The organism is Brevibacillus nigriterrae, from assembly GCF_049846925.1.
Taxonomy (GTDB): Bacteria; Bacillota; Bacilli; order Brevibacillales; family Brevibacillaceae; genus Brevibacillus_H.
This window is the reverse complement of record NZ_JBNCMT010000031.1, coordinates 1-56021: the sequence shown is the minus strand read 5'-3', so window position 1 is coordinate 56021 and position 56021 is coordinate 1. Positions and strand designations below refer to the sequence as shown.

Annotated in this window: 71 protein-coding genes and 2 other annotated features (1 of these 73 running past the window's edge); of the genes, 68 read left to right on the top strand and 3 right to left on the bottom strand. The window is 44.2% G+C overall.

The window, feature by feature from the left end; all coding sequences use genetic code 11:
- The 24 genes from ispF to ACPW7N_RS20295 form a co-directional block, all read left to right on the top strand.
- Positions 1–303: the 3' portion of a 2-C-methyl-D-erythritol 2,4-cyclodiphosphate synthase gene (gene ispF / locus ACPW7N_RS20410; RefSeq protein ID WP_425653062.1), read on the top strand. It extends 174 nt beyond the left edge of the window; only the last 303 of its 477 coding nucleotides appear in the window; its start codon lies off the left edge, out of view; its stop codon occupies positions 301–303.
- Between the two features lie 57 nt (positions 304–360).
- Positions 361–1821: a glutamate--tRNA ligase gene (gene gltX / locus ACPW7N_RS20405; protein WP_425653060.1), complete on the top strand. Its 1461-nt coding sequence runs from the start codon at positions 361–363 to the stop codon at positions 1819–1821.
- A gap of 178 nt (positions 1822–1999) precedes the next feature.
- Positions 2000–2255, top strand: a binding site (T-box leader).
- Between the two features lie 87 nt (positions 2256–2342).
- Entirely contained in the window at positions 2343–3008 is a 666-nt protein-coding gene (gene cysE, locus ACPW7N_RS20400) for a serine O-acetyltransferase (protein WP_425653058.1), read from the top strand.
- A complete protein-coding gene (gene cysS, locus ACPW7N_RS20395; RefSeq protein ID WP_425653056.1) occupies positions 2989–4398 on the top strand; it encodes a cysteine--tRNA ligase in 1410 nt (469 codons plus the stop codon). Before cysE ends, cysS begins: the two co-directional genes overlap by 20 nt.
- 11 nt (positions 4399–4409) lie before the next feature.
- Positions 4410–4820, top strand: coding sequence for a Mini-ribonuclease 3 (locus ACPW7N_RS20390; protein ID WP_425653055.1), 411 nt, complete (start codon positions 4410–4412; stop codon positions 4818–4820).
- Positions 4817–5572 carry a 23S rRNA (guanosine(2251)-2'-O)-methyltransferase RlmB gene (gene rlmB, locus ACPW7N_RS20385; RefSeq protein ID WP_425653053.1) on the top strand — a complete coding sequence of 252 codons (756 nt, stop codon included), beginning with the start codon at positions 4817–4819 and terminating at the stop codon, positions 5570–5572. The genes ACPW7N_RS20390 and rlmB overlap by 4 nt, the downstream gene beginning before the upstream one ends.
- Before the next feature lies 1 nt (position 5573).
- Positions 5574–6098, top strand: coding sequence for an NYN domain-containing protein (locus ACPW7N_RS20380; protein WP_425653052.1), 525 nt, complete (start codon positions 5574–5576; stop codon positions 6096–6098).
- A 131-nt stretch (positions 6099–6229) separates the two neighbouring features.
- Entirely contained in the window at positions 6230–6889 is a 660-nt protein-coding gene (sigH, locus tag ACPW7N_RS20375; RefSeq protein WP_425653050.1) for an RNA polymerase sporulation sigma factor SigH, read from the top strand.
- A 279-nt stretch (positions 6890–7168) separates the two neighbouring features.
- A complete protein-coding gene (gene rpmG, locus ACPW7N_RS20370) occupies positions 7169–7321 on the top strand; it encodes a 50S ribosomal protein L33 (RefSeq protein WP_425653049.1) in 153 nt (50 codons plus the stop codon).
- 32 nt (positions 7322–7353) lie between these two features.
- Positions 7354–7569 carry a preprotein translocase subunit SecE gene (secE, locus tag ACPW7N_RS20365; RefSeq protein ID WP_425653047.1) on the top strand — a complete coding sequence of 72 codons (216 nt, stop codon included), beginning with the start codon at positions 7354–7356 and terminating at the stop codon, positions 7567–7569.
- Between the two features lie 45 nt (positions 7570–7614).
- Entirely contained in the window at positions 7615–8151 is a 537-nt protein-coding gene (gene nusG / locus ACPW7N_RS20360) for a transcription termination/antitermination protein NusG (RefSeq protein WP_425653082.1), read from the top strand.
- Positions 8152–8329: 178 nt separating this feature from the next.
- Positions 8330–8755: a 50S ribosomal protein L11 gene (rplK, locus tag ACPW7N_RS20355; RefSeq protein ID WP_007716214.1), complete on the top strand. Its 426-nt coding sequence runs from the start codon at positions 8330–8332 to the stop codon at positions 8753–8755.
- A 92-nt stretch (positions 8756–8847) separates the two neighbouring features.
- Positions 8848–9531 (top strand): 50S ribosomal protein L1, encoded by a 684-nt coding sequence (gene rplA, locus ACPW7N_RS20350; protein ID WP_425653046.1) that lies wholly within the window; start codon positions 8848–8850, stop codon positions 9529–9531.
- A 49-nt stretch (positions 9532–9580) separates the two neighbouring features.
- Positions 9581–9742 (top strand) — a sequence feature (ribosomal protein L10 leader region).
- Positions 9743–9766: 24 nt separating this feature from the next.
- Positions 9767–10282: a 50S ribosomal protein L10 gene (gene rplJ / locus ACPW7N_RS20345; RefSeq protein ID WP_425653044.1), complete on the top strand. Its 516-nt coding sequence runs from the start codon at positions 9767–9769 to the stop codon at positions 10280–10282.
- 29 nt (positions 10283–10311) lie between these two features.
- Positions 10312–10674: a 50S ribosomal protein L7/L12 gene (gene rplL, locus ACPW7N_RS20340; RefSeq protein WP_425653043.1), complete on the top strand. Its 363-nt coding sequence runs from the start codon at positions 10312–10314 to the stop codon at positions 10672–10674.
- 92 nt (positions 10675–10766) lie between these two features.
- On the top strand, positions 10767–11363 hold the full coding sequence (locus ACPW7N_RS20335) for a class I SAM-dependent methyltransferase (RefSeq protein WP_425653041.1): 597 nt from the start codon (positions 10767–10769) through the stop codon (positions 11361–11363).
- A 297-nt stretch (positions 11364–11660) separates the two neighbouring features.
- Positions 11661–15200, top strand: coding sequence for a DNA-directed RNA polymerase subunit beta (gene rpoB / locus ACPW7N_RS20330; protein WP_425653040.1), 3540 nt, complete (start codon positions 11661–11663; stop codon positions 15198–15200).
- A gap of 29 nt (positions 15201–15229) precedes the next feature.
- On the top strand, positions 15230–18862 hold the full coding sequence (gene rpoC / locus ACPW7N_RS20325) for a DNA-directed RNA polymerase subunit beta' (RefSeq protein ID WP_425653038.1): 3633 nt from the start codon (positions 15230–15232) through the stop codon (positions 18860–18862).
- Positions 18863–19011: 149 nt separating this feature from the next.
- Positions 19012–19266, top strand: a complete 255-nt coding sequence (locus ACPW7N_RS20320) for a 50S ribosomal protein L7ae-like protein (RefSeq protein ID WP_425653036.1) — start codon at positions 19012–19014, stop codon at positions 19264–19266.
- 113 nt (positions 19267–19379) lie between these two features.
- Entirely contained in the window at positions 19380–19835 is a 456-nt protein-coding gene (gene rpsL, locus ACPW7N_RS20315) for a 30S ribosomal protein S12 (RefSeq protein ID WP_425653035.1), read from the top strand.
- A gap of 53 nt (positions 19836–19888) precedes the next feature.
- A complete protein-coding gene (gene rpsG / locus ACPW7N_RS20310; RefSeq protein ID WP_425653034.1) occupies positions 19889–20359 on the top strand; it encodes a 30S ribosomal protein S7 in 471 nt (156 codons plus the stop codon).
- A 72-nt stretch (positions 20360–20431) separates the two neighbouring features.
- The gene (gene fusA, locus ACPW7N_RS20305) at positions 20432–22510 is read left to right on the top strand and encodes an elongation factor G (protein ID WP_425653033.1); all 2079 of its coding nucleotides are present in this window, start codon (positions 20432–20434) and stop codon (positions 22508–22510) included.
- A 160-nt stretch (positions 22511–22670) separates the two neighbouring features.
- Complete coding sequence (tuf, locus tag ACPW7N_RS20300) at positions 22671–23861, top strand: elongation factor Tu (protein ID WP_425653032.1); 1191 nt, start codon at positions 22671–22673, stop codon at positions 23859–23861.
- Between the two features lie 172 nt (positions 23862–24033).
- Positions 24034–24954: a DMT family transporter gene (locus ACPW7N_RS20295; RefSeq protein WP_425653030.1), complete on the top strand. Its 921-nt coding sequence runs from the start codon at positions 24034–24036 to the stop codon at positions 24952–24954.
- Positions 24955–25040: 86 nt separating this feature from the next.
- Here the strand turns inward: ACPW7N_RS20295 and ACPW7N_RS20290 are convergent, their stop codons facing one another.
- Positions 25041–25448: a globin domain-containing protein gene (locus ACPW7N_RS20290; protein ID WP_425653029.1), complete on the bottom strand. Its 408-nt coding sequence runs from the start codon at positions 25446–25448 to the stop codon at positions 25041–25043.
- Between the two features lie 377 nt (positions 25449–25825).
- On the opposite strand from ACPW7N_RS20290, the gene rpsJ reads away from it, so the two are divergent.
- From rpsJ to ACPW7N_RS20085, 41 genes are all read left to right on the top strand, one after another.
- Entirely contained in the window at positions 25826–26134 is a 309-nt protein-coding gene (gene rpsJ, locus ACPW7N_RS20285) for a 30S ribosomal protein S10 (protein WP_003333796.1), read from the top strand.
- 174 nt (positions 26135–26308) lie between these two features.
- Positions 26309–26935, top strand: a complete 627-nt coding sequence (gene rplC, locus ACPW7N_RS20280; RefSeq protein ID WP_425653028.1) for a 50S ribosomal protein L3 — start codon at positions 26309–26311, stop codon at positions 26933–26935.
- Positions 26936–26952: 17 nt separating this feature from the next.
- Entirely contained in the window at positions 26953–27576 is a 624-nt protein-coding gene (gene rplD / locus ACPW7N_RS20275; RefSeq protein ID WP_425653027.1) for a 50S ribosomal protein L4, read from the top strand.
- Complete coding sequence (rplW, locus tag ACPW7N_RS20270; protein WP_425653026.1) at positions 27576–27866, top strand: 50S ribosomal protein L23; 291 nt, start codon at positions 27576–27578, stop codon at positions 27864–27866. Before rplD ends, rplW begins: the two co-directional genes overlap by 1 nt.
- A gap of 33 nt (positions 27867–27899) precedes the next feature.
- On the top strand, positions 27900–28730 hold the full coding sequence (gene rplB, locus ACPW7N_RS20265; RefSeq protein WP_425653025.1) for a 50S ribosomal protein L2: 831 nt from the start codon (positions 27900–27902) through the stop codon (positions 28728–28730).
- A gap of 49 nt (positions 28731–28779) precedes the next feature.
- Positions 28780–29061, top strand: coding sequence for a 30S ribosomal protein S19 (rpsS, locus tag ACPW7N_RS20260; RefSeq protein WP_425653024.1), 282 nt, complete (start codon positions 28780–28782; stop codon positions 29059–29061).
- A 28-nt stretch (positions 29062–29089) separates the two neighbouring features.
- Entirely contained in the window at positions 29090–29422 is a 333-nt protein-coding gene (gene rplV / locus ACPW7N_RS20255) for a 50S ribosomal protein L22 (protein ID WP_425653023.1), read from the top strand.
- A gap of 13 nt (positions 29423–29435) precedes the next feature.
- The gene (rpsC, locus tag ACPW7N_RS20250) at positions 29436–30098 is read left to right on the top strand and encodes a 30S ribosomal protein S3 (protein ID WP_425653022.1); all 663 of its coding nucleotides are present in this window, start codon (positions 29436–29438) and stop codon (positions 30096–30098) included.
- Between the two features lie 2 nt (positions 30099–30100).
- Positions 30101–30535, top strand: coding sequence for a 50S ribosomal protein L16 (gene rplP / locus ACPW7N_RS20245; RefSeq protein ID WP_425653021.1), 435 nt, complete (start codon positions 30101–30103; stop codon positions 30533–30535).
- Positions 30525–30722 (top strand): 50S ribosomal protein L29, encoded by a 198-nt coding sequence (gene rpmC, locus ACPW7N_RS20240; RefSeq protein WP_425653020.1) that lies wholly within the window; start codon positions 30525–30527, stop codon positions 30720–30722. The genes rplP and rpmC overlap by 11 nt, the downstream gene beginning before the upstream one ends.
- 21 nt (positions 30723–30743) lie before the next feature.
- Positions 30744–31010: a 30S ribosomal protein S17 gene (gene rpsQ / locus ACPW7N_RS20235; RefSeq protein WP_425653019.1), complete on the top strand. Its 267-nt coding sequence runs from the start codon at positions 30744–30746 to the stop codon at positions 31008–31010.
- Positions 31011–31051: 41 nt separating this feature from the next.
- Positions 31052–31420: a 50S ribosomal protein L14 gene (gene rplN, locus ACPW7N_RS20230; protein ID WP_425653018.1), complete on the top strand. Its 369-nt coding sequence runs from the start codon at positions 31052–31054 to the stop codon at positions 31418–31420.
- A 49-nt stretch (positions 31421–31469) separates the two neighbouring features.
- The gene (gene rplX / locus ACPW7N_RS20225; protein ID WP_425653017.1) at positions 31470–31784 is read left to right on the top strand and encodes a 50S ribosomal protein L24; all 315 of its coding nucleotides are present in this window, start codon (positions 31470–31472) and stop codon (positions 31782–31784) included.
- Positions 31785–31810: 26 nt separating this feature from the next.
- Complete coding sequence (gene rplE, locus ACPW7N_RS20220; RefSeq protein WP_425653016.1) at positions 31811–32353, top strand: 50S ribosomal protein L5; 543 nt, start codon at positions 31811–31813, stop codon at positions 32351–32353.
- 24 nt (positions 32354–32377) lie between these two features.
- Entirely contained in the window at positions 32378–32563 is a 186-nt protein-coding gene (locus ACPW7N_RS20215; RefSeq protein WP_425653015.1) for a type Z 30S ribosomal protein S14, read from the top strand.
- Positions 32564–32590: 27 nt separating this feature from the next.
- On the top strand, positions 32591–32989 hold the full coding sequence (gene rpsH / locus ACPW7N_RS20210; RefSeq protein WP_425653014.1) for a 30S ribosomal protein S8: 399 nt from the start codon (positions 32591–32593) through the stop codon (positions 32987–32989).
- A 28-nt stretch (positions 32990–33017) separates the two neighbouring features.
- A complete protein-coding gene (gene rplF, locus ACPW7N_RS20205; protein WP_425653013.1) occupies positions 33018–33554 on the top strand; it encodes a 50S ribosomal protein L6 in 537 nt (178 codons plus the stop codon).
- Between the two features lie 33 nt (positions 33555–33587).
- A complete protein-coding gene (gene rplR / locus ACPW7N_RS20200) occupies positions 33588–33950 on the top strand; it encodes a 50S ribosomal protein L18 (RefSeq protein WP_425653012.1) in 363 nt (120 codons plus the stop codon).
- Between the two features lie 35 nt (positions 33951–33985).
- Entirely contained in the window at positions 33986–34483 is a 498-nt protein-coding gene (rpsE, locus tag ACPW7N_RS20195) for a 30S ribosomal protein S5 (RefSeq protein WP_425653011.1), read from the top strand.
- A 16-nt stretch (positions 34484–34499) separates the two neighbouring features.
- Entirely contained in the window at positions 34500–34688 is a 189-nt protein-coding gene (rpmD, locus tag ACPW7N_RS20190) for a 50S ribosomal protein L30 (RefSeq protein ID WP_425653010.1), read from the top strand.
- A 31-nt stretch (positions 34689–34719) separates the two neighbouring features.
- Positions 34720–35160 (top strand): 50S ribosomal protein L15, encoded by a 441-nt coding sequence (gene rplO / locus ACPW7N_RS20185; RefSeq protein WP_425653009.1) that lies wholly within the window; start codon positions 34720–34722, stop codon positions 35158–35160.
- On the top strand, positions 35160–36455 hold the full coding sequence (secY, locus tag ACPW7N_RS20180; RefSeq protein WP_425653008.1) for a preprotein translocase subunit SecY: 1296 nt from the start codon (positions 35160–35162) through the stop codon (positions 36453–36455). The genes rplO and secY overlap by 1 nt, the downstream gene beginning before the upstream one ends.
- Positions 36456–36520: 65 nt before the next feature.
- Positions 36521–37165, top strand: coding sequence for an adenylate kinase (locus ACPW7N_RS20175; RefSeq protein WP_425653007.1), 645 nt, complete (start codon positions 36521–36523; stop codon positions 37163–37165).
- Between the two features lie 6 nt (positions 37166–37171).
- Complete coding sequence (gene map / locus ACPW7N_RS20170; protein WP_425653006.1) at positions 37172–37918, top strand: type I methionyl aminopeptidase; 747 nt, start codon at positions 37172–37174, stop codon at positions 37916–37918.
- A gap of 73 nt (positions 37919–37991) precedes the next feature.
- Positions 37992–38210: a translation initiation factor IF-1 gene (gene infA / locus ACPW7N_RS20165; protein ID WP_003333772.1), complete on the top strand. Its 219-nt coding sequence runs from the start codon at positions 37992–37994 to the stop codon at positions 38208–38210.
- A gap of 33 nt (positions 38211–38243) precedes the next feature.
- Entirely contained in the window at positions 38244–38357 is a 114-nt protein-coding gene (gene rpmJ / locus ACPW7N_RS20160) for a 50S ribosomal protein L36 (RefSeq protein WP_003333770.1), read from the top strand.
- A gap of 23 nt (positions 38358–38380) precedes the next feature.
- Complete coding sequence (gene rpsM, locus ACPW7N_RS20155) at positions 38381–38749, top strand: 30S ribosomal protein S13 (protein WP_425653005.1); 369 nt, start codon at positions 38381–38383, stop codon at positions 38747–38749.
- Positions 38750–38764: 15 nt separating this feature from the next.
- Positions 38765–39166 carry a 30S ribosomal protein S11 gene (gene rpsK / locus ACPW7N_RS20150; RefSeq protein ID WP_425653004.1) on the top strand — a complete coding sequence of 134 codons (402 nt, stop codon included), beginning with the start codon at positions 38765–38767 and terminating at the stop codon, positions 39164–39166.
- Positions 39167–39323: 157 nt separating this feature from the next.
- Positions 39324–40268, top strand: coding sequence for a DNA-directed RNA polymerase subunit alpha (locus ACPW7N_RS20145; RefSeq protein ID WP_425653003.1), 945 nt, complete (start codon positions 39324–39326; stop codon positions 40266–40268).
- Positions 40269–40354: 86 nt separating this feature from the next.
- The gene (rplQ, locus tag ACPW7N_RS20140; protein ID WP_425653002.1) at positions 40355–40714 is read left to right on the top strand and encodes a 50S ribosomal protein L17; all 360 of its coding nucleotides are present in this window, start codon (positions 40355–40357) and stop codon (positions 40712–40714) included.
- A 391-nt stretch (positions 40715–41105) separates the two neighbouring features.
- Positions 41106–41957, top strand: a complete 852-nt coding sequence (locus tag ACPW7N_RS20135; RefSeq protein WP_425653001.1) for an energy-coupling factor transporter ATPase — start codon at positions 41106–41108, stop codon at positions 41955–41957.
- A complete protein-coding gene (locus ACPW7N_RS20130) occupies positions 41933–42811 on the top strand; it encodes an energy-coupling factor transporter ATPase (protein ID WP_425652999.1) in 879 nt (292 codons plus the stop codon). The genes ACPW7N_RS20135 and ACPW7N_RS20130 overlap by 25 nt, the downstream gene beginning before the upstream one ends.
- A complete protein-coding gene (locus ACPW7N_RS20125) occupies positions 42808–43611 on the top strand; it encodes an energy-coupling factor transporter transmembrane component T family protein (protein WP_425652997.1) in 804 nt (267 codons plus the stop codon). Before ACPW7N_RS20130 ends, ACPW7N_RS20125 begins: the two co-directional genes overlap by 4 nt.
- The gene (gene truA, locus ACPW7N_RS20120; protein ID WP_425653081.1) at positions 43608–44342 is read left to right on the top strand and encodes a tRNA pseudouridine(38-40) synthase TruA; all 735 of its coding nucleotides are present in this window, start codon (positions 43608–43610) and stop codon (positions 44340–44342) included. Before ACPW7N_RS20125 ends, truA begins: the two co-directional genes overlap by 4 nt.
- Positions 44343–44590: 248 nt before the next feature.
- Positions 44591–45028: a 50S ribosomal protein L13 gene (gene rplM / locus ACPW7N_RS20115; RefSeq protein WP_425652996.1), complete on the top strand. Its 438-nt coding sequence runs from the start codon at positions 44591–44593 to the stop codon at positions 45026–45028.
- A 20-nt stretch (positions 45029–45048) separates the two neighbouring features.
- On the top strand, positions 45049–45441 hold the full coding sequence (rpsI, locus tag ACPW7N_RS20110; protein WP_425652994.1) for a 30S ribosomal protein S9: 393 nt from the start codon (positions 45049–45051) through the stop codon (positions 45439–45441).
- Between the two features lie 145 nt (positions 45442–45586).
- Positions 45587–47770 carry a hypothetical protein gene (locus tag ACPW7N_RS20105; protein WP_425652992.1) on the top strand — a complete coding sequence of 728 codons (2184 nt, stop codon included), beginning with the start codon at positions 45587–45589 and terminating at the stop codon, positions 47768–47770.
- A gap of 196 nt (positions 47771–47966) precedes the next feature.
- Positions 47967–49583: an O-antigen ligase family protein gene (locus ACPW7N_RS20100; protein ID WP_425652990.1), complete on the top strand. Its 1617-nt coding sequence runs from the start codon at positions 47967–47969 to the stop codon at positions 49581–49583.
- Between the two features lie 56 nt (positions 49584–49639).
- Positions 49640–50356, top strand: a complete 717-nt coding sequence (gene cwlD / locus ACPW7N_RS20095; protein WP_425652988.1) for an N-acetylmuramoyl-L-alanine amidase CwlD — start codon at positions 49640–49642, stop codon at positions 50354–50356.
- 155 nt (positions 50357–50511) lie between these two features.
- Positions 50512–51588 carry an Mrp/NBP35 family ATP-binding protein gene (locus ACPW7N_RS20090; RefSeq protein WP_425653080.1) on the top strand — a complete coding sequence of 359 codons (1077 nt, stop codon included), beginning with the start codon at positions 50512–50514 and terminating at the stop codon, positions 51586–51588.
- 124 nt (positions 51589–51712) lie between these two features.
- Positions 51713–52342 (top strand): DUF2087 domain-containing protein, encoded by a 630-nt coding sequence (locus ACPW7N_RS20085; RefSeq protein WP_425652987.1) that lies wholly within the window; start codon positions 51713–51715, stop codon positions 52340–52342.
- A gap of 26 nt (positions 52343–52368) precedes the next feature.
- Here ACPW7N_RS20085 and gerD read toward each other — a convergent pair whose 3' ends face one another.
- A complete protein-coding gene (gene gerD / locus ACPW7N_RS20080) occupies positions 52369–53025 on the bottom strand; it encodes a spore germination lipoprotein GerD (RefSeq protein WP_425652985.1) in 657 nt (218 codons plus the stop codon).
- A gap of 119 nt (positions 53026–53144) precedes the next feature.
- Here gerD and ACPW7N_RS20075 point away from each other — a divergent pair, with 119 nt between their 5' ends.
- Complete coding sequence (locus ACPW7N_RS20075; protein WP_425652983.1) at positions 53145–53732, top strand: KinB-signaling pathway activation protein; 588 nt, start codon at positions 53145–53147, stop codon at positions 53730–53732.
- A 75-nt stretch (positions 53733–53807) separates the two neighbouring features.
- Here the strand turns inward: ACPW7N_RS20075 and pdaB are convergent, their stop codons facing one another.
- Positions 53808–54578 (bottom strand): polysaccharide deacetylase family sporulation protein PdaB, encoded by a 771-nt coding sequence (gene pdaB / locus ACPW7N_RS20070; protein WP_425652981.1) that lies wholly within the window; start codon positions 54576–54578, stop codon positions 53808–53810.
- A 137-nt stretch (positions 54579–54715) separates the two neighbouring features.
- On the opposite strand from pdaB, the gene ACPW7N_RS20065 reads away from it, so the two are divergent.
- Together ACPW7N_RS20065 and ACPW7N_RS20060 are read left to right on the top strand one after the other, a co-directional pair.
- Positions 54716–55363 carry a stage II sporulation protein M gene (locus tag ACPW7N_RS20065; RefSeq protein ID WP_425652979.1) on the top strand — a complete coding sequence of 216 codons (648 nt, stop codon included), beginning with the start codon at positions 54716–54718 and terminating at the stop codon, positions 55361–55363.
- 131 nt (positions 55364–55494) lie between these two features.
- Positions 55495–55725: a hypothetical protein gene (locus tag ACPW7N_RS20060; protein WP_425652977.1), complete on the top strand. Its 231-nt coding sequence runs from the start codon at positions 55495–55497 to the stop codon at positions 55723–55725.
- Positions 55726–56021: the final 296 nt, after the last annotated feature.

Genomic DNA, 56021 nt, shown 5'->3' with positions numbered 1-56021 from the left:
CGTCACTTTCCTGACACAGATCCGGCATTTAAGGATGCGGACAGTCTGAAATTGCTTGTTCACGTATGGGGGCTTGTAAAGCAAAAAGGATACAAGCTGGGCAATGTGGATGCAACAATTATTGCACAAGCACCGAAGATGGCACCGCACATTCCACAGATGCGAGAGGTACTTGCCCAGGCATTGGAAGCAGATGATCTATCCCAAATCAATGTGAAGGCGACAACGACTGAAAAGCTTGGCTTCACTGGTCGTGGTGAAGGGATTGCTTCACAGGCTGTTTGTTTGCTTGTCAAGGGATGATACTGGGTGTATCATGGATGACATGAATTGTTAGAGATCGATAAGGAAGGTGTCAACATGGCAAATGAGTTTCGCTTGCGGTACGCTCCGAGTCCGACTGGGCACTTGCATATCGGAGGGGCACGTACGGCATTATTCAATTATTTGTATGCACGACGCAACGGTGGCAAGTTCATCGTGCGAATTGAAGATACAGACCAAACTCGCAACGTAGAGAATGCGGCTGAGAAACAAATGGAAAACCTCAAATGGCTCGGTGTTGAATGGGATGAGGGCGAGGATGTTGGTGGACCTTATGCGCCATACCGACAAATGGAACGCCTTGATATTTTCCGTAAATACATAGACCAGTTGTTAGAAGAAGGAAAAGCGTATTACTGTTACGCAACCAAAGAAGAACTGGATGCAGAGCGTGAAGAACAAATCGCTCGTGGAGAAACTCCTCGTATCTCCGAGAGACACCGTAATGTATCGGCTGAGCAAAAGGCTGAATACGAAGCGGAAGGTCGAGTCCCGGCTATCCATTTCCGTGTGCCGGATGATAAGAGCTACGTAGTTAACGACATTATTCGTGGACAAGTAACGTTTGATTCCAAAGAAATGGGAGACTTCGTGATCTGTCGACCAGATGGCATTCCGACGTATAACTTTGCGGTTGTTATCGATGATTACCTGATGAAGATCTCGCACGTAGTTCGCGGTGAAGAGCATCTTTCCAATACCCCGCGCCAGTTGATGATTTACGAAGCATTTGGCTGGGAGCCGCCGCAATTTGCTCACCTTGCCTTAATCTTGAACCAAGATGGCAAGAAAATGAGTAAGCGTGATGAAAGCATCATTCAATTCATTGAACAGTACCGTGATCTAGGCTTCTTGCCAGAAGCGATTGTGAACTTCCTTGTTTTATTAGGGTGGTCCCCAGGTGGAGAAGAAGAGATTTTCTCCAAAGAGAAGATTATTGATCTCTTCTCTCTTGAGCGAGTGAATAAATCACCTGCTGTATTTGATTCAACCAAGATGAACTGGATGAACAACCACTACATTAAACAAAAGCCGCTTGATGTGATTGTAGATATGTGTCTACCACATCTTCAAAAAGCAGGATTCGTTGAAGAAAACCCTTCTGCTGAAGAGTTGGAACGAGTTCGTGGAATCGTTGGTCTCTATCAGGAACAAATGTCCTACTGTGCACAAATTGTGCCGTTGTCAGCCCTTTTCTTCCTGGAAGAAGTGGTGTACGATGAAGAAGCGAAGGACGTTCTCAAGGAAGAGCAGGTTCCGGTTGTTCTCACTGCATTCAAGAATCACCTTGAAGCAGCACCAGAATATACTGTCGATACGATTAATGCAGCCTTGAAAGCTGTTCAAAAAGAAACAGGCCACAAGGGAAAAGCATTGTTCATGCCGGTTCGAGTTGCGATTACGGGTCAAATTCACGGCCGTGATTTGGGTCAATCGCTTTACTTGATTGGACGTGAACAAGTATTGAACCGTATTGATCGTGTAGTAAATAGCTAAGAAGATCAAATAGATCTAATTCAAAAAGGAGGACAAACAGAGCCTCGAAGTTCAAGGCGCCGTAGTACCGAGCAGCGGAGCGTAGGTAAGTCTACGTGAGCAGCGGAGGGGCAAGGTAACGCAGAAATTCGACAGCTATGTTTCCCGGACTTTTTGAATAACCTCTAACCATAGAATTCAGAAAGCTATGAACAGGAGAAGTACACAAGGGATTGTCCCTAGAGAGGATGACATGGGGTGGGAGTCATCTGTCACGAACTTGTGGAAATGCACCTGGGAGCTATCACCAGAAACAAGCGAATCAGTTGGTTGTCATTCGCGTGAAGTATGGTGTATCGGATACCCACCGTTACAGGGGTCAAAAGCGAAGTCGTACAACAAGTAATTGATGTAGACTTAAGCAGAGTGGAACCGCGGATAACACCGTCTCTGTTGCCTGTTCATAGGCAATGGAGGCGGTTTTTTACTTGGGGCGTCAAACTTTAAATCGGAAAGGCTTCAATGGACAGGGGGGCATTCTCATGTGGCGAGCTATCAAACAAGATATAGAAGCTGTAATGGAGCGAGATCCTGCAGCGCGCAGTGTTTTTGAAGTTGTAGTAACCTACTCGGGGCTTCATGCCATCTGGTGGCACCGAATTGCCCACAAGCTTTGGAAGAAAGAATGGTATACACTTGCCCGGATTGTTTCACAGACCTCCCGTTTCTTCACATTAATCGAGATCCATCCAGGGGCCACCATCGGAAACAAGTTATTCATCGACCACGGGGCAGGAGTAGTTATTGGGGAGACCTGTGAAATCGGAGACAATGTTACGATTTACCAAGGAGTCACTTTGGGTGGAACAGGTAAAGAAAAAGGAAAGCGGCACCCAACTGTCGGAGACAATGTAATTATCGCTTCAGGTGCCAAAGTGCTCGGGTCTTTTAAGATCGGTGATAACAGCAAAATTGGTGCAGGGTCGGTCGTTCTGCAAGAGGTACCACCTAATTCAACGGTAGTAGGTATTCCAGGGAAGATCGTGGTGCAGGATGGCAAACGGATAACCAATGATTTCGACCACTGTAATCTGCCGGATCCGATTGAAAATATGTTCCGTCAAATGCAACAGGAAATCGAAGGATTACGTCAGGAAGTAGCACAATTAAAGGAGGACCGAAAACAAAATGAGCATTCAGTTATATAACACTCTCACACGAAAGAAAGAACCATTCATTCCCCTCGAACCGGGTAAAGTAAAAATGTATGTTTGCGGTCCGACTGTCTATAATTACATTCACATTGGGAACGCACGTCCGGCGATTGTTTTTGATACGGTTAGACGCTATTTGCAATATCGCGGATTCGATGTTACTTTTGTGCAAAATATTACGGACGTTGATGATAAACTGATCAAAGTTGCCAATGCAGAAGGAACGACGGTACCAGAGGTAGCCAATCGCTACACGGATGCATACAACGCAGATTTGCGTTCCATCAATGTCATACCTCCCGATATTCAGCCACGCGTGATGCAGACGATTCCGGAAATCATCGAATTTGTCGAAGGGTTGATTGCAAAAGGGTACGCTTATGAAAGCGAAGGGGATGTGTATTTCCGCACGGGTGGCTTCAAAGAGTACGGCAAGCTTTCCCATCAGCCACTAGACGACCTGAAGGCTGGAGCTCGTATTGAAGTCAGCGAGAAAAAGGAAAGCCCACTCGACTTCGCCCTTTGGAAATCAGCAAAAGATGGTGAAATCGCATGGGATAGCCCATGGGGTGAGGGGCGTCCTGGCTGGCATATCGAGTGCTCGGCAATGGCACTGAAATTTCTTGGTGAGTCAATCGATATCCATGCAGGGGGTACCGATTTGGTGTTTCCCCATCATGAAAATGAGATTGCCCAGTCCGAGTGCTTTACAGGTAAACCGTTTGCGAGCTATTGGCTTCATAATGCCATGCTCAACATCAACAATGAAAAAATGTCCAAATCCAAAGGAAACTTCCTGTTATTAAAAGAACTGGCGGCACATTACGGTGGACAATTGATTCGCTTTTTCATGCTAACCGGTCATTATCGTGGGCCGATCAATTTCAGTGATGACTTGCTTGAACAGGCCGCAAACGGATTGGACCGCATAAAAACAGCTTTTGCTAATGTTAAGCATCGAATGGACACTGCTCGCGATGAGGAACCGAACGGGATCGCAGGTGAACAGGAGAAGACAATCATTAGCCTCAGAGAACGATTTATCGCAGAAATGGATGATGATTTCAACACAGCCAATGCCATTACGGTACTGTTCGATATCGCCAAAGAAGCAAATCTCTACCTGCGCAATGCAAATGTTGGGAAAGATCAATTGCAGGCATACCTCGCATTATTTTCGGAGATTGCCAATGTCCTCGGTATTTTCTTGGAAGAGGAAGGAAAAGATTTACTTGATGAAGAGATTGAGCAATTAATTGTGGAGCGTACAGAAGCTCGCAAGTCACGCAATTTTGCGAGAGCGGATGAAATCAGGGATTTGCTGTCAGATAAAGGCATTCTATTGGAGGATACGCCGCAAGGTATTCGCTGGCGTCGAAAATAAGGAGTTAGATTATGTTACGTGAAGATCAAGTGCGTGATCCCAAACAATCAAATCCACTGGTATGGGCGTTTCTTGGCGACGCTACCTATGCGCATTGTGTCCGCTATCATCTAATTGCTCGCGGGATGGTAAAGCCGAATCAGTTGCATAAAGAAGCCAATCGCTATGTGTCAGCAAAAGCGCAGGCGCAAGTTCTTCATGCAATCCTGCCTACACTGACAGAAGAAGAGCAATCAGTAGTGAAACGGGGGCGCAATGCCAAATCAGGATCTGTCGCCAAAAACGCAGATATCATTGATTATCGACATGCGACCGCTTTGGAAGCGTTAATCGGGTATTTATATCTGCAGGCGGAAGAGGAACGGATCGCCCAAATCATGCAGCAGGCATTTGAGATTGTGGAAGGAGCACGGCAAGTATGAGTGAAGAATGGATTGTTGGCAAGAACCCGGTAATCGAAGCTCTCCGTTCAGGGAGAACCATTAATAAAATATGGATCGCAGAAGGCGTAAACAAAAATCAGATGGGCCCAATTCTTGGGTTGGCCAAGGATCAGGGCGTGATCGTGACGACAGCCAATCGCAAAAAGCTGGACCAATTGACCGGAACAGACACGCATCAGGGTGTTATTGCTTCGGTTGCAGCCTATGACTATGTCGAGGTAGACGATATTTTAGCTCGTGCCAGTGAAAAGAATCAGGTGCCTTTCCTGCTGATTCTTGATGAGTTGGAGGACCCTCATAATTTGGGATCAATTTTGCGTACAGCCGATGCAGTTGGGGCGCATGGGGTGATTATTCCGAAGAGACGTTCCGTAAGCCTGACTGCTACAGTCGCCAAAGCATCTGCTGGAGCCATCGAATACGTGCCAGTTGCTCGTGTAACCAATATTGTAAGAACGATAGAAGATTTGAAAAAACAGGGAGTCTGGGTTGCGGGGACAGACGCCTCTGCCAAGCAGGATTTTCGTCAGGGAGATTTCACTATGCCGTTAGCACTTGTTATCGGTAGTGAAGGAAAGGGAATCAGTCGTCTGGTGCGGGACAACTGTGATTTCCTCTTCAGCCTGCCGATGGTAGGACAAGTTACCTCTTTGAATGCTTCTGTAGCAGCAGCTCTTCTCATGTATGAAGTGTATCGTGCGAGAAACCCCTTGGCGTCTACGGTGAAATGAAATGGCAAAAAAGAAGGCTAAACAGCTGTTGATTGTTGACGGTTACAATATCATCGGCGCTTGGCCTGATTTGCGTGTGCTGAAAGATCAGGATCGCATGGATGAAGCTCGTGATTTATTGATTTCCAAGCTTGCGGACTACCAAAGCTTCTCAGGAATCAAGGTTATGGTTGTTTTCGACGCCTATACAATCCCCGGTATAGGGCGAAAGCAGCACGACTATCAGATTGAGATTTTCTTTACCAAAGAAAAGGAAACCGCTGATGAGAGAATTGAGAAGCTTGTCCATGAATTTTACGAGAAAAATCGACAAATCTATGTGGCAACCTCCGATTATACGTCACAAAGGGTAATATTTGGACAGGGTGCATTGCGTAAATCAGCACGGGAGTTATTGTTAGACATAGAAAGTGCAGGGAAGGAAATTGTAGAAAAAGTAAAAGAAACAAATGAAAAACGCTATACCACGCGCATTGCTCTGAACGATGAAATAGCGAAAATATTCGAAAAATGGCGAAGGGAATAAGAGGCAGATCAGTTGACGCTTTTTTATGGGGTCATGTATAATTGTTGTATCTTGGCCGATTAGGGCTGAACGGGTTGAGGAACAGTTTTTTCCGTTCGAAAATGGAAAGTGAGTTGTCGGGGGGGATGAAGGTGAGTGTTGATCTCAAAGAGCAGCAGATAAAACAGCATACACAATATGACCTGATGTCCGATGAAGAAGTAGTCGACTTGGTAAGAGACAACGACGCCGAAGCCCTGGAGTACCTGATTAACAAATATAAGAATTTTGTACGGGCAAAAGCTCGTTCTTATTTTTTGATCGGTGCTGATCGGGAAGATATTGTACAAGAAGGCATGATCGGTCTGTACAAATCCATTCGTGATTTTCGAGGGGACAAGCTTACGTCGTTCAAAGCTTTTGCCGAATTATGTATTACTCGTCAGATAATTACAGCGATTAAGACAGCAACTCGTCAGAAACACATTCCGCTGAATTCTTATGTTTCGTTGGACAAGCCGATTTATGATGAAGATTCAGACCGAACCTTACTCGATGTGATTTGTGGAACCAAGGTGACTGATCCGGAAGAATTGTTCATCAATCGTGAAGAGTTCGACGATATTGAAGGGAAAATGAGCGAGATATTAAGTGATCTCGAGCGCCAAGTCCTCATGCTGTATCTGGATGGTCGTTCCTATCAGCAAATTGCAGTCGATCTGAAGCGTCACGTTAAGTCGATCGATAATGCCTTGCAACGTGTAAAGCGTAAGCTGGAAAAATATCTAGAAGGAAGAGAGATTAATCTGTAGACCAGAGCAATCTCTTTTTTTCTTTAGCTTATAGTTTCGTTATTTCTTCACAAAATCCTGTCTGAAATGAATTTTTTTTTGGAAGGAACAATAAATCTATAATTTGTCAAGGTGTTTTGTTGACACAAAAGTGTTGGTGTGTTAAATTATTTAGGTGGCCATAGAACCGTTTCTATGGTTACTTCTTATGAATCGACACGAAAAAAAGTAGCGGTTTTTTCTGTGTGGTTTGTTCTTTTCTTTTTTTAAATTAAGGTATGAGATGAGATGGAGGTGGCAATGATGCGAGTAAACATTACATTAGCGTGCACCGAATGCGGTGAGCGTAACTATATCTCCACCAAAAACAAACGTACGAATTCTGAGCGCATCGAGAAGAAGAAGTACTGCTCCCGTGACAAGAAGCATACTGTCCATCGTGAAACGAAGTAAAGATGGAAGCAACCAAGTCTGGGGGTGGCGTTATGGGTTTCCTTTCGAGAATTGGGTCCGGATTTCGCCGTACTGGTGAGTTCTTTGGTGATGTCTGGTCAGAGCTGAAGAAAGTTCGTTGGCCGAATCGAAAAGAGTTGACAAGCTATACACTTGTCGTGCTCGTTACGGTTTTCCTGCTTGCGATTTACTTCTATGCGATTGACTTAGGATTGTCTGCGTTGATCGATCTGATTTTAGGTAAGTAATATTCGAAACCTGGGAGGGACGGACGGATTATCGTCCTCGTGGATATGGAAAAAGCATGGTATGTAGTTCATACTTACTCTGGGTATGAAAACAAGGTGAAAACCAATTTGGAAAAACGTGTTGAATCGATGGGGATGGAAGATAAAATCTTCCGCGTCTTGGTTCCAACGGAAGAAGAAATTGAGACCAAAGACGGCAAGAAACGCACCGTCACGAAAAAAGTATTTCCAGGTTATGTCCTTGTTGAGATGGTGATGACCGACGATTCATGGTATGTCGTACGGAATACCCCTGGAGTGACTGGCTTTGTCGGATCCACAGGAGCCGGTTCTAAGCCGACAGCTTTGCTTCCTGGAGAAGCCGAAACGATTCTTCGCCAAATGGGCTTCGAAGCACCAAAAGTCAAAGTCGATTTTGCTCTGCGTGATATGGTCCGTGTAAAAGAAGGTCCGTTTGCTGGCCGTTCCGGACAAATTACCGAGATTCAACCAGACAAGCAAAAAGTACGCGTATTAGTCGATATCTTCGGGCGTGAAACGCCAGTTGAATTAGACTTTACGCAAATTGATAAATTGGATTAGGATTCAACTTGAAAAATATCAGTTGATATGATAAATTTCATTTTGTTTCTGGAATCCGCATTCAGTGTGCGGTTCCCTTAACTCTCACTAGATGATAGAAGTCTTACATAGACTTTCTGATAAAGGTGGGAGGGGGTATACCCCCGCATAACCACATTCGATGAAGGAGGTGTCTTACGTGGCTAAGAAGGTTATCCGCGTAATTAAATTACAAATTCCAGCAGGTAAAGCGAATCCTGCACCTCCAGTAGGTCCGGCTCTCGGTCAAGCTGGTGTTAACATCATGGGCTTCTGCAAGGAGTTCAACGCTCGTACTGAAAGCGAAGTTGGCATGATCATTCCAGTAGAAATTACTGTATTTGAAGATCGTTCCTTCACTTTCATTACGAAAACTCCTCCAGCTGCAATTCTTTTGAAGAAAGCTGCTGGTATTGAGTCTGGTTCTGGTGTACCGAACAAGACTAAAGTTGCAACTTTGAAGCGTGATAAAGTTCGCGAAATCGCTGAATTGAAGCGTCCTGACCTGAATGCAGCATCTGTTGAAGCAGCTATGCGCATGGTTGAAGGTACTGCTCGTTCTATGGGTATCGTGATCGAAGACTAATTGTCTGTTGTTGACAGGTGTACACGAGTTTGTACGCCTGTTCTGTGGGAGGATTAAACCGCTACGACCACATTGAAAGGGAGATGCACAACATGCCGAAACACGGTAAAAAGTATCAAGAGTCTCAAAAGCTTGTTGATAAAAACAAAGTTTACGAAGTGAGCGAAGGCGTTAACCTCGTTAAACAAACTGCAAAAGCTAAATTCGACGAAACTGTTGAAGTAGCATTCCGTTTGGGTGTAGACCCTAAACGTGCTGACCAACAAATCCGTGGTGCAGTTGTATTGCCGCACGGTACTGGTAAAGTACAACGCGTTCTCGTTTTCGCAAAAGGCGAGAAAGCAAAAGAAGCAGAAGCAGCTGGTGCTGACTTCGTAGGCGATGCAGACATGATCGCTAAAATCCAAGGTGGCTGGTTCGACTTTGACGTTGTAGTAGCTACACCTGACATGATGGGTGAAGTAGGTAAATTGGGTCGTGTACTCGGTCCTAAAGGCCTTATGCCAAACCCGAAAACTGGAACCGTTACTTTCGATGTAACCAAAGCTGTGAATGAAATCAAAGCTGGTAAAATCGAGTATCGTGTTGACAAAGCTGGTAACATCCACGCTCCTATCGGTAAAGTATCCTTTGATGCTGACAAATTGGTAGAAAACCTTGCTGCATTGACTGAAGCACTTAACCGTGCAAAACCAGCAGCAGCAAAAGGTGTTTACATGAAAAACGTTTCTATCAGCTCTACGATGGGACCTGGTGTACGCGTAGCTGTTAAATAATGGCGTTTGACTTCCTAAGAGGAAGTTGATATAATATAGCCTGTTGATGAAATTTGAATATGCTTTGCCGTAGACAGAAGGTGTTGAGTCTCGTAGGAGAATCAACTTAAAATCCCTCCGAGGCTCATTGATAGAAGGTAAGAGTTTTACTCTTAATCGGATTATTAATGCCCTCGAGGATATATGTCTCGAGGGCATTTTCAGTTCCAGGATTTAAAGCACGGGAGGTGTAACAATGGCAGAAATTCGTCCAACCGTAATTCGTGAAGAGAAAGTTCAAGTTATTAGCGCTATCGCAACTAAATTGCGTGAAAGTCAAACAACAGTTGTTGCTGACTATCGTGGTTTGACAGTAGCTCAAGTTACTGAACTTCGTAGCCAATTGCGCGCAGCAGGTGTTGAGTTCAAAGTTTACAAAAACTCTTTGGCTCGCCTCGCTACTGCACAAGAAGGATTGTCTGAATTAGACCAATATCTTCTTGGACCAAACGCAATTGCTACTTGCAAAGACGATTTAATCGCTCCTGCGAAAATCTTGTCCGACTTTGCTAAAAAGAACGACAAGCTTGAAATCAAAGGTGGCGTTATCGAAGGTAAAGTTGTAGGTGCGGCTGAAATCCAAACACTTGCTTCTCTACCATCTCGCGAAGGCTTGTTGTCCATGCTTCTTTCCGTACTTCAAGCACCAGTTCGCAACTTCGCCCTTGCTGTTAAAGCTGTGGCAGAACAAAAAGAAGGCCAAGGCGCCTAATCTCTATATTCGAATAGGAGGATTACAAAATGAGCAAAGAGCAAATCTTAGAAGCCATTAAAGGTATGTCCGTTCTTGAATTGAACGATCTTGTAAAAGCAATCGAAGAGGAATTCGGTGTTACTGCTGCTGCTCCTGTAGCTGTAATGGCTGGTGGCGCTGCTGAAGCTGCTGCTGAGCAAACTGAGTTCACTGTTAACCTCGTTAGCGGTGGAGCTTCCAAAATCAACGTTATCAAAGTTGTTCGCGAACTTACTGGCCTCGGCTTGAAAGAAGCGAAAGACCTTGTTGACAACGCTCCTAAAACACTCAAAGAAGGCGTTTCTAAAGATGAAGCAGAAGCACTTAAAGCTAAGCTTGAAGAAGCTGGCGCATCTGTTGAAGTTAAGTAATTCGCCTTTCTATAAGAAGAAATTCCCCTTGCCGTATGGCAGGGGGTTTCTTTCTATCCTCTAGCAACTTCCGAATGAAAGGTGTGTTCATCTTGACTGATCACTACTACACCAATCGTCCTGAAACTCCCCATGACTATCAGAAATTTACATTTACCCTGCGTGATCACACACTTCAATTTGTTACTGACTCGGGGGTATTTTCTCGCGATCGCATTGATTTCGGCAGTGTTTTATTAATTGAAACAATGGAATTAAAGCAAGATGCCAAAGTGCTTGATGTCGGTTGTGGTTATGGTCCAATTGGGCTTACAGCAGCAAAGGTAGCGAATCAAGGGCATGTTACGATGATTGATGTCAACGAACGTGCGATAGCCCTTGCGCGAGAAAATGCAGAAAAGAATCAGATCCGAAATGTAGAATTTCTCGTCAGTGATGTGTATGAAGCGGTGAAGGGTAGACAATTTGATGTTATTTTAACGAACCCTCCCATTCGAGCGGGTAAGGAAGTAGTCCATCGAATTTTTACGGAAGGCTTCGAGCTTTTGACAGATGGCGGAGAAATGTGGGTTGTTATTCAGAAAAAACAAGGTGCACCTTCTGCATTGAAAAAGTTACAAGAAGTATACCGTGAAGTAGAGGAAGTAGAACGCAGCAAAGGTTATTCTATTTTTAGGGCAATTAAGTAAAAAAATCTAATTCTTCTCTTGACGTTGAAATTCGCTTGTGATAGCATTATAAAATGTCAATATGGGTTCATTGTCTAATTTAAGAAATTCCTGTTTTGTCAACCGTTTTTTTCTTCTTGTGAATGTGCCTGATTACCAAGGCTTTTTCATAAAAGGAACGAATGCAGGTGTAAAAAAATGGGAATTCTTTTAGAATAGAGATTTATTTGCTTAAAAATGAGGTTACTGACATAACCCATTTTTATTTTTGTGTGAAAAACTTTGTGTGTAGTAACACAAACATGAGGGGTGAATGAGTTGGCAGGTAAACTGATTCAAAGCGGCAGACACCGCCAGCGTCGTACGTATTCTCGTATTAACGAAGTGTTGGGTCTACCAAATCTAATTGAGATTCAGCAAAAATCCTACCAATGGTTTTTAGACGAGGGTCTTCGCGAGATGTTCCAAGATATTTCGCCAATTCAAGACTTTACTGGAAACCTTGTTTTGGAGTTCATCGACTATAGTCTGGGTGAACCCAAGTACGATGTAGACGAATCTAAAGAGCGCGATGTTACATACGCTGCTCCTCTTCGTGTTAAAGTCCGTCTGTTTAACAAAGAGACTGGCGAAGTGAAGGAACAGGAAGTCTTCATGGGGGATTTCCCGCTGATGACAGAAACAGGAACCTTCATTATTAACGGGGCAGAGCGCGTTATTGTAAGTCAGCTTGTTCGTTCCCCTAGCGTTTACTATAACACGAAAGTAGATAAGAACGGGAAGCAGACGTTTTCTGCAACCGTGATTCCGAACCGTGGTGCATGGCTAGAGTTGGAAACAGATGCTAAAGATATTATCTACGTTCGTATTGACCGTACCCGTAAAATTCCGGTTACTGTCTTGCTTCGTGCTCTCGGATTTGGTTCAGATGTTGATATCCTGAATCTGTTGGGAGAAGATGAGTTCGTCAAGAATTCACTCGAAAAAGACAACACGGATTCTACCGAGAAGGCTTTAATTGAAATCTATGAGCGCCTTCGTCCAGGTGAACCGCCAACGGTTGAAAATGCGAAGAGCTTGCTCGTATCTCGCTTCTTCGATCCAAAGCGCTATGACCTTGCATCTGTAGGTCGCTACAAAATGAACAAAAAGCTCCATATTAAAAATAGATTGTATAACCAACGTTTGGCTGAAACATTGGTTGACCCGCGCACAGGTGAAATTATCGCTGAAGCTGGTCAAATGATTGATCGCCGCATGTTGGATCGTATTCTTCCTGCTCTGGAAGAGAGTGTTGGATACATTGATGTTCGCACTCATGGTGGAGTATTGGAAGAGGACACAATCCGCTTGCAATCCATCAGCATTTTCTCTCCAACCGAAGAAGGCAAGGTTATTAAAGTTATTGGTAACGGTCAAATCGACAAGAATGTCAAGCACATTACTCCTGCCGATATCGTTTCTTCTATTAACTATTTCATTGACCTTCTGCACGGTGTAGGAACAACGGACGATATTGACCATCTTGGTAATCGTCGTCTTCGTTCTGTTGGTGAGCTGTTGCAAAACCAATTCCGTATTGGTTTGTCCCGTATGGAGCGCGTAGTTCGTGAGCGTATGTCCATTCAGGATCAAAACCAAATTACACCACAGGCTTTGATTAACATTCGTCCAGTAATTGCAGCAATCAAGGAGTTCTTCGGTAGCTCCCAGTTGTCTCAGTTCATGGATCAGACGAATCCGCTGGCAGAGCTTACGCATAAGCGTCGTCTTTCTGCACTCGGTCCTGGTGGTTTGACTCGTGAGCGCGCTGGTTTCGAAGTGCGCGACGTTCACCACTCTCACTATGGTCGTATGTGTCCGATCGAGACGCCAGAGGGTCCAAACATCGGTTTGATTAACTCTCTGTCTTCCTTTGCACGTATTAACGATTATGGCTTCATCGAAACTCCTCGTCGTCGTGTCGATGCGGAGACCGGTCGAGTACTGCTTGATATCGATTATCTGACTGCGGATGAAGAAGATGTATATAACGTTGCACAGGCAAATCAACCATTGGATGATGAAGGCTTCTTCGTGAACGAAATGGTAATTTGCCGTCGTAAAGGTGACATCTTGAACATCCCACGCGACAAAGTTGACTTTATGGACGTTTCTCCAAAACAAGTTGTTTCCGTTGCGACAGCGCTCATCCCATTCTTGGAAAATGACGACGCCAACCGTGCCCTCATGGGATCAAACATGCAGCGTCAAGCGGTTCCGCTCTTGATTCCACAGGCGCCGTTTGTTGGTACAGGAATGGAGCATAAAGCAGCGCAAGATTCTGGTGTTGCTGTTGTTGCGAAATGGCCGGGTCAAGTTGAGCGTGTGACTGCACGTGAAATCTGGATTCGTCGTTACAAGGAAATCGATGGTCGCAAAGTAGCTGGTGATATGGACAAATATAAACTTCATAAGTTTATCCGTTCCAACCAGGGCACTTGCATCAACCAGCGCCCGATTGTAAGCAAAGGCGATTGGATTGAACCAGGCGATATTATCGGTGACGGACCATCTACTGAGAAGGGCGAATTGGCTCTTGGACGTAACGTAATTGTTGCCTTCATGACATGGGAAGGTTACAACTACGAGGATGCGATCCTGCTGAGTGAAAAATTGGTTAAAGATGATGTGTATACATCTATCCATATCGAAGAATATGAGTCTGAAGCACGTGATACGAAGCTCGGTCCTGAAGAAATCACTCGTGACATTCCAAACGTGGGTGAAGATGCTCTGAAGAACCTGGATGAGCGTGGAATTATTCGTGTCGGTGCGGAAATTCAAGACGGCGATATTCTTGTAGGAAAAGTTACTCCTAAAGGTGTAACGGAATTGACTGCCGAAGAGCGTCTCTTGCATGCCATCTTTGGTGAGAAAGCTCGTGAAGTACGTGATACTTCCCTTCGTGTTCCACACGGTGGTTCCGGTATTATCGTCGATGTAAAAGTGTTCACTCGCGAAAACGGGGATGAATTGCCTCCGGGTGTAAACCAACTCGTTCGCGTATATATTGCTCAAAAACGCAAGATCTCTGTGGGTGACAAAATGGCGGGACGCCACGGTAACAAAGGGGTTATTGCCCGTATCATGCCGGAAGAAGACATGCCATTCTTGCCAGACGGTTCTCCAGTTGAAATCGTACTGAACCCACTGGGCGTACCATCTCGTATGAACATCGGTCAGGTTCTCGAAACTCACTTGGGTATGGCTGCGAAAATGCTTGGAATCCATGTTGCGACACCAGTATTTGACGGTGCTCGTCAGGAAGACGTATTCAAGACGCTGGATGAAGCCGGCCTAGACCGTGATGGTAAAACCATCCTGTTCGACGGTCGCACAGGAGAGCCATTTGATCGTCGTGTAACGGTTGGTTGCGTTTATATGCTGAAACTGGCTCACTTGGTTGACGATAAGATTCATGCACGTTCCACTGGTCCATACTCTCTCGTTACACAACAGCCGTTGGGTGGTAAAGCTCAATTCGGTGGACAACGTTTCGGGGAGATGGAGGTTTGGGCGCTGGAAGCATACGGTGCTGCATATACACTCCAAGAGATTCTGACTGTCAAATCCGACGACGTGGTCGGTCGTGTGAAGACATACGAAGCAATTGTCAAAGGGGAGAACGTACCAGAACCAGGTGTTCCTGAATCATTCAAGGTATTGATTAAGGAATTGCAAAGCTTGGGTATGGATGTGAAGATCCTCTCTGGTGACGAGCAGGAAATCGAAATGCGAGAAATCGACGACGAGGATGAAGGAACAGGCGAAAAACTGAATCTCGTGCTCGAAGGCGGCGGCGTGGAAGAAGAGTAAGATTCCGGTACAAAGGGAGGTAACGCCCTGTGATAGACGTCAATAATTTTGAATACATGAAGATTGGTCTGGCATCTCCGGACAAAATTCGCTCTTGGTCTTTTGGTGAAGTCAAAAAGCCAGAGACAATCAACTATCGTACACTCAAACCAGAGAAAGACGGTTTGTTCTGCGAACGCATCTTCGGTCCAACGAAGGACTGGGAATGTCATTGCGGTAAGTACAAACGTGTTCGCTACAAAGGCGTAGTTTGTGATCGATGCGGAGTAGAAGTAACCCGTGCTAAAGTTCGTCGTGAACGTATGGGCCACATCGAATTGGCTGCACCTGTATCTCATATCTGGTACTTCAAGGGTATTCCTAGCCGTATGGGTCTTGTACTCGACATGTCTCCACGTTCTTTGGAAGAAGTAATCTACTTCGCTTCCTACGTGGTAACAGATGCTGGCGATACGCCACTTGATAAAAAACAACTTCTTTCCGAAAAAGAATACCGTAACTATCGTGAGAAGTACGGCTATTCTTTCCAAGCGATGATGGGGGCAGAGGCAATCAAGCGTCTGCTCGCTGAAATCGATTTGGATAAGGATGTAGACAGTTTAAAAGAAGAGCTAAAAACGGCACAAGGTCAACGCCGCAACCGTGCGATCAAGCGTCTCGAAGTACTGGAGGCGTTCCGCAACTCCGGCAACCGTCCTGACTGGATGATTCTCGATGTGCTCCCGGTTATTCCTCCAGAGCTTCGTCCAATGGTTCAGTTGGATGGTGGACGTTTCGCTACTTCTGACTTGAATGACTTGTATCGTCGTGTAATTAACCGCAATAATCGTTTGAAACGCCTCCTTGAATTAGGGGCTCCTGATATCATTGTTCAAAATGAAAAACGTATGCTTCAAGAAGCAGTAGACGCCTTAATTGACAACGGACGCCGTGGTCGCCCTGTAACTGGTCCTGGTAACCGTCCACTGAAATCCTTGAGCCACATGCTCAAAGGAAAACAAGGCCGTTTCCGTCAAAACCTTCTTGGTAAACGTGTTGACTACTCTGGTCGTTCCGTTATCGTAGTAGGTCCGAACCTCAAGATGTATCAATGTGGTCTGCCAAAAGAGATGGCTCTAGAGCTTTTCAAACCTTTCGTAATGAAAGAGCTTGTTGCCAAAGGTCTTGCTCACAACATCAAGAGCGCAAAACGCAAAGTAGAACGTGTACAACCGGAAGTATGGGATGTTTTGGAGGAAGTCATCCGTGAGCACCCAGTTCTGTTGAACCGTGCCCCTACCTTGCACCGTTTGGGTATTCAGGCATTCGAACCAGTACTCGTTGAGGGTCGCGCGATTCGTTTGCACCCACTCGTATGTACGGCTTATAATGCTGACTTCGACGGAGACCAAATGGCGGTTCACGTACCGCTCTCAGCAGAAGCTCAAGCAGAAGCTCGTATCCTGATGCTTGCTGCACAAAACATCTTGAATCCGAAAGATGGTAAGCCTGTAGTAACTCCTTCTCAGGACATGGTACTCGGTTCCTATTACCTGACTCTTGAGCGTGAAGGTTCGAGAGGGGAAGGAACAATCTACCGCGATCCTGCTGATGCGATTGCTGCTTATCAAAACGGCTATATTCACTTGCATACTCGCATTGCGATTCCTACGAAGCAATTGAATAAAACATCCTTTACACCAGAACAAGAAAACGCTTTGCTCGTTACAACAGCAGGTAAGATTATCTTCAACGAAATCTTCCCTCCAGAATTGCCATTCATCAACACACCATCCAAAGACAACTTGGCAAATAAAGTACCAGATAAGTACTTCATCTTTGACAAGGGTGCCGATGTAAGTGCGTTCGTGAAGAGCCTTCCTGAAAACGATGCAGTGAAAAAAGGATTTTTGGGTACAATTATCGCTGAGTGTTTCCGCCGTTTTGGAACTACCCAAACATCTGTCATTCTCGACAAGATCAAGGAACTCGGCTTTACCTACTCTACCAAAGCAGGGATCACGATTGCGGTTCACGACATCGTTGTACCTGAGAAGAAAAAAGAAATCCTGGCAGCAGCCGATGAGAAAGTTGCTACCGTTCAAACTCAATTCCGTCGTGGTTTGATCACAGATGACGAGCGTTACGACCGAGTTATCTCTATCTGGTCTAAAGCCAAAGATGAGGTAACTGAAGTGTTGATGAAGTCCATGGATAAGTTCAATGCAATCTTTATGATGGCGAACTCCGGAGCGCGTGGTAACGTTTCACAGATCACTCAGCTTGCTGGTATGCGTGGTCTGATGGCGAATCCGTCTGGTCGAATCATCGAGTTGCCGATCAAATCTAACTTCCGTGAAGGCCTTACGGTATTGGAATACTTTATTTCCACGCATGGTGCTCGTAAAGGTTTGGCAGATACGGCGCTTCGTACAGCGGACTCTGGTTACCTCACTCGTCGACTCGTAGACGTAGCACAAGATGTTATCGTCCGGGACGTGGATTGTGGAACTGATAAAGGTATCCGAGTTAGCGCAATCCGTGATGGTAAAGAAGAAATTGAGAAATTGTCTGACCGTTTGACTGGTCGTACATGCTTCGAAACACTTCGTCATCCTGAGACTAACGAGATCCTTGTTGGTCGTAATGAAGAAATTACAGAAGAGATGGCTGAATATATCGTGAGTATCGGAATCACGGACGTGTATATCCGTAACGTACTTGCTTGCCGTACAAGTCACGGGGTATGTAAACGTTGCTACGGTCGTAACCTGGCAACTGGTGCAGAAGTGGAAATCGGTGAAGCAGTTGGTATCATCGCCGCGCAATCAATCGGTGAACCAGGTACACAGCTTACGATGCGTACATTCCACACCGGTGGGGTTGCGGGAGACGATATTACACAAGGTTTGCCGCGTATCCAAGAGTTGTTTGAAGCGCGCAATCCAAAAGGTCAAGCGATCATTACCGAAATTGATGGTGAGGTTCTCGATATTCGTGAAGGTAAAGACCGTCGTGAGATCGAGGTTCGTGGGGAAGCAGAAAACAAAGTGTATGCTGTACCATACGGTTCCCGCATCAAGGTTGCGCTTAACGCAAAAGTGAATGCAGGGGATGAGCTCACTGAGGGTTCTGTAGACCCGAAAGAAATGCTCAAGGTTCGCGGTCAACGTGGCGTATCCAACTACATCTTGCAAGAGGTTCAGAAGGTTTACCGTATGCAAGGGGTAGAAATCAACGACAAGCACGTTGAGGTTATGATTCGTCAAATGCTCCGCAAACTGCGTGTAGCTGACAGTGGTGACACCGATCTACTTCCAGGTTCCTTTGTTGAGGTTCATGAATTTGAACAAGCCAACGGAAAGGTTCTTTTGGAAGGCGGAAATCCGGCTGTTGGGCGTCCGGTATTGCTTGGTATTACCAAAGCGTCTCTTGAAACTGATTCCTTCTTGTCCGCAGCTTCCTTCCAGGAAACAACTCGTGTCCTGACGGATGCAGCGATCAAAGGAAAAGTAGACCGCTTGTTAGGTCTTAAAGAGAACGTTATTATCGGTAAGCTGATACCGGCTGGTACTGGTATGTCTCGTTACCGCAATACCAAAGTTCTCACTGCAGAACAGCAACAAGCTCTGTTGGAAAGCCAGGAAACTGAGGCTCGTGAAACAGTAACAATGGCTGAATAATATAAAGAGGAAATGCCTGCTGTTGTTTGGTGGGCATTTCCTCTCATTTTTTCTACCAAACTTCTAACAAATATAGTTGACTTTTAAAATGCAACCTGATACTATATTCAAGTGTGCCTGATATACTTTGCTTTGGAGGATATGAAAACATGTCTTATGAAAAAGTAGAGCGGGCAAAGGAGCTGACGATAGGGATTAATCAGACGAAGAAAGCAGTGGAAAATAACTCCGCTGAAGAAGTCTACATCGCCAAAGATGCGGACAAACGTCTGACTCATAAAATCGCTCTCCTATGTAAAGAGAAGGGTGTGCCGGTCATCTACGTTGATTCCATGCGACGCCTAGGCAAAGCTTGTGGAATTGAAGTAGGCGCAGCAATCGCTGCGATCAAAAAAAGTAGTTAATGACGTTTTTGTTGTAAGTTGTGTTGACGACTTCAACAAGGACTTTCTATTTGGCCATTTGTGACTCACCTGGATCTGTGGTCTTGATAAGTAAGAGGAAGGAGGTAAATATAATGCCTACAATTAACCAATTAGTGCGCAAAGGTCGTGAGGACAAAGTAGTGAAGTCTAAGTCCCCAGCTCTCCAGAAGGGGTACAATAGCTTCAAGAAATCCCAAACGAACCAAAGCTCTCCACAAAAACGCGGTGTATGTACTCGTGTAGGTACAATGACACCTAAGAAACCGAACTCCGCACTTCGTAAATATGCTCGTGTTCGCTTGACTAACGGTATCGAGGTAACTGCTTACATCGGTGGTATTGGTCACAACTTGCAAGAGCATAGCGTGGTACTCGTTCGTGGTGGTCGTGTAAAAGACTTACCAGGGGTTCGTTATCACATCGTTCGTGGTGCGCTTGACACAGCTGGTGTTAACAACCGTATGCAAGCTCGTTCCAAGTATGGTACGAAACGTCCTAAGCTTGGTAAAGACGGTAAACCAGTTCAAGCAGCAGCTAAGAAAAAATAATGTCGCATAGCGGCTTACTAAGAACTCATTTTTAGAAGAAGGAGGGGAACAATATGCCACGTAAAGGCCCTGTTACTCGTCGAGACGTATTACCTGATCCTATTCATAATAGCAAACTTGTAACTCGTCTCATCAACCGTATGATGTTAGATGGTAAAAGAGGTGTTGCTCAAAACATCCTTTACTCTTCTTTCAACATTATCTCAGAACGTACAGGTCGTGATGCTATGGAAGTGTTTGAAGAAGCACTTAAAAACATCATGCCAGTTCTCGAAGTTAAAGCTCGTCGTGTAGGTGGTGCAAACTACCAAGTACCGATCGAAGTTAAACCAGAACGTCGTACGACTCTTGGACTCCGTTGGTTGGTAAACTACGCGCGCAATCGCGGAGAGAAAACCATGGAACAACGCCTAGCTAATGAAATCATGGATGCAGCGAATAATACTGGTGCAGCTGTTAAGAAACGTGAGGATACTCACAAAATGGCTGAAGCAAACAAAGCGTTTGCACATTATCGCTGGTAGGATCCAAAGCGGGTGTCCTGATTTGGACACCTGCATTTTCTCATATAATGAGTATGGAAGGAGCATTCCTAAATGGCTCGCGAGTTCTCACTAGCGAATACTCGTAATATCGGTATCATGGCACACATCGATGCTGGTAAAACGACAACTACTGAGCGTATTCTTTTCTATACTGGTCGCGTTCACAAAATTGGTGAGGTGCACGAAGGTGCAGCTACCATGGACTGGATGGAACAAGAGCAAGAGCGCGGTATCACGATTACTTCCGCTGCTACAACCGCTCAATGGGACGGTCACCGTATCAACATTATCGACACTCCAGGGCACGTAGACTTCACAGTAGAAGTTGAACGTTCCCTTCGTGTACTTGATGGAGCGGTAACTGTATTTGATGCAAAGGGTGGCGTAGAACCACAAACGGAAACAGTTTGGCGTCAAGCTGACCGTTATGGCGTTCCTCGTATCTGCTACATCAATAAAATGGATATCCTCGGTGCTAACTTCGACATGACTTTGGAGCAAATCCGTACACGTCTTGGTGCACGTCCAGTAGCTATCCAATATCCAATCGGCGCAGAAGACAAGTTCTTGGGTATGGTTGACCTCGTTGAAATGAAAGCGATCATCTATACTGACGACCTTGGAAAAACTTCTGAAGCTACAGATATCCCTGCTGACTTGAAAGATAAGTGTGAAGAACTTCATCTTGCACTTGTTGAAGCAGCAGCAGAACAAGATGAGGAATTGATGAACAAGTACCTCGAGGGTGAAGAGTTGACGCTTGATGAAATCAAACGCGGCCTTCGCAAAGGTACTATTGAAGTAAGCATCACTCCTGTTCTTTGTGGCTCTTCTTATAAAAACAAAGGTGTTCAACCGATGCTGGATGCAGTAATTGATTACTTGCCAGCTCCGATTGATATCCCTGCAATCAAAGGTACTCTTCCAGATACTGAAGAAGAAGTTACTCGTGAATCCGATGACAATGGTCCGTTCTCTGCTCTTGCATTCAAGATCATGACTGACCCTTACGTTGGTAAGTTGACATTCTTCCGTGTGTACTCTGGTACACTCAGCTCTGGATCTTATGTATACAACTCTACAAAAGGCAAACGTGAGCGCATTGGACGTATTCTCCAAATGCACGCTAACCACCGTCAAGAGATCGAGATTGTATACTCTGGCGACATCGCAGCTGGTGTTGGTCTGAAAGATACAACAACAGGGGATACACTTTGCGATGAAAAATCTCCAGTTATCCTGGAGTCCATGACATTCCCAGAACCAGTTATTCACGTTGCGATTGAACCTAAATCCAAAGCAGACCAAGATAAAATGGGTATTGCCCTTTCTAAATTGGCTGAAGAAGATCCAACGTTCCGTACGCATACTGATGAAGAAACTGGTCAAACGATCATCTCCGGTATGGGTGAGCTTCACTTGGAGATCATCGTTGACCGTATGAAACGTGAATTCAAAGTGGAAGCAAACGTAGGTGCACCTCAGGTTGCTTACCGCGAAACTTTCCGTACGCATGCTAAAGTTGAGGGTAAATTCGTTCGCCAATCCGGTGGTCGCGGTCAATTCGGTCACGTTTGGGTTGAATTCTCTCCACTTGAAGCTGGTAAAGGCTTTGAATTCGAAAACAAAATCGTTGGTGGGGTAGTACCTCGTGAATACGTACCTGCTGTTCAAGCTGGTATCGAAGAATCCATGAAAAATGGTGTACTCGCAGGCTTCCCATTGGTTGATATCAAAGCTGTTCTCGTTGACGGTAGCTACCATGATGTAGACTCCTCCGAGATGGCGTTTAAAGTAGCTGGTTCCTTGGCATTGAAAGAAGCTGCGAAGAAATGTGGAGCAGTACTTCTTGAGCCAATCATGAAAGTAGAAGTTACTGTACCAGATGAGTACATGGGTGACGTAATGGGTGACTTGAACTCCCGTCGTGGACGTATCGAAGGTATGGACGCTCGTGCAAACGCACAAGTAATCCGTTCCATGGTTCCACTTTCCGAGATGTTCGGTTATTCCACAGTTCTTCGTTCCCGTACACAAGGTCGTGGCCAATACTCCATGCATCTTGACCACTACGAAGAAGTACCGAAGTTCATCTCTGAAGAGATCATTAAGAAGTCTAAAGGCAGCTAATTGATTTCTTCATGTCGGCAAAAAAACTTGCTGACGACAAACTTCTACTCTTTATCTTAAGCAAAGAAAGGTTTACAATATTGTTTGGACAACCAAGTTACATATGGTAAACCTTTCTTTAAAACTAGAATTTCTAATTTTTAAGGAGGATTAAATTCTCATGGCAAAAGCTAAGTTCGAACGTAATAAACCACACGTTAACATTGGTACTATCGGTCACGTTGACCATGGTAAAACAACTTTAACTGCTGCTATCACAACTGTATTGGCTCAATCTGGTAAAGCTCAAGCTATGGATTATGGTAGCATTGACGCTGCTCCAGAAGAGCGCGAGCGTGGTATCACAATCAACACTGCACACGTTGAGTATGAAACTGACAACCGTCACTATGCTCACGTTGACTGCCCTGGTCACGCTGACTACGTTAAAAACATGATCACTGGTGCTGCTCAAATGGACGGCGCGATCCTCGTAGTATCTGCTGCTGATGGTCCTATGCCACAAACTCGTGAGCACATCCTTCTTTCTAAACAAGTAGGTGTACCTTACATCGTAGTATTCATGAACAAATGCGACATGGTTGACGATGAAGAGTTGTTGGAACTCGTTGAAATGGAAATTCGTGACCTTCTTTCCCAATACGAATTCCCAGGCGATGACACTCCAGTAATCAAAGGTTCTGCTAAAGAAGCTCTTGATAACCCAACTGGTGACTGGGCAGCTAAAATCAAAGAATTGATGGACGCTGTTGACAGCTACATCCCAACTCCTGAGCGCGCAACTGACAAACCTTTCTTGATGCCAGTTGAGGACGTATTCACAATCACTGGTCGTGGTACAGTTGCTACTGGTCGCGTAGAGCGCGGTGTAGTAAAAGTTGGTGACCAAGTTGAGATCATTGGTCTTGCTGAAGAAACTCGTACAACTACTGTAACTGGTGTTGAGATGTTCCGTAAGCTTTTGGATTCTGCTCAAGCTGGTGACAACATCGGTGCTCTTCTTCGTGGTGTTGAGCGTAAAGACATCGAGCGTGGACAATGTTTGGCTAAACCAGGTTCCGTTAAGCCTTACACTAAGTTCAAAGCAGAAGTTTACGTTCTTTCTAAAGAAGAGGGTGGACGTCACACTCCATTCTTCGCTAACTACCGTCCACAATTCTACTTCCGTACAACTGACGTAACAGGTATCATCCAATTGCCAGAAGGCGTTGAGATGGTTATGCCTGGCGATAACACTGAGTTCACTGTTGAACTTATCGCTCCAGTTGCAATGGAACAAGGTACTCGCTTCGCGATCCGCGAAGGTGGCCGTACTGTAGGCGCTGGCGTAGTTGCTACTATCGTTGAGTAATTTCTGATTACTATAAGAAACCTGTTGGCATTCGTGCTAGCAGGTTTTTTTATTTCCCCAGTCCATCGTATTTTTCCATTACAATTATCAAAAGATTCAATAATGAAATTATTTGATTCTGTGATACAATACGAAAAACAAAAGCGCAAGGTAGAGGAGATGACCACTCTTTGTGGAGAATAAAGATCGGATTGTATATGTGATATTGTGTGGGGTTATTGCTGTATGGGGTTTGAATGTGGTCATGGTCAAATACTTGGCCTTTTTTCCACCGGTGCTCATCGCTGCAATACGGATGAGTGTAGCAGCCATAGCATTACTCCCGATTGTATTTTGGAAAACAGAAAAACCTGATCTTAATCGAAAAGACTGGTTGTACATTGGCGCAGTGGGAATAACCTCAATCACTTTGCATCAAATTTTGCTTGCTTGGGGTATTCAACAGACAACCGCAGGGACAGCTTCACTTATATTAGGCTTGAACCCTCTAGCAACAGCAGTAGTGGCGATACCGCTTCTTGGAGAAAAGTTAACCAGGCGCAAGTCACTAGGAATTGCCTTGGGTTTCGGTGGAGTATTGCTCGTTGTATCTTCCAATAGCCAGGGTATCTCTTTTACAGGGTGGGGCGATCTTATTGTTTTCGTCTCCATGTTGATGTATGTAGCAGGGGGAATATTAATTAGAAGAGCGACTGGTAGAGGAGTTCCGGTACTTGCGGTGACAGCCTACTCACATGCAATCGCATCGGTAATCTTGTGGATTACAGCGTTGATTGTTTATCCTACTGAGGTATTTACGCAAATTGATACCAGACCTTTTACATGGGGAGTAATCGCAACGTCTGCTATCTTTTCTAGTGCAATAGGGACGCTGGGGTGGAATTATGGAATCAGGCAACTCGGTGCGGGGAGAACAGCAATCTTTTTGAATGGAATGCCATTGGCCAGTCTTTTATTTGCTGCAGTACTATTGGGAGAACAGCTGCATCTCTATCATTTGCTTGCCCTAATGATGATCATTAGTGGAGTATACTTGGGTACGCAAAAACAAGCGACTTTGCAAATTCCTGCCCAACTATCCAAATCAGGTTAAATTAAGAAGAATAAAAAAGCGTAGAGCTGAGATCTACGCTTTCTTCTATTATATAGAAGGTATTGTTGGAATAGAGGGAATACCGATTATAATGTGGCCAGATGATTCGTAGTCTCGTCATCCTCAGAATTAATCATATGTTCCGCCACCTGCGTCAATCGCTCCCACAGGTAATCCCGTGCAACACCCTCCAATCCGATTTCATCCATTGACGCACGCATCAGCTTTAACCAACGTTCTGCACGTTTTGGTGTAACCTGAAAAGGGTTATGTCTGGCTTTCATCATTGGATGTCCGTACTGATTGGAGTATAGTGTTTCGCCACCGAGAAATTGGGTCAGAAACATAAATTGCTTTTGCTCAGTCAATGCAAGGTCGGGAGGGAAGATAGGACTTAACAACGGGTCTTTAGCGACACGAGGGTAAAAATTTGCAACCAGTTTACGGATCGTTGCTTCACCGCCGATTGCATCATAAGGCGTTTGATCAACCATTTTAACTGTCTCCTTATCCCTGAATTTTAATAAAAAGTGGGCCAATATCTCATGTGTACCACAAACATAGACGAAAGTCCAATGTACCAGTTACTGCCGCTTGCATTTATAGAACAAAATCAGTATTATTGTTCAAGTGAGTTTATGAAAGACTATCTTTTTAATCAACAAAACACAAGTGCGAAAAAAATGTGACGATGAAGGAAAAAGTCCTTGCATCGCCTATTCATTTTTAGTACAATAGTGAATGTTGGTCATGGACTTGCGATGATGTGGGAGGTTGCTGACACACCCGGACCCTTTGCCATGGCCGGGGTGCAGGATATTTCCACGGAGAAATGTCCGTTATATAAATGGGCGAAAAAGGAGGGACTACAATGGCAAAACAAAAGATTCGTATCCGTTTGAAGGCGTATGATCATAAAATCCTCGATCAATCCGCTGAGAAAATCGTAGAAACAGCGAAACGTTCCGGAGCTAATGTATCTGGACCGATCCCGCTTCCTACTGAGAAAGCAGTGTACACGATTCTGCGTGCGGTTCATAAGTACAAAGATTCTCGTGAGCAATTTGAGATGCGTACACACAAACGTCTAATCGACATCTTGAATCCAACACCACAAACGGTTGATGCACTCATGCGTTTGGATCTTCCATCTGGTGTGGATATCGAGATCAAACTCTAAGTCGAAAATATGATACACACGTCGACGTTGTCTTGACAAGTGGCGTGTAGCATAGAAAAGCAGCACTTCTGAAGGGTAACCCTTAAACGCGCCCCTGCACATCAGTGGGGACCTGATACAACAAATGGTCATTAAGTTATTTGAATGAAAAGTAAGGTACAGGAGGTGGCACAAATGACCAAAGGAATCTTAGGGAAGAAATTGGGTATGACCCAAGTGTTCGGTCCAAATGGAACAGCGATTGCTGTAACAGTTATCGAAGCTGGCCCTTGCGTAGTTCTTCAAAAGAAAGATGTTGAGAACGACGGATACGAGGCGATCCAAATCGGTTTCGATACCAAAAAGGACAACCGTGCTAACAAGCCTGAAAAAGGAATTGCTTCCAAGGCTAGCACGACACCTAAGCGCTTCGTTCGTGAAATTAAAGGGATTGACCTCGCGAGTTATGAGGTTGGTCAAGAAATCAAAGCTGATTTGTTTGCTGCAGGAGAAGTTGTTGACGTAGCTGGTATCTCCAAAGGAAAAGGTTTCCAAGGTGCTATCAAACGCCATAACCATTCTCGCGGACCAATGGCTCACGGTTCCCGCTATCATCGTGGACCAGGTTCTATGGGTTCTATCGCAGCTAACCGTGTATTCAAAGGCCAAACATTGCCAGGTCAAATGGGTGGAGACAACATTACTATCCAAAACCTCGAAGTAGTCAAGATTGACGCTGAGCGCAACTTGATTCTCGTAAAAGGCTCTGTACCTGGACCGAAAAACAGCTATGTGGTCGTTCGTACGGCTGTCAAGAAGTAAGGAAAGGAGGAACAGACATGCCAAAAGTTGCTTTATATAACCAAACAGGCGCACAAGTTGGCGAAGTTGAGTTGGCAGATAGCGTTTTCGGAATCGAGCCAAACAGCGCGGTATTGTACGATGCAATCGTAATGCAGCAAGCTTCCCAACGCCAAGGAACTCATGATGTGAAAAACCGCTCTGAAGTACGCGGCGGTGGACGCAAACCATGGCGTCAAAAAGGTACTGGTCGTGCACGTCAAGGATCCATCCGTTCACCACAATGGAAGGGTGGGGGCGTTGTATTCGGACCAACACCTCGCAAATACGGTTACAAGTTGAATCGTAAAGTTCGTCGCTTAGCTCTTAAATCTGCGCTTTCTACTAAAGTGCAAAACAACGAGTTGCTCGTACTTGACGCATTGAACTTGTCTGCTCCAAAAACGAAAGAAATGACAAGCGTGTTGAGCAGCTTGAAAGTCGATCGCAAAGTGTTGATCGTAACTTCCGAGTTCGACCAAAACGTAGCCCTTTCTTCCCGTAACATTCCAGGAGCAAAATTTGTTGATGCAGCAGGTATCAACGTTCTTGATTTAGTAGCTCATGATAAAGTAATCGTAACGAAAGATGCGGTTGCGAAGGTAGAGGAGGTGCTCGCATAATGAAGAGCCATTTTGATATTATCAAGCGCCCTATCATTACTGAGCGCACTACCGATATGATGGCTGACAAGAAGTACGTTTTCGAAGTACCTCTTAAAGCTAACAAAACCGAAATCAAGCAAGCGATCGAAAAAGTATTCGGCGTAAAAGTAGAAGCTGTTAACACAATCCGTGTAGCTGCTAAACCAAAACGCTACGGTAAATACGCAGGTTACACATCCGAGTGGAAGAAAGCAATCATTAAATTGACTGCTGACAGCAAAGATCTCGAATTCTACGAAGGCGTGTAATACCGACGACTTTCGACAAGGAGGGAAATGTAAATGGGTATCAAAAAGTTTAAACCGACTTCTCCTGGTCGTCGCCAAATGACGGTTTCTACCTTTGAAGAGATCACAACCTCCACTCCGGAGAAATCTCTGTTAGCACCTCTTAGCAAAAAAGCAGGTCGTAACAACCAAGGTAAAATCACCGTTCGTCATCAAGGTGGCGGTCACAAACGCAAATACCGCATTATCGACTTCAAGCGTGACAAAGATGGTATCGTAGGTCGCGTTGCAACAATCGAGTACGATCCAAACCGTTCCGCTAACATCGCATTGATCAACTATGCTGATGGTGAAAAGCGTTACATCTTAGCTCCTTTGGGACTTAAAGTAGGAGATCAAATCGTTTCTGGTGCAGATGCTGACATCAAAACTGGTAACGCACTTCCACTTGAGAACATCCCAGTAGGTACTACCATCCACAACATCGAATTGAAACCTGGTAAAGGTGGACAATTGGTTCGTGCAGCTGGTGCTGAAGCGCAACTCCTCGGCCGTGACGGCGATTTCGTAATCGTACGTTTGGGTTCTGGTGAGATCCGTCGTTTCCACAAAGAATGCCGTGCGACAATCGGTCAAGTAGGTAACCTCGACCACGAGTTGATCAACATCGGTAAAGCAGGTCGTTCCCGCTGGTTAGGCGTTCGCCCAACTGTACGTGGTAGCGTAATGAACCCGAATGATCACCCACACGGTGGTGGTGAAGGCCGCGCTCCTATCGGACGTAAAGCACCTGTTACTCCTTGGGGTAAACCTGCACTTGGTCTCAAAACTCGCAAAAAGAAAAACAAGTCCGATCAATATATCATCCGCCGCCGCAAAAAATAAGGCAGGATGAAACAATAACCGAACGCCTTTGGCGAAGGGAGGTTCACATATGGGACGCAGCTTGAAAAAAGGCCCTTTCATTGATGACCATTTGATGAAGAAAGTTGTTGAACTGAACGATAAAGGTGAAAAACGCGTAGTTAAAACCTGGTCTCGTCGTTCTACAATTTTCCCTGATTTTGTTGGTCACACTTTTGCAGTATACGATGGCCGCAAACACGTACCAGTTTACGTAACAGAAGACATGGTCGGTCACAAACTAGGTGAGTTCGCGCCAACTCGTACCTTCAAGGGTCATGTCGACAACGACAAAAAATCCAAGAAGCGCTAATTTTCTCTTCTAGAGAGGAGGTACAAAAATGGAATCCAAAGCAGTTGCTCGCAATATTCGTATTGCTTCTCGTAAAGTTCGCCTTGTGGTTGACTTGATCCGAGGTAAGCAAGTAGGTGAAGCATTGGCGATCTTGAAACACACGCCGAAAGCAGCTTCTCCTGTTGTTGAAAAACTTCTGAAATCGGCTATCGCTAATGCGGAACACAACTACGAAATGGATATCAACACACTTGTTGTTGGTAAAATCTTCGTAGACCAAGGTCCAACCTTGAAACGCTTCCGTCCGCGCGCAATGGGTCGTGCAAGCCGTATCCATAAACGTACTAGTCATATTACAGTAGTACTAAACGAGAAATAAGGAGGGATTACGTGTGGGTCAAAAGGTAAGCCCGGTTGGTCTTCGAATTGGTGTTATTCGTGACTGGGAATCCAAGTGGTACGCTGACAAGGATTTCGCTAGTCTTTTGCATGAAGACCTTCGCATCCGCAAGTATGTTAAAGGCCGTCTCAAAGACGCGGCTGTTTCTACGATCGAAATCGAACGTGCGGCTAATCGCGTAAACGTAACTATTCACACGGCTAAGCCTGGTATGGTTATCGGTAAAGGTGGAGCTGAAGTAGAAGTACTTCGCAAAACTTTGAGCGAAATGTCCGGCAAACGCGTTCACATCAACATCAATGAGGTTAAAAAACCTGACCTTGATGCTACACTTGTAGCAGAAAATATTGCTCGTCAATTAGAAAACCGTATTTCTTTCCGTCGTGCGCAAAAACAAACGATCACTCGTTCTATGCGCTCTGGTGCGAAAGGTATCAAAACTCTCGTAAGTGGCCGTCTTGGTGGAGCGGATATCGCTCGTTCTGAAGGTTACAGCGAAGGTACAGTACCTCTTCACACACTTCGTGCGGATATCGATTACGGAACAGCAGAAGCACACACTACTTATGGCCGTATCGGTGTAAAAGTGTGGATCTACCGTGGTGAAGTTCTTCCTACAAGAAAGAACGTAGCCGTTGAGGAAGGAGGCAAGTAAACATGTTGACGCCAAAACGCGTAAAACACCGCAAACAACACCGTGGTAAGATGGCGGGTAACGCTAAAGGTGGTACCACCATCGCGTTCGGTGAATACGGTTTGCAAGCTCTCGAGCCATCTTGGATCACGAACCGTCAAATCGAAGCAGCACGTATTGCGATGACTCGTTACATCCGCCGTGGCGGTAAAGTATGGATTAAAATTTTCCCTGACAAACCAATCACTCAAAAACCGTTGGAAGTCCGCATGGGTTCCGGTAAAGGTTCTCCTGAGAAATGGGTTGCAGTAGTAAAACCAGGCAAGATCATGTTTGAACTTGCTGGCGTGTCTGAAGAAGTAGCGCGTGAAGCAATGCGCCTTGCTATGCACAAACTTCCAATCAAATGTAAGTTTGTTAAGCGCGAAGAAGTGGGTGGTGACGCACATGAAGGCTAATGAATACCTCAATTTGACCACTGCTGAGATCGAACAAAACGTTTCTTCTCTCAAGGAAGAATTGTTTAACCTCCGTTTCCAATTGGCTACTGGTCAACTGGAGAACACCTCTCGTATTAAGCAAGTTCGTAAGGATATCGCACGTGCGAAAACCATCCTACGCCAGAGAGAATTAGGAATCGGCTAATAAAGGAAGGAGGTTCGAACGATGACTGCAGAACGCAATATGCGTAGAACCATGACTGGTCGAGTTGTGTCTGACAAGATGGACAAAACCATCGTGGTACTAGTTGAAACCTATAAGAAACATCCTTTGTACGGTAAACGCGTGAAATACTCTAAGAAATTTAAAGCGCATGACGAGAACAACACGGCTAAAACAGGCGATATCGTTGAGATCATGGAAACTCGTCCGCTTTCTAAAGACAAGAAGTTTCGCTTAGTGAAGATCGTCCAAGAGGCAGTAATCGTATAAGCAAGATTTCGGATGAAATAATCCGAAGGGAGGGACTTTGAATGATCCAAACACAAACCAGATTGGCTGTTGCAGACAACTCCGGTGCGAAAGAATTAATGTGCATCAAGGTTCTCGGTGGTTCCGGTCGTAAAACTGCGAACATCGGTGATATCATCGTATGTTCCGTTAAATCCGCTACACCCGGTGGCGTTGTCAAGAAAGGTCAAGTGGTAAAGGCTGTTGTAGTGCGTACCGTTCGTGGTGTTCGCCGTAACGATGGTTCTTATATCCGCTTTGATCAAAACGCAGCTGTAATCATCAAGGAAGATAAATCTCCTCGTGGTACTCGTATCTTTGGCCCGGTTGCTCGTGAACTCCGTGACAAAGAATTTATGAAGATTATCTCCCTCGCTCCAGAGGTTATCTAATCGACACGTTCAAGATATGCAGTTTGTTCGATAGGAGGTGCACCAAGCGATGCACGTTAAAAAAGGCGATACCGTTATCGTGATTACGGGCAAGGATAAAGGTAAAAAAGGTCGCGTGTTGGCTGCTTATCCGAAGAAGGATCGTGTTTTGGTTGAAGGTATCAACCTGATGAAAAAACACACTCGTCCTTCTCAAGCAAATCCACAAGGCGGGATTGTTACACAAGAAGCGCCAATCCACGTTTCTAACGTATCTTTAATTGATCCTAAGTCCGGCAAACCAACTCGAATCGGATATAAAGTATTAGACAACGGTACTAAAGTACGTGTTGCAAAAAAATCTGGCGAAGTAATCGATAAGTAGTCAGGTCTGAAAGGAGGATGTCCTAGATGGCAACAAGATTGAAAGAAAAATATCAAGCGGAAATCGTGCCTGCACTCATGACAAAGTTCAGCTATGCGAGTGTAATGCAAGTTCCTAAAGTTGAGAAAATCATCATCAACATGGGTGTTGGTGAAGCGGTTGCTAACGCGAAATCACTCGATACTGCTATTGAGGATTTGCAGTTGATCGCTGGTCAAAAACCAGTGGTTACTCGTGCAAAGAAATCTATCGCAGGTTTCAAATTGCGTGAAGGTATGCCAATCGGTGCAAAAGTGACACTACGCGGTGAGCGTATGTACCACTTCCTCGACAAATTGATGAACGTATCTCTACCACGTGTACGTGACTTCCGCGGTATCTCTTCCAAGGCTTTTGACGGTCGTGGAAACTATACCCTCGGTTTGAAAGAACAACTCATCTTCCCTGAGGTTGAGTATGACAAAATCGATAAAGTTCGCGGTATGGACATCGTAATTGTAACATCCGCTAAAACGGATGAAGAAGCTCGTGAGCTATTAACACAAATGGGCATGCCATTCCGTAAATAAACCCTATCGTAAGGAGGGAAAAACGTGGCAAAAAAATCAATGGTCATCAAGCAACAGCGCAAACCAAAATTCGAAGTGCGCGCTTACACTCGTTGCGAACGTTGTGGTCGTCCCCACTCCGTATTACGCAAATTCAAATTATGCCGTATTTGCTTCCGTGAATTAGCCTACAAGGGTCAAATTCCAGGCGTGAAAAAGGCTAGCTGGTAGTATAGACGGGAAGGAGGTTTTACTCTCATGGTTATGACTGATCCAATCGCAGATATGCTAACTCGTATCCGCAATGCGAATATGGTTCGCCACGAGAAAGTGGAGATCCCTGCATCAAACCTCAAAAAGGAAGTAGCACGTATCCTTAAAGAAGAGGGTTTCATTCGCGATGCTGAGTTTGTAGATGATAACAAACAAGGCATGATTCGCTTGTTCTTGAAATACGGTGCGAACAATGAACGTGTAATCACTGGTCTGAAACGCATCAGTAAACCTGGTTTGCGCGTTTACGCACAAACAAATGAAGTTCCACGTGTTCTTGGTGGACTTGGTATTGCAATCATTTCAACTTCCGCAGGTGTTATGACAGACAAACAAGCTCGTCAAGCACATGTTGGCGGAGAAGTTCTCGCATACGTTTGGTAATTAACGATTCACACAGGAGGTGCAAGACATGTCACGTGTCGGTAAAAAACCGATAGCGGTTCCTGCAGGCGTTACCCTCACTCTGAACGGTAGTGAGCTGACGGTAAAGGGCCCTAAGGGTACACTCGTTAAAGAATTCCACCCGGACATCAAAATCAATATCAGCGATGCTGAAGTTGTTGTTGAGCGTCCAACTGATAACAAATTGCATCGTTCCTTGCACGGTACGACTCGCGCATTAGTTGCAAATATGGTAACTGGTGTGTCTGCAGGTTTCACTCGTACGTTGGAACTGGTGGGCGTCGGGTACCGTGCTGCCAAAGCTGGCAACGGTGTAACTCTTTCTCTCGGTTTCTCTCATCCAGTTGAAATTTCACCTGAAGAGGGAATCGAAATCGAAGTTCCTAACCAAACAACTTTGATTATCAAAGGTATCAATAAAGAGCGTGTAGGCCAAGTTGCAGCTGAAATTCGCGCTATTCGTAAGCCTGAGCCATACAAAGGCAAAGGTATTAAGTACAGCGATGAAGTTGTTCGCCGCAAAGAAGGTAAAAAAGGTAAATAAACTTCATAGTTCCATGAGAAGGGAGGCCGCGTAATGTTTACCAAAGCCGATAAGAACAAAGCTCGGAAAAAGCGTCAACTCCGTATCCGCAAACGCGTGATCGGTTCTGCTATTCGTCCGCGCTTGAACGTTTTCCGTTCTTCCAAGCATATCTATGCTCAATTGATTGATGATGTAACTGGTGCAACTATCGCATCTGCATCTTCATTAGATAAAGAACTCGGACTCAAAAACGGATCAAATATCGAAGCAGCTGCTGCTGTAGGATCTTTGATCGCAAAACGTGCCGTAGAAAAAGGTACAACTGAAGTAGTTTTTGACCGTGGTGGTTACTTGTACCATGGACGTATCCAAGCACTTGCTGACGCAGCTCGTGAAGCTGGTCTGCAATTCTAATCAACAAGATTTTGTGTTAACAAGGAGGGTAAGGAATGCGTATCGACCCTAGCAAATTAGAGCTAGAAGAAAAAGTCGTCGCTGTTAACCGCGTTGCGAAAGTGGTTAAGGGTGGTCGTCGTTTCAGCTTCAGCGCTTTAGTCGTTGTTGGTGATAAAAACGGTCACGTAGGCTCAGGTATGGGTAAAGCCCAAGAAGTGCCAGACGCTATCCGTAAAGCGATTGAAGACGCGAAGAAAAACTTAATCCGCGTGCCTTTGAAAGGTACTACTATTCCTCATCAAGTACTTTGCCATTTCGGTTCTGGTAAAGTATTGATCAAACCAGCTTCCGAAGGTACTGGAGTTATCGCTGGTGGTCCAGTTCGTGCGGTTCTTGAACTTGCAGGTGTGGGCGATGTATTGAGTAAATCTTTGGGTTCTAACAACCCAATCAACATGGTTAACGCAACTCTGGAAGGGCTTAGTCGCCTGAAAACCGCTGAAGAAGTGGCTAAGTTGCGTGGTAAATCTGTTGAAGATTTATTAGGTTAGGAGGAGAGATAGGGACATGGCTAAGCAATTGCAAATTACCCTTAAACGTAGTCTGATCGGTCGCACTCAAGATCAGCAAGCTACGGTGAAAGCTCTCGGCCTTCGCAAAATTCACCAATCTGTAGTAAAACAAGATAACCCAGCGATTCGTGGGATGATTTTCAAAGTAAAACATCTCGTAGAAGTTGCTGAAGTTGAAGCATAAGATCGATTTTTTTAGTTAGGAGGTGCAACGTATGAAATTGCATGAACTGAAACCGGCAGAAGGTTCCCGTCACACTCGCAAGCGCATCGGTCGCGGTATCGGTAGCGGAACTGGTAAAACAGCTGGTAAGGGTCACAAAGGTCAAAACGCACGTTCTGGCGGTGGTGTACGTCTTGGATTCGAGGGTGGACAAAACCCGTTGTTCCGTCGTTTGCCTAAGCGCGGTTTCACGAACATTACTCGTAAAGAGTATGCGATTGTTAGCCTAGATGCTTTGAATCGTTTTGAAGAAGGCACTGTAGTAACTCCAGAGCTTTTGAAAGAAACTGGTGTTATCAGCGCACTTCGTGATGGCGTAAAAGTATTGGCTAATGGTGAATTGAACGTGAAGCTTACTGTTAAAGCTCACAAGTTCTCAGGTGCGGCTGCTGAGAAGATTGCTCAAGTCGGTGGAACTACCGAGGTGATCTAATGTTAGCGAGCCTCTCTAACATTTTTAAAATAAGCGATTTGCGTCGGAAGGTGCTATTCACTCTTGCGATGCTTATCGTCTTCCGAATTGGGAGCTTTGTTCCAGTTCCTAATATAAACGTTGAGCTGTTGAAGGCTGGGTCCAACAACTTCTTAGGTTTCCTTAACACATTCTCAGGTGGAGCGTTAGCCAATTTCTCGTTATTTGCAATGGGAATCATGCCGTACATTACTGCATCGATTATCATGCAGCTTTTATCGATGGAGGTTGTGCCGAAGTTCACACAGTGGGCACGTGAAGGCGAAGTAGGCCGAAGAAAAATTGCTCAAGTTACACGGTATGGGACGATCATTCTTGGCTTGATCCAATCTGTTGGGATGACAGTCGGCTTTAACCGCATGTATCCAGGATTGGTTGCTGATGAATCAACGATGAGCTATGCATTAATTGCTTTAACCCTTACTGCAGGAACGGCCTTTTTGATGTGGATGGGTGAGCAAATTACGGAAAAGGGAATTGGTAATGGTATTTCTATCATTATCTTGGCTGGGATTATCGCTGCAATTCCAACAGGGGTTCAAACAATCGCAACTACCCTTTTCATGAATGCAACTGATCAAATTTTCTTCAGTATTGTCAAGGCATTAATGATCTTACTGGTTATTGTAGCGATTATCATTGGTGTCATTTACATGCACCAAGGACTTCGTAAAATTCCAGTGCAGTATGCGAAACGTGTAGTTGGCCGCAAGATGTATGGTGGACAATCGACTCACATTCCGCTCAAAGTTAACTCTGCTGGGGTTATTCCAGTAATCTTTGCAGTTTCCCTGGTTATCTTCCCTGCAACTATTGCAAGTTTCTGGGCTGATCCATCAGGAGAAGGAATTGCAAACTGGATTTATCAGCATTTCCAAATTAATTCACCATTAGGCATGACATTGTATGCTATTCTGATTATCGGATTCACATACTTCTACACGTTTGTGCAGATTAATCCCGTACAAATGGCGGAGAACATGAGAAAAAATGGTGGGTATATTCCTGGAATCCGACCTGGTAAAAACACCGAAGTATACATTACACGCACATTGAACCGCCTTACTTTGGCAGGTGCGATATTCCTGACTGCTATCTCTATTCTTCCGTTTTTCTTCAGTTACATTGCTGGATTGCCACAGTCGATCTTTATCGGCGGTACGTCCTTACTGATCGTAATTGGGGTTACTCTGGATACGATGAAGCAGATTGAAAGTCAGTTGATTAAGCGCCATTACAAAGGGTTCATTAAGTAATGTAACGTTCGTTGTATATAATGAAGAAATATCAAATTTCTTCAGATCGGTCGGGGGGATAGACTATGAATATTATTTTGATGGGCTTACCTGGTGCCGGTAAAGGGACACAGGCTGAGCGTATCGTAAAAGAGTTCAATATCCCACACATCTCAACAGGCGATATGTTCCGAGCTGCCGTGAAAAATGAAACTCCACTTGGACTAGAAGCAAAATCCTATATGGATAAAGGCAACCTTGTTCCAGATGAAGTTACGATCGGTATCGTTCGTGAACGCCTGAGTAATGATGATTGTGAAACGGGATTTCTGCTAGATGGTTTTCCACGCACAGTGCCACAAGCAGAAGCGTTGACAGCTACATTAAAAGATATGGGTCGTAAAATCGACTATGTCATTAATATCGCTGTTGATCGCGATAAACTGATTGAACGGTTAACTGGTCGTTGGATTTGTCCAACTTGCGGTTCCAGCTATCACACAATCTTCAACCCACCACAAGTGGAAGGGATTTGTGATAAAGACGGTGGTAAGCTTTACCAACGAGACGATGATAAGATTGAAGTGGTTGCACAGCGCCTAGATGTAAACATTGCTCAATCCCAACCACTCATTGATTATTATTCGACACAGGGGCTGCTTCGCAACGTAAACGGAGAGCAAGATATCGATGTAGTATTTACTGAGATTGCCTCTTTACTGCGAGGGTAAGCGCGAATGATCATCTTAAAATCCAAAACGGAAATTGATATCATGCGCGAAGCTGGGCGCATCGTCGCTTTGACTCATCAAGAACTGGCGAAAGCAATTAAGCCAGGTGTTACCACAAAGCAACTCGATGAATTGGCCGAAACCTTTATTCGTAGCAAGGGAGCAGTACCTTCCTTCTTAGGATATGGTGGCTTCTCAGGTAGTATTTGTGCTTCAGTCAACGAGGAACTCGTACATGGGATTCCAGGTAAGCGTACGTTACAAGAGGGCGACATCATCAGTATTGACATCGGTGCCCAGTTTGAAGGGTACCATGGGGATTCCGCTTGGACGTACGGGGTCGGCAAGATTTCTGAAGAAGATCAACGCTTGATGAAGGTAACGGAAGAGTCATTGTACAAGGGATTAGAGAAAGCAATTCCTGGCGGACGTCTTTCTGATATTTCACATGCGATTCAGATTCATGCTGAAGCAGCCGGCTTCACTATTGTTCGTGAATATGTGGGGCATGGTATCGGGCGAGGTTTGCATGAAGATCCGCAAATTCCTAATTATGGACCACCAGGTCGTGGCCCACGCTTAAAACCGGGAATGGTTTTGGCAATTGAGCCGATGGTGAATGCAGGGGAACGATATGTTCGGACTCTGGAGGACAACTGGACAGTTGTTACCATAGACGGCAAAAATTGTACTCATTATGAGCATACCATCGCGATTACGGAAGATGGATTTGAGATCTTGACCAGGCCTTAACGATGGTAATCTGATTACCGGAGTATACCTAAGCTCATGGTCAGACTGAAGAAGATACGAAAGGAGATTGAGAATGGCCAAGGATGATGTAATTGAAGTTGAGGGTACAGTAATTGAACCCCTACCGAACGCAATGTTTCGTGTAGAATTGGAAAATGGACACAAGGTATTGGCACATGTTTCCGGCAAAATTCGCATGCACTTTATCCGTATCCTACCGGGAGATAAAGTAACTGTTGAATTATCACCATATGATTTAACACGCGGTCGTATAACCTACCGCTACAAATAGTAATCAACCCCTAAAAGAGGGAGGCAAGAAACCATGAAAGTGAGACCGTCGGTTAAACCAATTTGCGAAAAATGCAAAGTCATTCGCCGCAAAGGGAACGTAATGGTTATTTGTGAAAACCCAAAACATAAGCAAAAACAAGGGTAATTCCAAGGAGGTGCTTTTACAGCATGGCACGTATTGCAGGCGTTGACTTGCCTCGCGAAAAACGCGTGGAGATCTCATTGACCTATATCTTCGGTATTGGTCGTCCCACGTCCCAACGTATTCTGGCTGAAACCGGCATTAACCCTGATACTCGCGTTCGCGATCTGACTGAAGACGAAGTTAGCAAACTTCGTGAATTCATCGACAAGAACATTAAAGTAGAAGGCGATCTTCGCCGTGAAGTTTCTCTGAACATCAAACGTTTGATGGAGATCGGATGTTTCCGTGGAATCCGTCATCGTCGTGGTCTACCAGTTCGTGGACAACGTTCTAAAACTAATGCTCGTACGCGCAAAGGTCCACGCCGTACAGTGGCTAACAAGAAGAAGTAAGGGGGGTAAACTGACATGGCTAAAAGAAAACAAGCGACTGCTACACGTACCCGTCGTCGTGACCGTAAAAATGTTGAAGTCGGCGTAGCACACATCCGTTCTACGTTCAACAACACCATCGTTACAATCACTGACCCACATGGTAACGCAATCTCTTGGTCCAGCGCAGGTGCCCTCGGCTTCAAAGGCTCCCGTAAGAGCACACCGTTTGCTGCTCAAATGGCGGCTGAAACTGCTGCAAAAACTGCAATGGAACACGGAATGCGTTCTCTTGAAGTTATGGTTAAAGGACCAGGTGCTGGTCGTGAAGCAGCAATCCGCTCTTTGCAAGCAGCTGGCTTGGAAGTTAACATGATCAAAGATGTTACACCAATCCCGCACAACGGCTGCCGTCCACCAAAACGTCGCCGCGTGTAATCGGGTTTATAAAGTTCAGAACATGTCCATACTAGAATGGTAGATTCTGCTTTTTTGGCTTGACATGCACGCACACGGTAAACCGCCGAAGGAAATTCCTGAGTGGGCTATATAAGCCCACCCTTGAATTTCGACGTTTTGAAGGAGGGTTTGTTTAATGATAGAAATAGAAAAACCAAGAATCGAGGTTGTGGAAGTAAACGACGATAACTTGTACGGAAAATTCGTCGTTGAACCACTTGAACGTGGATACGGTACAACCCTTGGCAATTCACTCAGACGTATACTCCTGTCTTCTTTGCCAGGTGCTGCCGTCACCTCTGTTCAAATTGATGGTGTTCTGCACGAATTCTCAACTGTTCCTGGCGTTGTCGAAGACGTAACGGAAATCATCCTCAACATCAAAGGCTTGGCTCTGAAAATCCATTCCGATGAAGAGAAGATTCTCGAGATCGACGCGGAAGGCGAAGGCGTAGTGAGAGCAGGAGACATTCGTGCTGATAGCGATGTTGAGATCTTAAACCCTGATCTACACATTGCAACATTATCAGAAGGCGGTCGTCTGCACATTCGTATGACAGCTGGACGTGGACGTGGATATGTTCAAGCGGATGGAAATAAATCAGAAGACCAACCAATCGGTGTGATTCCGATCGATTCTATTTATACGCCAATCAAACGTGTTAACTATCAAGTAGAAAATACTCGTGTTGGTCAAATGACTAACTATGATAAGTTGACTCTTGAGGTTTGGACAAATGGTAGCATTCGTCCGGAAGAGGCCGTTAGCCTCGGAGCAAAAATCATGACTGAACATCTCAATCTCTTCGTAGGCTTGACCGATGAAGCGAAAGATGCGGAAATCATGGTAGAGAAAGAAGAAGACAAGAAAGAAAAAGTTCTGGAGATGACTATCGAGGAGCTTGATCTTTCTGTTCGTTCTTACAACTGTTTGAAACGTGCTGGTATCAACACGGTTCAAGAGTTAACACAAAAATCCGAAGAGGATATGATGAAAGTTCGTAACCTCGGACGCAAATCGTTAGAAGAGGTTCAAGAGAAACTTGCTGAATTAGGCCTTGGCTTACGTCAAGAAGACTAGTCCATCTTTTCTCACAATCATCATACACAATTCTTTCTTGCACATATTGTGTGATGCAGATTGAGTAGTAAGAAGGAGGTAAAACAATGGCATACCGTAAATTGGGTCGTAGAAGTTCGGCTCGTAAGGCGCTTTTCCGCGACTTGGTAACGGATCTTATCATCAACGAACGTATCGAAACAACTGAGATGAAAGCAAAAGAATTGCGTTCCATTGCTGAAAAGATGATTACGCTAGCGAAACGCGGCGATTTGCACGCTCGTCGTCAGGTAGCTGCTTTTGTGCGTAAAGAAGTTGCAACTGCTGAAGGCAAAGATGCTGTTCAAAAGTTGTTCGATGATATCGCACCACGTTTTGCTGAACGCAATGGTGGATACACTCGTATCCTCAAACTTGGTCCTCGCCGTGGCGACGCTGCACCAATGGCGTATTTGGAATTAGTTTAATAGTGCGTTGTTAGCTGGAAAAGGGTGAGGGCAGAGTCTGTATGTGCAGATTCTGATTCATACCCTTTTTTCTTTTTTATAGCAGTATTAAGTTTAATTACTTTATCGGGATAAAGAAATTAAACTTTTTCCATTGGTGAACCTAGAAAAATGCTTGTCCTTTACAAAGCGACTTTGACTGCGCCGCCTAGACTTTTTAAAATCGGAAGGTGAAAAAGTGGCCAACCAGCGAAACTATAGTAGGCTACTACATGTTTGGCCACTTCCTGTCGATGAGGAAAGTCGGACAGTTTAACTCCTTTGCAAGCTGTCAGGGAGACCTGCGTTTCAGTCCCCCGATGAGAGGGGAGAAAGGACAACGTTTTTCTAATTTGAGGATGTGAATCACATCATGAAACAGGAAATGGCGGTAGAAGCGATTGGAGTTTCGTTTCTGTATGAGGAGGATCGTACGGGACGAGGCAAGGTTCTCGATCAGATTAACCTCTCCATCCAACAGGGTACATTTGTTTCCATCATCGGACACAATGGTTCAGGAAAATCAACTCTGGCTAAATTAATGAATGCCTTATTGTTACCCAGCGACGGGACAATTATCGTTTCTGGTTTTGATACAAGAGATGAACAAGTCTTATGGGAAGTACGCAGGCAGATCGGAATGGTTTTTCAGAATCCTGACAATCAGATTGTCGGTGTTACGGTTGAAGATGATGTTGCATTTGGGTTGGAGAATTTAGGGGTCGCTCCGGATGAAATGCCGAACCGGATCAAGCATGCATTAGAGTCTGTGCAAATGGATCAATTTGCTGACCGACAGCCACACCATTTGTCAGGTGGACAAAAGCAACGGATTGCCATAGCAGGAATTATTGCCATGCGTCCTTCTGTTATCGTACTGGATGAGGCTACAGCTATGCTTGACCCAAGAGGGAAGCAGGAGGTAATGTCTCTTGCACACCGTCTTCACCAGGAGCATGGAATTACAATACTTCATATTACTCATTTTCCGGAGGAAACGCTGCAATCGGACCGTGTGATTGTCATGAACGAAGGTAAGGTGTACCTCGACGGGACTCCACGTACGGTTTACGAGGATGTAGATCGGTTGCTTGCGATTGGACTAGATGTTCCACTCGCAGTACGTCTGCGTCATCAACTGAAGAAACAGGGCATTGCGATGAATCCTGTTTTTCATCGAGAGGAGTTGGTTAGCGAACTATGCAAATTACTCTCGAAAACGTAACCCACGTGTATGCGAAAGGGACACCTTTTGAAAAGGAAGCCTTAACAGATGTGAGCATTACAATTCCAGAAGGTGCGTTTGTGGGCATCATCGGGCAAACGGGTTCTGGCAAATCAACATTAATCCAGCATCTGAATGGTTTGCTGAAACCTACATCCGGTGTGATCCGAATGGGGCAGCATGAAATCACTTCCACTACGAAAAAAACGGGTGAATGGCGCAAGTATGTAGGCTTAGTATTCCAATACCCTGAGCATCAGTTATTTGAAGAGTCAGTGGCCAAAGATGTAGCGTTCGGACCGACCAATCTGAATCTTCCTTCTGAAATGGTAGAAAATCGGGTAAGAGAAGCGTTGCAGATTGTTGGGCTTTCTTACGAGGAAATGAAAGATCGTTCCCCGTTCCAATTGAGTGGCGGTCAGATGAGGCGTGTGGCTATCGCAGGAGTATTGGCTCTGCAGCCGAGTGTACTGGTTCTCGATGAACCGACAGCGGGTTTGGACCCTGCCGGGCGTAACACGATCCTCGAAGGAATCTACAAGATTCACCAGGATAGACAGATGACCACGGTGATGGTGACACACAGCATGGAAGAAGTATCTCGATATGCGGATTATCTGATTGTAATGGCCAATGGACGAGTAGCCATGCAAGGGAAACCGATTGATGTATTTGCCAAAGTTGATCAGCTTCGGCAGTTATCATTAGACGTTCCTGAGTCGGTGCAACTCATCCATGAACTGAACAAACAGTTGTCTAAAGAAGAGCAGATCCCTCTATCCTGCTACAAGGAAGCTGATTTGGCTGATTACCTGATAAAACAGATAGCGAGTCGGAAGGGGGTAACCCGATGAGCAGTTTGACGAATTTTGCCATTGGCCAATATGTGCCAGGAAAGTCTTATGTTCACCGGCTTGATCCCAGGAGCAAACTGATCTTTGTCATCGTGTTTGCCATCCTTGTATTCCTAGCGAATAATCCGATCACGTATGGATGTTTGATCCTGTTTATCGGTTTTGCCATCGCTCTATCCCGGATATCGATTAAATTTATCGTAAACGGACTGAAACCAGTTTGGTTCCTTATCTTATTCACAGTTGTGATTCACTTGCTGGCAACCAAGGGTGGAGAAGTGTATTTTCAATACGGGTGGTTCAGTGTCGAGGAAGAAGGGGTACGTCAGGCAATCTACATGTCCATCAGACTTACTCTCTTGGTAATGGTTAGCTCGATGCTTACGTTGACGACCTCCCCGATGGATTTGACCGACGGATTGGAAAGACTCTTTTCACCGATGAAGAAACTAAAAGTTCCTGTCCATGAAATTGCACTCATGTTGTCGATTGCCCTTCGATTTATCCCGACCTTGTTGGAAGAGACAGAAAAAATCATGAAAGCACAGATGGCCCGTGGTGCCGATTTTGAGAGTGGGAATCTGCTCAAGCGTGCCATGAATATGCTGCCGATTGTGATACCGCTGTTCATCAGTGCATTTCGTCGCGCCGAAGAGCTAGCCTTGGCAATGGAAGCAAGAGGCTATCGTGGAGGAGAACATCGTACGAGGCTGCGTCAATTGCATTTTTCCAAGCATGACGTACTGCTAGTTATTGTCTCTGTTCTCGTAGGAGCATTGATCGGATGGGGAAGAACATGAAACGGTTGAAATGTGTAGTTGCCTATGACGGGACGGATTTTTCAGGTTTTCAGGTTCAGCCTGATCAGATAACGATTCAGGGAGAGATTGAAGCAGCATTGCAGCGTATCACAGGTGAACAGATCCAGATTGCTGGTTCAGGTCGAACAGATGCCGGAGTTCATGCGAGAGGACAAGTGTTTCATTTTGATACCAGGTGCTCCATTCCTCTTGAAAAATGGCGATTTGTACTCAACAATCAACTTTCTGATGCGATCATTATTCAGTCGGTGGAGGAAGTGGACCATCAGTTTCACTCCCGTTTTGATGTGAAGGAAAAAGAGTATCGTTACTGTATCGATAACGGCGAAGTTCCCGGCTTGTTTCGTCATCGGTATGCCGAACACATTCGCTTTCCACTCGATGTGACAGCGATGCAGCAAGGGGCACACTTTTTAATCGGAGAACATGACTTTACTTCTTTCTGCTCAGCAAAAACGCACGTCGAAGATAAAGTTCGTACCATTTTCGAAGTATCAGTGGTAAGAGAAGCCGACCTGGTGTGGATTACCTGTCGAGGAAATGGGTTTCTCTATAACATGGTCCGTATTATTGCTGGAACATTAATAGAAGTCGGTCAAGGAAAGAGAGCTCCGGAAGAGATAAAGGAAATCCTGGAGGCCTGTGATCGGGAAAAGGCAGGTTTGACCGCCTCTGCCAAAGGGCTGACGATGTGGAATGTCGTTTATTGACAGGAAAATATATATTAAAATATAACTTAGTTACTTGACTCAGTTATAGATATATAGTACGATATTCCTTGGTATTTTTCATTCCGCTAGCCCCACTCTAGCCCCGGGTGAAAGATAAAGGAACGTATGATAAATGCTTTAAAACTGATCGCTTGCGGTCAAAAAACTGACACACCTGGAGAGGTTGATCAACCGTTGCAATCCTCTCTTTATGAAAGTAACGGGTTAATTATTTAGGAGGGACAAACATGCGTACCACATATATGGCGAAACCGCTTCAAGTTGAGCGTAAATGGTACATCGTTGATGCTGAAGGCCAAACTCTTGGTCGTCTTGCGAGCGAAGTAGCTTCCATTTTGCGCGGTAAATTAAAGCCTGAATTTACACCACACGTTGACACTGGTGACTTCGTTGTTGTTATCAACGCGGACAAAATCAAGTTGACTGGTAAAAAATTGACTGACAAAATGTACTACACTCACTCCCTGTATCCAGGTGGTTTAAAATCAACTACTGCTGGCGAAATGTTGAACAAACGCCCAGATCGTTTGTTTGAACTCGCAGTAAAAGGTATGTTGCCTAAAAACAGCTTGGGACGTCAAATGTTCATGAAGCTGAAAGTATACGCTGGTACGGATCACCCGCACGCAGCTCAAAAACCAGAAGTTTGGCAAATTCGCGGCTAATAAAAGGGAGGAAATGACTCGTGGCACAAGTTCAATACTACGGTACAGGTCGTCGTAAACACTCCGTAGCACGCGTTCGCTTGGTTCCAGGCGAAGGTCGCATTTTGATCAACAAGCGTGATATGGATAACTATTTTGGTTTAGATACTTTGAAATTGATCGTTAAACAACCACTCGTTTTGACTGAAACTCTTGGTCGTTACGATGTATTGGTTAACGTTGCTGGTGGCGGTACAACTGGTCAAGCTGGTGCAATCCGTCATGGCGTATCCCGTGCGCTTTTGAAAGCAGATCCAGAACTTCGTGGCGCTTTGAAACGTGCAGGATTCTTAACACGTGACCCACGCATGAAAGAACGTAAAAAATACGGTCTTAAAGCTGCTCGTCGCGCTCCACAGTTCTCCAAACGTTAATTTTTGCTTATCAAACCCTTGTCTCTTTCGGGAGGCAGGGGTTTTTATTTTTGTCCTTGTTATGTTTCTTGTATATTTGTCGGATTATGGTATTATGTGGGAAGATTTAGAATGATCATACATAGAACAGTTGGGGTTGATACGATTGAGGGGAGCTATTCGCAGGCTATTTATTTTACATTGCATTTGCAGTCTTCTTTTTATACCTGCTTCAGTGGCATGGGGAAAAACAAAAAACGTATCGAACGCAAGCGAAGCCATTTCTACCATTTGGGAAGGAAAATCAGATGAGGCTAGAATCCTGTATCATGGAGCATCAGGAATTTTCTTTGAAGCCGAAGAAGAAAATGGCAGGGACGAAATTCTGTATCATTATGATGGGAACAAAGTGAAGCAAATAAACGATTTAAGGGGTTATGAGATCGATCGAGTGGAAGAGGACGGTATCACGGTTTGGGCAGAATCACTCGAGAAAGGCTGGGATAAATTTCGAGTATATGCATTGGTAAATGGCGAAAAGAAAGCAATCGCTGATTTGGATGATTCTCCTGTAGAGATCAAGATTGAATACCCGAAAATCAACTGGCAAGTGAAATATAATGACTGGTGGTTTTATGTGAAAAATTATCAGTATGATCTCGAAACCAATAAACTTACATTCGAAAGGTCATACGGAAAAGAGACACCTGCCACCTATTATAAATCTGTAGACAATCATAAACAGTATTTACGGGCTTTTGACGTTAGTGACTTTGAATATGGCGGTTTTAAAAAGTGGACTGTGTCGAATGAACAATTTGTCTGGAGTGACCAGGGCGGAGTCTACCTGGACGTCAGAAAACAAAAAAACGGGTTCAAACAGTTATGGGATCACGCAAAATCTCCAGAGCCACTTACAGTTAATAAAGAATTTGCGATATGGAATCAGCGAGATGGTTTGGGTATCTATTCTTTTGAAAAGGACCAATCATATGTAATAAACGCAAGCGCACTTACCATTGTTCAAAAGAGTAACCCGATCATTTTTGATAAGAAGTTGGCACTATTTACGGGATCTTCAAAACAAATCCAACTCAATCTGATAGAGGTAGACAAGCTGTTGGAATCAACAGGCTCGCAAATAGAAACTTTTCAACCGCTAAATATTACGCCTCGTTACGTCAATGGCGTGCAAGCATTGCTGCAAATGGAGCCAACAGAACTTGTTGCTTCAAGTAAATACCTCGCTTGGAAAGACGGTTATGAGTTTGAAGATGGTGCGATTCTCTTTAAAAAGATAGACGATACGAATGTAATGGTTATGCCTGGTGAATGGGAGCATATCACTTTCATCGGAGAAGGTTTACTTGCAGTGGGTAGACCAGAAGAAAAAGAAGATGGACAAGATGATTATGATTATGAAGAAGATGATGAAATCCCTAGAGGAATATACAAAATCAACCTTTCAACACAGGAAACTGAGATTCTATATGATTTGAAGAATGAAGAGGATCGGTATGGAGATGAAGTGGATATCTCTGAACTACAATCCGATTCGAAACGGGTGTATTGGTATTCAGAAGAGGACGAGAATATTGTAAGCTTTGATGCCGAGACGAAGGCTGTTAAAAAAATAGATATTGGAACAGATGAAGTGATAGCATGGCAAGCAAAGGATGACTCTGTAGTCTGGATAGAAGAGCGTAAACGCGAAGTTCTCGTTAAATTCAAAGAAAACGGAAAGGAAGAACAAATCCTTTCTCGATGGGCCAGTAAACTTGGTGGCGCTGATAGTGTTGCTTTGGACGGGAATTGGGTGGCTTGGAATATCGATAATAAAGATAAGTCGATGGTAAAATTGTACGATCTCTCATCCAAAAAAGAGAAGGTCATCTATAATGGAGAGATTGGTAATTTCCCCATTCTGATCAAGGATAACAACGTATACTTTCTGTCATATAGTAAAAGCAGCAATAAAACACCAGTTGTTCGATATGATAGCAAGGCGAACAGAACATCAGTAAGTGGAACAATGGTGGACGCATTCTTTGTTCAGGACTCAACGCTTTACTATACAGAGCAAACCAGAGAGCAAATAGAAATATATTATATTTTAAGCAAGAAGATAAAGAGCAAAGCTGGAATGAAACTGTCCTATAAGTGGACAGACCTTGTCAAAAATAATCAGCAGAAATGGTACGATATTCGCTATTCGTTCCATCCTAACGTGATCCAAATCAAAATCGGAGAGAATGAGTATACATGGGAAGAGCTCCTATCCATGCCAAACAAATGGTTGGATGCGATTGAAGAAACTCCCGAAGATATCACCGTTTCTGTTGAACTGTAGTGTGTTTGTTTAAGCTTCTCCTGATATAGGGGAAGCTTTTTTCCCGAAAGAAGGTCGAATGATGGTTAACAAGCTGGGTTGTGCACTTTTTTGTCTGTCATTTTGGTTACAAGGGCTATTTTTTGGGTGGGAGACGTATTCGTTTGCAATATTGATAGGTGTATTTTTTCTTGTATTTATGCGAAGGCATAGTACCTTGTTTCTTCCACGTCAAACGGTGTACATGCTTACGTGCATACTGATGATAGCAGCAGGGTATGTGCTGCAAGTGATCATTCATCCGTCAGACAGTGGAGTGGTTTTGCTTATTCAGACCATTTTGGTCATCGGAATATTTTTAATCATGCAGCTTACGATTCAGTCAACGCATGTTGCATGGAGCTGGTATCGTGCGTTTGGCGGGAATGTTGTTGCATTACTTGTTTTCGCGTGGATCACCAGGGGAGAGGAACTGCTGTCATCAGTTTTTGATTATGCCAATGCATTGGCCTTGCTTTGCATGATGGCGATATTCTGGATTTTCCATGAATGGACAGTAGCCGAAAGAAAACAGCAACGATACTTTTGGTTTGTGCTTTTTCTTCTTGCAGGTTTGTCATTACTTGCGACAGGAGCTCGTATTGCCTGGGGGTTAACCGGGGTTGGGCTGTTTGTTCAGTCACTCCTGTTTGCAAACCAATTAGACAAACGGAAATTTTGGTTGTATTGGGGAGGGCTTGTCGGCCTATCCGTGCTCACGGCAGGTTTTCTTGCCTGGTATGATCCTTCGATTCGATTGGAATTGACTCAAGTATCCTCGCTTCGAATCAGGCTGATCTATTATTGGGATGCAATTCGAATGATTCTTGATCATCCATTTCTAGGCGTCGGAGTAGATGGATGGTCGAAGCTTCAGTATCAATACCAAACAGCATTTTATTCAGTACAACATGTGCATAATCACCTCCTGCAGCTCTGGCTAGATGCTGGTATATTGCCTGTTATGGGTTGGGTTGTATTAATACTCTTGGTTTTTTTCGATATTATACGCATTCGTCGGTTAGCTTCTTCCAGTGAGCGAAAGGCTTTAGTCACAATCTGGCTCTCGACAGTTGCCGTGCTAGCCTATTCCTTTCTTGATTTTATCGTCTCGTTCCCGGCAATTTTGATGAGCATTCTGTTTTATTGGGTCTTCCGAAACCTGCTGATCAAAGATATCCCTACACTTACGATCAAACTACACCACAGCTTGATCTATGGAGTGTCGATTGTATTAATTACGGTTGGTATTGTTGGGGGATATCGGGAGTGGCACGCGTTCCAAGCGAATATCGCTTTGGAGCAGGGGAATCTCCATACTGTTTTGCAATACGAGGGATACTCGAGGCTAAGCATGTCTGACCAATCAAGAAATATGGTTCTAGGGAAAGCTTACATGGAAAAGGCAAAAAGGACGCAGCGGAAAGCCGATTGGGAAAAGGCGAATTTTTATTTCCAAAAAGGATATGAGCGTGATACGGAAGACTATCGATTTTATCCTCCGTTAATCTACACTTCCATTCAGCTAAACCAAAAGGAGTTGGCAGTACAATATTCAACGAAGCTAATTCAGCTACAGCCTGCAGTGATTGAAGGTTATGAGTGGTATGCCAAATCCTTGTTTGAAGCGGGAAAATATCATGAAGTTAACCAAATTCCACAACTAGTAGAAACATACCAAAAGCTAATGCTAAAGAAAGCTCTGATTAAACAGCATATTGTTGATTTGACTCCATCAACTCAATTAAATCAGATCATTCAGGAAGCTAACCAAAAGCTGGCCAACCCGTCATAATTTGTCCGACTCATCCATAAGATGGAAAGGAAGATGGGACAAAGGAGCGGTTGAACGTGGCGAGAAAAGTGGTCGGATGGATATTAGCATTGTTCCTGCTCGTTGTAATTTTTACATATCGTGTACCCGATCATTCTTCGTGGTCAACCTGGACACTGCCTTTGGCGGGAACAGTCATTGCCATTGACCCGGGGCATGGTGGAATTGACGGTGGGGCAACGAGCCGTGATGGAAAAATCGTGGAGAAGGATGTCACTTTGCCGATTAGCTTGTACTTGCGGGACTTTTTGCAGCAGTCGGGAGCATTTGTTGTAATGACGAGGGAAGAAGATACTGACTTGGCTTCTCCTGAAGCCCACAAACTAAGAAAACGCAAATCAGAAGATATTCGGGGCAGGGTCAAATTCGTAAATGAAAATTCTCCAGATTTTCTTGTCAGTATTCATCTTAACGCCTTCCCTGCAACGAAGTATTTTGGTGCGCAGACTTTCTTTTCTCCTGCTTATAAAGAAAGCAAAGAAATGGCTTATCTGATTCAAGATGAGATCAAACGAACGCTCAGTAATACAGATCGTTTGCCAAAATCAACAGATGATGTTTTCTTGATTCGTGAGGTAGAATGCCCATCTGTATTGATCGAGGTAGGCTTCCTTTCGAATGAATTAGAGTCCAAAAAGCTGGATACAGTTGAGTATCAAAAAGCAATGGCCAATGCGATTTATCAAGGGATTCTTCGTCATTATGCCGGGGAAAAGGTAACGAGTACACCGTAAACAGGTGGCTCGTTTCATTTTTATACGAATGAAAGGTTGTCTGTTTTTTTATCTGTAGTGTGCGCTAGTTCGCTAAATTCTTTTTAATGAGTATGCTATAATGTAGCCTAATCGGTCGATCATATAACAGATAAATAACTCTCTGAGGTGAAATGATGATAACAAAAGAGCAGGTATTAGAAGCATTGCGTGGAGTCCATGATCCAGAAATCAACCGCAGCTTGGTTGAGTTAAATATGATTCGTAATGTCCAAATTGATGGGAATCGTGTCAGTCTTGAGGTTGTTCTCACGATTACCGGCTGTCCATTGAAAGCGAAAATTGAACAAGATGTAATCGATGCGTTAAAGGCAATCGGAGCAAGCGAAGTAAATCTGCGCTTTGGTTCCATGACAGATGAAGAAAGAGCGGCTCTCTCAGCTCAACTTCGTGGTGGACAAGTGCATAATGCAGCGCCTGGACAAGTTCTCAATCCGATTCTGGCCCCTGAGTCCAAAACAACATTTATTGCTGTTACGTCTGGTAAAGGCGGCGTTGGGAAGTCAACTGTAACGGTTAACCTGGCAGTTTCCCTTGCTCGTCTTGGCAAAAAAGTTGGGATCATCGATGCAGATATCTACGGATTCAGTGTTCCGGACATGATGAATATTGAACAGAAACCAACGGTCATTGGCGAAATGATTTTACCGATTGATAAATTTGGTGTAAAAGTAATGTCCATGGGCTTCTTCGTTGAAGATAACTCACCGATCATTTGGCGTGGGCCAATGCTGGGAAAAATGCTTCGTAACTTCTTCACCGAAGTTCACTGGGGCGATTTGGACTACTTAATTCTTGACCTCCCGCCAGGAACAGGTGACGTAGCGCTTGATGTGCATACGATGATTCCGCAAAGTAAGGAAATTATCGTGACCACCCCACATGCCACTGCATCATTCGTAGCTGCACGTGCTGGGGCAATGGCCATTCGCACAGGGCATGAACTGGTTGGAATCGTGGAAAATATGGCGTGGTATGAAGCAAAAGACGGCTCCAAAGAATATGTATTCGGACGTGGTGGAGGCGCCAAATTAGCAGAACAGCTATCTACTGACCTGCTTGCACAAATCCCGCTTGCTCAACCGGATAATCATCCAGCAGAACCAGACTTCTCACCATCTATCTACAAACAAGATTCACCAATTGGGAAGCTGTACATGGAGTTGGCAGAAAGTGTTGTTAAAAAAGCATAGTTAGCCATAAATATAGGAAAAGCATCACGTTTAGCGTGGTGCTTTTTTATTTTGACAAAAGGTAAACTGTTTTGATAAACTTCTAATTAGATAACCATCGAAAGTGTTGAGAGGGGTGAATGGTGTGCAAATCGATTTATTGGTTCAGTTCCATAAAGCGTTAAGCGATGTTAGCCGGATTCGAATTTTGGCACTTTTGGCGAGAAAGCCAATGAGTGGAACAGAACTCGCAGAACGATTGGGATTAACACCAGCAACGATCACGCATCATACCCAGAAGTTGAAGAAGGTAGGGATCGTCAAGGAGAAGCGTGATAAAAACACCATAACTTTTTACCTTCTAGCTCGTGAACTTGGCAGATACGCAGAGAGTACGATTAGCACCATCATTCCAGCGGATGCTTCTGTATTGGAAGAGTGGGAGGTAAGGCGCAGTGATATCCCGGATGAAGCGAGTGAGATGAAAATGATTGAAAATGATGTGGAAAGAATCATTGCTCCCTTTTTTATGGAGGATGGCAAGTTGAAACAAATTCCATCTCAGTGGAAAAAACGCAGGTATGTATTGGAAAAGCTGGTTGCTTCTCTTGATTTTGGAAAGCAATATACGGAAAAAGAGATCAGTGACTATTTGAAGTGGTACCACGACGATTATGCGACATTACGCAGAGAATTGATAATGAACCACATTATGTTTAGAGAAAATGGAATCTATACCTTAAACCCTCGTGAACTATGGAAATCTGCTGAATAAAAAAAGTGAGCCGAATTTGGCTCACTTTATTTGCTTCCACCGCCACCACCGCCACCGCCGCCGCCTCCATCACCTTTACCCTCGCCCTTTTTCTTGCCGCCTTGTTTCAATGTTTCTGGTTTCATCATTTCTTCGGTGGCTTTGGTCATGAGCTTAAGCAGCTCTTCTTGGAAGAGAGGGCTCTTCAGGGCTTCTTTCATAATTTGCATCGTATGCTGGCGGTATGCGCTGCTTTTCATTAGGTCGAGTAAGTTCTTTTCGAATTCCGGGTCTTTAAGCACGCTAATCATCATTTTTTGATACTCGGGATCTTTCATCAAATCTTTAAGAAGATTTTTATTTTCCTCTTTCATTGACTTTGCCAAGGTGCTCGTAAACTTCGGATCGCTGAATGCTTCCTTTATTTGTGGGTTTTTGGGATTGGCTAAGCTTTGGACAAGAGTGGTTCGTACGGTTGAAGCATCTAGAATCATGCTTTGCTTAAATTTCTCGTCCTTCATCATTGTGCTAACAGTTTTCTTAGCTTCTTCTGTTTGCATGATATCCAAAACCATTGTCTTGACCGTCTTATAGTCTGGTTGAGACGATGCCTGGGCCTGTCCACCACCACCACCGCAACTTGTAAGCATCATCATGGTTATCAGCAATGATGGCATCCAAAAGGCAATTCGAACTTTGCTCATGGGAGTGCTACCTCCTTTATCTTCCCTATAGTTAAAATGCACATTTTGTCCTCTGATTACGCTAGTATTTTTTTTACTTGGTTGGTACAATCATTACGATTGGATAGGAGGGCTTTGTTGTGAATTTACGCAAATATGGTTGGCTTTTTACTACCACACTAGCTGTAGGTGGAGTAGGTGGTATGCTAGCTGGGTTCATTGTAGCAAAAGGTGAACTTTTTTCCGGCTCCTTCGGTAATTTACTTATGGGTATTTTGATGAATATATTGATTGGACTAACGATTAGTGTTCTTGCGCAGATGGGCTTTTTTGCGTATATGACATTAAATTACTTTGGGCTCAGCTTTTTTAGCAAAAGTCCAAGGTTGTGGAAAAACATTCAGGTATTTTTGGTTCTGTTTGCCTTTTTTGATATGGTGTATCTTCGGTATTCGGGGGGAATGCGCGGAGATACCATTTGGCCCTATATGATTGAACCTGTTGCCTTATTGTTTGTTTCTTTTGTGGTTGCCTATGCTAAAGTAAAACAAACAAATTCAAATGCATTAGTTCCAACGTTGTTTTTTATGTTTTCTGTTACAGCAGTTGAATGGATTCCGGGTCTGAAACAGGATAATGCCAACTCGATTTTGTTCATGGCCGTTCCTCTTGTTTTCTGTAACGTCTGGCAGGTCATGCAGTTACATCGATTGACGAGGAAGGCGTAGCATATCGTTTTCGTCCAGAAAAAAAGCTGAACTCTCGAAACAGAGGTTCAGCTTTTTATTCAATAGTATCGATTGTTAATTGATTTCCTGAGAATTTACATTGGAACCTGCAATTAGTTCTGATACTGTGACGAATTGATACCCGTCAGCACGCAGTTTGTCGATAATAATTGGCAAGGCCAAATGTGTTTGTTTGCATGAATCACTGGCGTGCATAAGGATGATATCACCAGGGTGTGCCTTGGAGACTACATTTTTAACGATTTGATCTACACCAGGATTTTCCCAATCTCGGGAATCTGTATCCCACTGAACAACTGTGTAACCCATTTCTGCAGCCGTTCGTAAAACACGTTTGTCAAAGTCTCCATTCGGTAGACGGATTAAATTGGGCTTTTTGCCAGTTAGCTCTGTTAAAATGGTATGCGCCTTGCCGATTTGGGTCCTCATTTCCTCATCTGTATATTTGCTGTAATTATCGTGTTTGTGACCGTGGGAACCAATTTCAAAGCCCGTATCCTTAATGCGTTTCACGATGTCAGCGTGTCGTTGACTCCATGGAGATGATAAGAAGAACGTAGCTTTTGTTAAATTTTTTTCCTTCAAAACATCAAGAATGGGTTGTGTCCTTACTTCACCCCAACTAATATCAAAAGTTAAGGCGATTTTCTTTTCTTTGGTATCAACTTTATAAATGGCTTGTGGTGCTTTTAATTTCGTTCCTTCTGTCACCACTGCGATCGTATCGCGTTCCGCATATGCAATCCCAGCAGCAAAGAGAATAGCTGCAATCACGATAAACATTTGTTTTAGCTTTTTTGCGCTAACGACATACATAAATCGCATGACAATTCCTCCTAACCGTTTGTCCTATACCAAATTTATGCACATCAGACAAGGATATTCTTAAATCTAAGCGTATTGTTAAGGGAAGAATCATAAGATGAATAGCAAGTTGCTTTACAAAGTGAGGAGAGGGATAGATGCTTGGGAAGCTGAAATATATATGGGAAGACAATAAGAAATACTTCTATGTGGCTTGTATACTTATGTTGGCTGGTGGGTTTATTGGCTTCGTCCAGGCAGATAAGGTGGAGAAGATTGCGCTTCAAATGCTAGCTCAATTAAAGGATTTGGTCGAGAAGATTGGCTCAAATAACGATGCACTTTCCGTTTTTTGGTTGATTTTTTCTAATAACGTGACTAGTGCTGTTTTAATGATGGTGTTTGGGATCGCACTTGCCATTCCGCCGGTCTTTGGTATGGTAACTAACGGAATTTTATTAGGATACTTGTTTCATAAAATGGCAGAATCCGGGCAAAACATCGTACAAATGTTTATTGTAGGCATTTTACCTCATGGTATTTTTGAATTACCTGCTGTTATTTTTGCCGCAGGGGTAGGGATTCGATATGGCTTATTAATGATCAGGGGTCCACTAGCTATTTGGACGGAAAAAGGACGAAGTGAATTTAAAGCAGATTGGGTTCATGCCCTTAAACAGTTTCCGTACATTGTGGTATCTGTCATTTTGATGCTTTTTGTTGCTGCCATTGTTGAGAGTGTCATAACTCCAGCTTTAATCGAGAACACCATCGGGAATCAAATAAAGCTCATTCCTAACAAGTAAAATTACTAATGGATATCAAATTTACGCCTCATTACGTGGGGCGTTTTTTTATGTTGCGTGATACCTGAATATGGAAATAATGTGATGGACATTATAAATGTACACACGTTGACTGGGGGAGGCTGGTAGTTTTGCTCGGTTTTTTATTTACAACCAAAGAGTGTCAGGAATTAGAGTATTTGTTAAAACGTGAGCTGGAAGAGATGCTTCTAGACTTTAGCGATAAACGTATTGATTTTCTGGTTAAACGAGCAATGGAAGAACGATATTCTATCTTGTTTCGTATGTACGCAAGGATCGCAAAGCCAAATGAATTATCTAAGTACGTTCGCCGCCGCAAGCTTGAAGAAGAGTACTTCTAGTGACGGCATTGGACAAAAAGTGTGTTTTTCAATGAGATTTAAAAAGTTTTTTGATAAAGTATTGACTTATGCTCGCCTGACGTGTTAGATTATTTCTTGTCCGAATCGAGCAAGCTAAGTTGCGAAAGGAAAACGAAAATTAATGCTTGACATTAATGAGTCGTTTATACTACAATATGAAAGTCGCTCTTTTGGGCTGATGCTCTTTGAAAACTGAACAATAAAGCGTTTTATAGTGAATCAAAACACTAGCCAAGTGAATTGTTTTGCAGTTTAGAATCAACTCAACTTTATTG

Excerpts from the sequence above, each read along its gene's own strand:
- rplC (WP_425653028.1), top strand. The coding sequence starts at position 26,309 with ATGACCAAAGGAATCTTAGGGAAGAAATTGGGTATGACCCAAGTGTTC.
- rpmD (WP_425653010.1), top strand. The coding sequence starts at position 34,500 with ATGGCTAAGCAATTGCAAATTACCCTTAAACGTAGTCTGATCGGTCGC.
- rpsQ (WP_425653019.1), top strand. The coding sequence starts at position 30,744 with ATGACTGCAGAACGCAATATGCGTAGAACCATGACTGGTCGAGTTGTG.
- rplR (WP_425653012.1), top strand. The coding sequence starts at position 33,588 with ATGTTTACCAAAGCCGATAAGAACAAAGCTCGGAAAAAGCGTCAACTC.
- rlmB (WP_425653053.1), top strand. The coding sequence starts at position 4,817 with ATGAGTGAAGAATGGATTGTTGGCAAGAACCCGGTAATCGAAGCTCTC.
- ACPW7N_RS20320 (WP_425653036.1), top strand. The coding sequence starts at position 19,012 with ATGTCTTATGAAAAAGTAGAGCGGGCAAAGGAGCTGACGATAGGGATT.
- truA (WP_425653081.1), top strand. The coding sequence starts at position 43,608 with ATGAAACGGTTGAAATGTGTAGTTGCCTATGACGGGACGGATTTTTCA.
- ACPW7N_RS20380 (WP_425653052.1), top strand. The coding sequence starts at position 5,574 with ATGGCAAAAAAGAAGGCTAAACAGCTGTTGATTGTTGACGGTTACAAT.
- map (WP_425653006.1), top strand. The coding sequence starts at position 37,172 with ATGATCATCTTAAAATCCAAAACGGAAATTGATATCATGCGCGAAGCT.
- rplO (WP_425653009.1), top strand. The coding sequence starts at position 34,720 with ATGAAATTGCATGAACTGAAACCGGCAGAAGGTTCCCGTCACACTCGC.
- gerD (WP_425652985.1), bottom strand. The coding sequence starts at position 53,025 with ATGAGCAAAGTTCGAATTGCCTTTTGGATGCCATCATTGCTGATAACC.
- cysE (WP_425653058.1), top strand. The coding sequence starts at position 2,343 with ATGTGGCGAGCTATCAAACAAGATATAGAAGCTGTAATGGAGCGAGAT.
- rpsM (WP_425653005.1), top strand. The coding sequence starts at position 38,381 with ATGGCACGTATTGCAGGCGTTGACTTGCCTCGCGAAAAACGCGTGGAG.
- rpmC (WP_425653020.1), top strand. The coding sequence starts at position 30,525 with ATGAAGGCTAATGAATACCTCAATTTGACCACTGCTGAGATCGAACAA.
- rpsE (WP_425653011.1), top strand. The coding sequence starts at position 33,986 with ATGCGTATCGACCCTAGCAAATTAGAGCTAGAAGAAAAAGTCGTCGCT.
- rplQ (WP_425653002.1), top strand. The coding sequence starts at position 40,355 with ATGGCATACCGTAAATTGGGTCGTAGAAGTTCGGCTCGTAAGGCGCTT.
- rplA (WP_425653046.1), top strand. The coding sequence starts at position 8,848 with ATGCCGAAACACGGTAAAAAGTATCAAGAGTCTCAAAAGCTTGTTGAT.
- secE (WP_425653047.1), top strand. The coding sequence starts at position 7,354 with ATGGGTTTCCTTTCGAGAATTGGGTCCGGATTTCGCCGTACTGGTGAG.
- ACPW7N_RS20065 (WP_425652979.1), top strand. The coding sequence starts at position 54,716 with ATGCTTGGGAAGCTGAAATATATATGGGAAGACAATAAGAAATACTTC.
- rpsJ (WP_003333796.1), top strand. The coding sequence starts at position 25,826 with ATGGCAAAACAAAAGATTCGTATCCGTTTGAAGGCGTATGATCATAAA.
- ACPW7N_RS20390 (WP_425653055.1), top strand. The coding sequence starts at position 4,410 with ATGTTACGTGAAGATCAAGTGCGTGATCCCAAACAATCAAATCCACTG.
- rplB (WP_425653025.1), top strand. The coding sequence starts at position 27,900 with ATGGGTATCAAAAAGTTTAAACCGACTTCTCCTGGTCGTCGCCAAATG.
- rplM (WP_425652996.1), top strand. The coding sequence starts at position 44,591 with ATGCGTACCACATATATGGCGAAACCGCTTCAAGTTGAGCGTAAATGG.
- rplL (WP_425653043.1), top strand. The coding sequence starts at position 10,312 with ATGAGCAAAGAGCAAATCTTAGAAGCCATTAAAGGTATGTCCGTTCTT.
- rplN (WP_425653018.1), top strand. The coding sequence starts at position 31,052 with ATGATCCAAACACAAACCAGATTGGCTGTTGCAGACAACTCCGGTGCG.
- rplJ (WP_425653044.1), top strand. The coding sequence starts at position 9,767 with ATGGCAGAAATTCGTCCAACCGTAATTCGTGAAGAGAAAGTTCAAGTT.
- rpsL (WP_425653035.1), top strand. The coding sequence starts at position 19,380 with ATGCCTACAATTAACCAATTAGTGCGCAAAGGTCGTGAGGACAAAGTA.
- ACPW7N_RS20290 (WP_425653029.1), bottom strand. The coding sequence starts at position 25,448 with ATGGTTGATCAAACGCCTTATGATGCAATCGGCGGTGAAGCAACGATC.
- ACPW7N_RS20145 (WP_425653003.1), top strand. The coding sequence starts at position 39,324 with ATGATAGAAATAGAAAAACCAAGAATCGAGGTTGTGGAAGTAAACGAC.
- rplP (WP_425653021.1), top strand. The coding sequence starts at position 30,101 with ATGTTGACGCCAAAACGCGTAAAACACCGCAAACAACACCGTGGTAAG.
- cysS (WP_425653056.1), top strand. The coding sequence starts at position 2,989 with ATGAGCATTCAGTTATATAACACTCTCACACGAAAGAAAGAACCATTC.
- pdaB (WP_425652981.1), bottom strand. The coding sequence starts at position 54,578 with ATGCGATTTATGTATGTCGTTAGCGCAAAAAAGCTAAAACAAATGTTT.
- ACPW7N_RS20125 (WP_425652997.1), top strand. The coding sequence starts at position 42,808 with ATGAGCAGTTTGACGAATTTTGCCATTGGCCAATATGTGCCAGGAAAG.
- rplV (WP_425653023.1), top strand. The coding sequence starts at position 29,090 with ATGGAATCCAAAGCAGTTGCTCGCAATATTCGTATTGCTTCTCGTAAA.
- secY (WP_425653008.1), top strand. The coding sequence starts at position 35,160 with ATGTTAGCGAGCCTCTCTAACATTTTTAAAATAAGCGATTTGCGTCGG.
- rpsH (WP_425653014.1), top strand. The coding sequence starts at position 32,591 with ATGGTTATGACTGATCCAATCGCAGATATGCTAACTCGTATCCGCAAT.
- fusA (WP_425653033.1), top strand. The coding sequence starts at position 20,432 with ATGGCTCGCGAGTTCTCACTAGCGAATACTCGTAATATCGGTATCATG.
- ACPW7N_RS20130 (WP_425652999.1), top strand. The coding sequence starts at position 41,933 with ATGCAAATTACTCTCGAAAACGTAACCCACGTGTATGCGAAAGGGACA.
- rpsS (WP_425653024.1), top strand. The coding sequence starts at position 28,780 with ATGGGACGCAGCTTGAAAAAAGGCCCTTTCATTGATGACCATTTGATG.
- gltX (WP_425653060.1), top strand. The coding sequence starts at position 361 with ATGGCAAATGAGTTTCGCTTGCGGTACGCTCCGAGTCCGACTGGGCAC.
- rplE (WP_425653016.1), top strand. The coding sequence starts at position 31,811 with ATGGCAACAAGATTGAAAGAAAAATATCAAGCGGAAATCGTGCCTGCA.
- rpsK (WP_425653004.1), top strand. The coding sequence starts at position 38,765 with ATGGCTAAAAGAAAACAAGCGACTGCTACACGTACCCGTCGTCGTGAC.
- rplF (WP_425653013.1), top strand. The coding sequence starts at position 33,018 with ATGTCACGTGTCGGTAAAAAACCGATAGCGGTTCCTGCAGGCGTTACC.
- ACPW7N_RS20090 (WP_425653080.1), top strand. The coding sequence starts at position 50,512 with ATGATAACAAAAGAGCAGGTATTAGAAGCATTGCGTGGAGTCCATGAT.
- rplD (WP_425653027.1), top strand. The coding sequence starts at position 26,953 with ATGCCAAAAGTTGCTTTATATAACCAAACAGGCGCACAAGTTGGCGAA.
- infA (WP_003333772.1), top strand. The coding sequence starts at position 37,992 with ATGGCCAAGGATGATGTAATTGAAGTTGAGGGTACAGTAATTGAACCC.
- rpmG (WP_425653049.1), top strand. The coding sequence starts at position 7,169 with ATGATGCGAGTAAACATTACATTAGCGTGCACCGAATGCGGTGAGCGT.
- rplX (WP_425653017.1), top strand. The coding sequence starts at position 31,470 with ATGCACGTTAAAAAAGGCGATACCGTTATCGTGATTACGGGCAAGGAT.
- rpmJ (WP_003333770.1), top strand. The coding sequence starts at position 38,244 with ATGAAAGTGAGACCGTCGGTTAAACCAATTTGCGAAAAATGCAAAGTC.
- nusG (WP_425653082.1), top strand. The coding sequence starts at position 7,615 with ATGGAAAAAGCATGGTATGTAGTTCATACTTACTCTGGGTATGAAAAC.
- rplW (WP_425653026.1), top strand. The coding sequence starts at position 27,576 with ATGAAGAGCCATTTTGATATTATCAAGCGCCCTATCATTACTGAGCGC.
- ACPW7N_RS20135 (WP_425653001.1), top strand. The coding sequence starts at position 41,106 with ATGAAACAGGAAATGGCGGTAGAAGCGATTGGAGTTTCGTTTCTGTAT.
- rpsG (WP_425653034.1), top strand. The coding sequence starts at position 19,889 with ATGCCACGTAAAGGCCCTGTTACTCGTCGAGACGTATTACCTGATCCT.
- ACPW7N_RS20175 (WP_425653007.1), top strand. The coding sequence starts at position 36,521 with ATGAATATTATTTTGATGGGCTTACCTGGTGCCGGTAAAGGGACACAG.
- tuf (WP_425653032.1), top strand. The coding sequence starts at position 22,671 with ATGGCAAAAGCTAAGTTCGAACGTAATAAACCACACGTTAACATTGGT.